Origin of the sequence: Segatella copri, assembly GCF_019127135.1 — a bacterium.
In the GTDB taxonomy this organism is placed as follows: Bacteria; Bacteroidota; Bacteroidia; order Bacteroidales; family Bacteroidaceae; genus Prevotella.
The window spans coordinates 1-57,671 of the sequence record NZ_JAHOEA010000013.1 but is presented as its reverse complement, the minus strand read 5'-3'; the positions used below and the strand labels follow the sequence as shown (position 1 = coordinate 57,671).

The 57,671-nt window shown below is 45.4% G+C and carries 43 protein-coding genes and 7 tRNA genes (1 of these 50 running past the window's edge); 23 read left to right on the top strand and 27 right to left on the bottom strand.

Features of this window, described 5'->3' with window-relative positions; all coding sequences use genetic code 11:
* Positions 1-2,036, top strand: the 3' portion of a protein-coding gene (gene gyrA / locus KSW37_RS05465) for a DNA gyrase subunit A (RefSeq protein WP_217743431.1). 601 nt of this gene lie to the left of the window's left edge; 2,036 of the gene's 2,637 nt are visible here — the last part of the coding sequence; the start codon falls outside the window, past its left edge; it ends in the stop codon at positions 2,034-2,036.
* 53 nt (positions 2,037-2,089) lie between these two features.
* Positions 2,090-3,298 carry a hypothetical protein gene (locus tag KSW37_RS05460; RefSeq protein WP_217743430.1) on the top strand — a complete coding sequence of 403 codons (1,209 nt, stop codon included), beginning with the start codon at positions 2,090-2,092 and terminating at the stop codon, positions 3,296-3,298.
* A gap of 774 nt (positions 3,299-4,072) precedes the next feature.
* Here KSW37_RS05460 and KSW37_RS05455 read toward each other — a convergent pair.
* Complete coding sequence (locus KSW37_RS05455; RefSeq protein ID WP_217313567.1) at positions 4,073-4,540, bottom strand: hypothetical protein; 468 nt, start codon at positions 4,538-4,540, stop codon at positions 4,073-4,075.
* A gap of 178 nt (positions 4,541-4,718) precedes the next feature.
* On the opposite strand from KSW37_RS05455, the gene KSW37_RS05450 reads away from it, so the two are divergent.
* Positions 4,719-4,856, top strand: coding sequence for a hypothetical protein (locus tag KSW37_RS05450; protein ID WP_217313566.1), 138 nt, complete (start codon positions 4,719-4,721; stop codon positions 4,854-4,856).
* A 21-nt stretch (positions 4,857-4,877) separates the two neighbouring features.
* Positions 4,878-5,312 (top strand): retroviral-like aspartic protease family protein, encoded by a 435-nt coding sequence (locus KSW37_RS05445; protein ID WP_119227437.1) that lies wholly within the window; start codon positions 4,878-4,880, stop codon positions 5,310-5,312.
* Here the strand turns inward: KSW37_RS05445 and KSW37_RS05440 are convergent.
* Together KSW37_RS05440 and KSW37_RS05435 are read right to left on the bottom strand one after the other, a co-directional pair.
* The gene (locus tag KSW37_RS05440; protein WP_217313565.1) at positions 5,290-8,562 is read right to left on the bottom strand and encodes an Eco57I restriction-modification methylase domain-containing protein; all 3,273 of its coding nucleotides are present in this window, start codon (positions 8,560-8,562) and stop codon (positions 5,290-5,292) included. The genes KSW37_RS05445 and KSW37_RS05440 overlap by 23 nt on opposite strands.
* A 21-nt stretch (positions 8,563-8,583) precedes the next feature.
* Entirely contained in the window at positions 8,584-11,970 is a 3,387-nt protein-coding gene (locus KSW37_RS05435; RefSeq protein WP_217313564.1) for a helicase-related protein, read from the bottom strand.
* Positions 11,971-12,461: 491 nt separating this feature from the next.
* On the opposite strand from KSW37_RS05435, the gene KSW37_RS05430 reads away from it, so the two are divergent.
* Positions 12,462-14,057, top strand: a complete 1,596-nt coding sequence (locus KSW37_RS05430) for an ATP-binding protein (RefSeq protein ID WP_217313563.1) — start codon at positions 12,462-12,464, stop codon at positions 14,055-14,057.
* A gap of 83 nt (positions 14,058-14,140) precedes the next feature.
* Here KSW37_RS05430 and rpiB read toward each other — a convergent pair whose 3' ends face one another.
* From rpiB to KSW37_RS05350, 16 genes are all read right to left on the bottom strand, one after another.
* Complete coding sequence (gene rpiB / locus KSW37_RS05425) at positions 14,141-14,584, bottom strand: ribose 5-phosphate isomerase B (protein ID WP_006846783.1); 444 nt, start codon at positions 14,582-14,584, stop codon at positions 14,141-14,143.
* Positions 14,585-14,858: 274 nt separating this feature from the next.
* Positions 14,859-16,880: a transketolase family protein gene (locus tag KSW37_RS05420; RefSeq protein ID WP_022122119.1), complete on the bottom strand. Its 2,022-nt coding sequence runs from the start codon at positions 16,878-16,880 to the stop codon at positions 14,859-14,861.
* Between the two features lie 106 nt (positions 16,881-16,986).
* Positions 16,987-18,561: an alpha-N-arabinofuranosidase gene (locus tag KSW37_RS05415; protein WP_217313562.1), complete on the bottom strand. Its 1,575-nt coding sequence runs from the start codon at positions 18,559-18,561 to the stop codon at positions 16,987-16,989.
* Positions 18,562-18,640: 79 nt separating this feature from the next.
* Positions 18,641-20,233 carry a xylulokinase gene (locus tag KSW37_RS05410; RefSeq protein ID WP_117693120.1) on the bottom strand — a complete coding sequence of 531 codons (1,593 nt, stop codon included), beginning with the start codon at positions 20,231-20,233 and terminating at the stop codon, positions 18,641-18,643.
* Positions 20,234-20,323: 90 nt separating this feature from the next.
* Positions 20,324-21,865, bottom strand: coding sequence for an L-arabinose isomerase (araA, locus tag KSW37_RS05405; RefSeq protein ID WP_217313561.1), 1,542 nt, complete (start codon positions 21,863-21,865; stop codon positions 20,324-20,326).
* 65 nt (positions 21,866-21,930) lie between these two features.
* On the bottom strand, positions 21,931-22,629 hold the full coding sequence (locus KSW37_RS05400; RefSeq protein WP_006846778.1) for an L-ribulose-5-phosphate 4-epimerase: 699 nt from the start codon (positions 22,627-22,629) through the stop codon (positions 21,931-21,933).
* A gap of 27 nt (positions 22,630-22,656) precedes the next feature.
* The gene (locus tag KSW37_RS05395) at positions 22,657-23,337 is read right to left on the bottom strand and encodes an NUDIX hydrolase (RefSeq protein WP_217743429.1); all 681 of its coding nucleotides are present in this window, start codon (positions 23,335-23,337) and stop codon (positions 22,657-22,659) included.
* Positions 23,338-23,540: 203 nt separating this feature from the next.
* Positions 23,541-25,265, bottom strand: a complete 1,725-nt coding sequence (locus tag KSW37_RS05390) for a sodium:solute symporter (RefSeq protein WP_217743428.1) — start codon at positions 25,263-25,265, stop codon at positions 23,541-23,543.
* Between the two features lie 182 nt (positions 25,266-25,447).
* A complete protein-coding gene (locus KSW37_RS05385) occupies positions 25,448-26,635 on the bottom strand; it encodes an aldose epimerase family protein (protein WP_217743427.1) in 1,188 nt (395 codons plus the stop codon).
* Between the two features lie 211 nt (positions 26,636-26,846).
* Positions 26,847-28,007 carry a galactokinase gene (galK, locus tag KSW37_RS05380; RefSeq protein ID WP_217313558.1) on the bottom strand — a complete coding sequence of 387 codons (1,161 nt, stop codon included), beginning with the start codon at positions 28,005-28,007 and terminating at the stop codon, positions 26,847-26,849.
* Positions 28,008-28,103: 96 nt separating this feature from the next.
* A complete protein-coding gene (locus KSW37_RS05375) occupies positions 28,104-29,429 on the bottom strand; it encodes an MFS transporter (RefSeq protein WP_217743426.1) in 1,326 nt (441 codons plus the stop codon).
* Between the two features lie 251 nt (positions 29,430-29,680).
* Positions 29,681-30,766 (bottom strand): aldose epimerase family protein, encoded by a 1,086-nt coding sequence (locus tag KSW37_RS05370; RefSeq protein ID WP_006846772.1) that lies wholly within the window; start codon positions 30,764-30,766, stop codon positions 29,681-29,683.
* Between the two features lie 111 nt (positions 30,767-30,877).
* Positions 30,878-32,116 carry a bifunctional folylpolyglutamate synthase/dihydrofolate synthase gene (locus KSW37_RS05365; protein WP_217313557.1) on the bottom strand — a complete coding sequence of 413 codons (1,239 nt, stop codon included), beginning with the start codon at positions 32,114-32,116 and terminating at the stop codon, positions 30,878-30,880.
* A gap of 100 nt (positions 32,117-32,216) precedes the next feature.
* On the bottom strand, positions 32,217-33,380 hold the full coding sequence (gene dnaJ / locus KSW37_RS05360; protein ID WP_217313556.1) for a molecular chaperone DnaJ: 1,164 nt from the start codon (positions 33,378-33,380) through the stop codon (positions 32,217-32,219).
* A gap of 84 nt (positions 33,381-33,464) precedes the next feature.
* Positions 33,465-34,085: a nucleotide exchange factor GrpE gene (locus KSW37_RS05355; RefSeq protein ID WP_217313555.1), complete on the bottom strand. Its 621-nt coding sequence runs from the start codon at positions 34,083-34,085 to the stop codon at positions 33,465-33,467.
* A gap of 141 nt (positions 34,086-34,226) precedes the next feature.
* Positions 34,227-35,843: an ABC-F family ATP-binding cassette domain-containing protein gene (locus tag KSW37_RS05350; protein WP_217313554.1), complete on the bottom strand. Its 1,617-nt coding sequence runs from the start codon at positions 35,841-35,843 to the stop codon at positions 34,227-34,229.
* A 615-nt stretch (positions 35,844-36,458) separates the two neighbouring features.
* Between KSW37_RS05350 and KSW37_RS05345 the strand changes: the two genes are divergently transcribed.
* Together KSW37_RS05345 and KSW37_RS05340 are read left to right on the top strand one after the other, a co-directional pair.
* Positions 36,459-37,406 (top strand): RluA family pseudouridine synthase, encoded by a 948-nt coding sequence (locus KSW37_RS05345; RefSeq protein ID WP_022120709.1) that lies wholly within the window; start codon positions 36,459-36,461, stop codon positions 37,404-37,406.
* A 45-nt stretch (positions 37,407-37,451) separates the two neighbouring features.
* Positions 37,452-37,601 (top strand): hypothetical protein, encoded by a 150-nt coding sequence (locus KSW37_RS05340; RefSeq protein WP_022120708.1) that lies wholly within the window; start codon positions 37,452-37,454, stop codon positions 37,599-37,601.
* Between the two features lie 223 nt (positions 37,602-37,824).
* Here KSW37_RS05340 and KSW37_RS05335 read toward each other — a convergent pair.
* The 5 genes from KSW37_RS05335 to KSW37_RS05315 form a co-directional block, all read right to left on the bottom strand.
* Positions 37,825-37,897: transfer RNA gene (locus tag KSW37_RS05335), tRNA-Lys, on the bottom strand.
* A 10-nt stretch (positions 37,898-37,907) separates the two neighbouring features.
* A tRNA-Arg gene (locus KSW37_RS05330) sits at positions 37,908-37,984 on the bottom strand.
* Positions 37,985-38,020: 36 nt separating this feature from the next.
* A tRNA-Arg gene (locus KSW37_RS05325) sits at positions 38,021-38,094 on the bottom strand.
* Positions 38,095-38,109: 15 nt separating this feature from the next.
* Positions 38,110-38,182: transfer RNA gene (locus tag KSW37_RS05320), tRNA-Lys, on the bottom strand.
* Positions 38,183-38,275: 93 nt separating this feature from the next.
* Positions 38,276-39,976 carry a glycoside hydrolase family 10 protein gene (locus KSW37_RS05315; protein WP_217313553.1) on the bottom strand — a complete coding sequence of 567 codons (1,701 nt, stop codon included), beginning with the start codon at positions 39,974-39,976 and terminating at the stop codon, positions 38,276-38,278.
* Between the two features lie 135 nt (positions 39,977-40,111).
* Between KSW37_RS05315 and KSW37_RS05310 the strand changes: the two genes are divergently transcribed.
* From KSW37_RS05310 to KSW37_RS05260, 11 genes are all read left to right on the top strand, one after another.
* Entirely contained in the window at positions 40,112-41,644 is a 1,533-nt protein-coding gene (locus KSW37_RS05310; protein ID WP_217313552.1) for a carbon starvation CstA family protein, read from the top strand.
* A 38-nt stretch (positions 41,645-41,682) separates the two neighbouring features.
* Positions 41,683-42,174, top strand: coding sequence for an outer membrane beta-barrel protein (locus tag KSW37_RS05305; RefSeq protein WP_022121246.1), 492 nt, complete (start codon positions 41,683-41,685; stop codon positions 42,172-42,174).
* A gap of 9 nt (positions 42,175-42,183) precedes the next feature.
* The gene (gene recR, locus KSW37_RS05300; RefSeq protein ID WP_022121247.1) at positions 42,184-42,795 is read left to right on the top strand and encodes a recombination mediator RecR; all 612 of its coding nucleotides are present in this window, start codon (positions 42,184-42,186) and stop codon (positions 42,793-42,795) included.
* A 14-nt stretch (positions 42,796-42,809) separates the two neighbouring features.
* The gene (locus tag KSW37_RS05295) at positions 42,810-43,244 is read left to right on the top strand and encodes a hypothetical protein (protein WP_144155377.1); all 435 of its coding nucleotides are present in this window, start codon (positions 42,810-42,812) and stop codon (positions 43,242-43,244) included.
* Positions 43,245-43,274: 30 nt separating this feature from the next.
* The gene (locus KSW37_RS05290) at positions 43,275-44,387 is read left to right on the top strand and encodes a glycosyltransferase family 2 protein (RefSeq protein ID WP_217313551.1); all 1,113 of its coding nucleotides are present in this window, start codon (positions 43,275-43,277) and stop codon (positions 44,385-44,387) included.
* Positions 44,388-44,451: 64 nt separating this feature from the next.
* The gene (locus KSW37_RS05285) at positions 44,452-44,961 is read left to right on the top strand and encodes a GNAT family N-acetyltransferase (RefSeq protein ID WP_217313550.1); all 510 of its coding nucleotides are present in this window, start codon (positions 44,452-44,454) and stop codon (positions 44,959-44,961) included.
* 99 nt (positions 44,962-45,060) lie between these two features.
* Positions 45,061-45,134 (top strand) — tRNA-Asp (locus tag KSW37_RS05280).
* A 37-nt stretch (positions 45,135-45,171) separates the two neighbouring features.
* Positions 45,172-45,245: transfer RNA gene (locus KSW37_RS05275), tRNA-Asp, on the top strand.
* 37 nt (positions 45,246-45,282) lie between these two features.
* Positions 45,283-45,356 (top strand) — tRNA-Asp (locus KSW37_RS05270).
* A 58-nt stretch (positions 45,357-45,414) separates the two neighbouring features.
* Positions 45,415-46,851: a sodium:solute symporter gene (locus tag KSW37_RS05265; RefSeq protein ID WP_217313549.1), complete on the top strand. Its 1,437-nt coding sequence runs from the start codon at positions 45,415-45,417 to the stop codon at positions 46,849-46,851.
* Positions 46,851-48,878: a M13 family metallopeptidase gene (locus KSW37_RS05260; protein ID WP_217313548.1), complete on the top strand. Its 2,028-nt coding sequence runs from the start codon at positions 46,851-46,853 to the stop codon at positions 48,876-48,878. The genes KSW37_RS05265 and KSW37_RS05260 overlap by 1 nt, the downstream gene beginning before the upstream one ends.
* A gap of 57 nt (positions 48,879-48,935) precedes the next feature.
* Here KSW37_RS05260 and KSW37_RS05255 read toward each other — a convergent pair whose 3' ends face one another.
* Positions 48,936-49,853: a DMT family transporter gene (locus KSW37_RS05255; protein ID WP_117726902.1), complete on the bottom strand. Its 918-nt coding sequence runs from the start codon at positions 49,851-49,853 to the stop codon at positions 48,936-48,938.
* 67 nt (positions 49,854-49,920) lie between these two features.
* The gene (gene truA / locus KSW37_RS05250; RefSeq protein WP_217313547.1) at positions 49,921-50,664 is read right to left on the bottom strand and encodes a tRNA pseudouridine(38-40) synthase TruA; all 744 of its coding nucleotides are present in this window, start codon (positions 50,662-50,664) and stop codon (positions 49,921-49,923) included.
* A 224-nt stretch (positions 50,665-50,888) separates the two neighbouring features.
* Between truA and dapA the strand changes: the two genes are divergently transcribed.
* The 4 genes from dapA to KSW37_RS05230 all read left to right on the top strand — a co-directional run bounded on the left by dapA (position 50,889) and on the right by KSW37_RS05230 (position 55,712).
* Positions 50,889-51,776 carry a 4-hydroxy-tetrahydrodipicolinate synthase gene (gene dapA, locus KSW37_RS05245; protein ID WP_217313546.1) on the top strand — a complete coding sequence of 296 codons (888 nt, stop codon included), beginning with the start codon at positions 50,889-50,891 and terminating at the stop codon, positions 51,774-51,776.
* An 82-nt stretch (positions 51,777-51,858) separates the two neighbouring features.
* The gene (locus KSW37_RS05240) at positions 51,859-52,746 is read left to right on the top strand and encodes an AraC family transcriptional regulator (protein ID WP_217313545.1); all 888 of its coding nucleotides are present in this window, start codon (positions 51,859-51,861) and stop codon (positions 52,744-52,746) included.
* A gap of 137 nt (positions 52,747-52,883) precedes the next feature.
* On the top strand, positions 52,884-54,287 hold the full coding sequence (gene uxaC / locus KSW37_RS05235) for a glucuronate isomerase (RefSeq protein ID WP_119227416.1): 1,404 nt from the start codon (positions 52,884-52,886) through the stop codon (positions 54,285-54,287).
* 105 nt (positions 54,288-54,392) lie between these two features.
* Positions 54,393-55,712: a YihY/virulence factor BrkB family protein gene (locus KSW37_RS05230; protein WP_217313544.1), complete on the top strand. Its 1,320-nt coding sequence runs from the start codon at positions 54,393-54,395 to the stop codon at positions 55,710-55,712.
* A 57-nt stretch (positions 55,713-55,769) separates the two neighbouring features.
* Here the strand turns inward: KSW37_RS05230 and KSW37_RS05225 are convergent, their stop codons facing one another.
* Positions 55,770-56,366, bottom strand: coding sequence for a phosphoribosyltransferase (locus KSW37_RS05225; protein ID WP_217313543.1), 597 nt, complete (start codon positions 56,364-56,366; stop codon positions 55,770-55,772).
* A 181-nt stretch (positions 56,367-56,547) separates the two neighbouring features.
* Here KSW37_RS05225 and KSW37_RS05220 point away from each other — a divergent pair, with 181 nt between their 5' ends.
* On the top strand, positions 56,548-57,447 hold the full coding sequence (locus tag KSW37_RS05220; RefSeq protein ID WP_006846749.1) for a YitT family protein: 900 nt from the start codon (positions 56,548-56,550) through the stop codon (positions 57,445-57,447).
* Positions 57,448-57,671: the final 224 nt, after the last annotated feature.

Here is a 57,671-nt window from a genome sequence, read left to right as displayed (position 1 = left end):
ATATCGATAATCCTGACATTGACACAGATGGATTGATGCAGTATATCCCTGCTCCTGATTTCCCAACCGGTGCTACCATCTATGGTATCCAGGGAGTGAAGGATGCATACGAAACGGGTCGAGGCAGAATCGTGGTTCGTGCTACAGCCGAGATTGAAAGTGGTGAAAACCATGATAAGATTGTTATCACCGAGATTCCTTACGGTGTAAACAAGGAGCAGCTCGTAATGGCTATTGCTGACCTTGCCAAGGAAGGCAGAGTAGATGGCATCGCTAACGTAAACGATGAGTCTGGCCGTCAGGGTATGCGTATCGTTGTTGATGTAAAGCGTGATGCTAATGCCAATGTTCTTCTGAACAAACTCTTTAAGCTGACAGCTCTTCAGAGTTCATTCTCAGTGAATTGCATCGCTCTTGTTAATGGCCGCCCACGTCTTTTGAGCTTGAAGGAGTGTGTGAAGTATTTCGTAGAGCATCGTCATGATGTTACGATCCGCCGCACCCAGTTCGAACTGAAGAAGGCACAGGAGCGTGCTCATATTCTCGAGGGCTTGATTATTGCTTGCGACAACATCGACGAGGTGGTACATATTATCAGAGCCAGCAAGACTCCATCTGATGCCCAGCGCAACTTGGAGAAGCGTTTCGAACTCGATGAACTTCAGAGTAAGGCCATCGTGGATATGCGCCTCAGCCAGTTGACAGGCTTGCGTCTGGAGCAGTTGCATAATGAATTCAACGAGTTGATGAAGACTATCGACTACTTGAACCAGATTCTGAACGATCCTGAACTCTGCAAGAAGGTAATGAAGGACGAACTCAACGAGGTGAAGGAGAAGTATGGTGACGCACGTCGCACCATGATCAAACCAGATGACCATGAGTTCAACCCAGAAGACTTCTATCCAAACGACCCAGTGGTTATCACCGTGAGTCATCTCGGATATATCAAGCGCACCCCATTGTCTGAGTTCCGTGAGCAGGCTCGTGGTGGAGTAGGTTCTAAGGGAGCCCGTACCCGTGATAAGGACTTCACCGAGTATATCTATCCTGCTACCATGCACCAGACCATGCTGTTCTTCACCAAGAAGGGCCGCTGCTACTGGTTGAAGTGTTACGAGATTCCTGAGGGCGACCGCAACTCCAAGGGCCGTGCCATCCAGAACCTCCTCAACATCGAGAGCGATGACCAGGTGAATGCATTCCTCCGTTTGAAGGGATTGAATGATGCAGAGTTCATCAACAACCATTATGTAGTCTTCGCTACCAAGAATGGTACCGTGAAGAAGACCTGTCTGGAGGCATATTCCCGTCCACGTGCCAACGGTGTGATTGCTATCAACATCGTAGAGGGCGATGAGGTGGTAGATGTTCGTCTGACAAATGGTCATAACGAGCTGATTATTGCCAACCGCAATGGTCGAGCAGTCCGTTTCGACGAGAACGAGATCCGTACAATGGGCCGTACATCTACCGGTGTTCGTGGTATGCGCCTCGATGAGGGTGATGATGCCGTAGTAGGTATGATTGTTGTCAACGATCCTGAGAAGGAAACCGTGATGGTAGTGAGCGAGCAGGGTTATGGTAAGCGTTCTGATGTACTCGATTACCGCGTTACCAAGCGTGGCGGTAAGGGTGTGAAGACACTGAATATTACCGATAAGACCGGTCGACTGGTAGCTATCAAGAACGTAACCGATGATAACGACCTCATGATTATCAACCAGAGTGGTATCGTGATTCGTCTTGCAGTAGCTGATTGCCGTGTCATGGGCCGTGCTACCCAGGGTGTGCGCCTCATCAACCTTGCTAAGAAGAATGATATCATTGCCAGCGTATGCAAGGTGATGAGTTCAGAGCTCGAGGCTTCTGTAGAAGAGGAGAGCCGTTCTGCCTGGGCAAAGAAGAGCGAGGAGATAGAGAATGATACCGTAGGTGCCAAGACAGCAGAAGAGGCTGCCGAGGCTGAGGCTCATCTCGCAGACGAAGCATCAGAAACAGAGAATGTGGACTCAAACAACGTAGATTTCGAATAAAAGAAAAGACGCGTAAAAATAAATAATAACAACTTTTAAAATCATTAAGAAAAATGAAAAAGTTTTTAGTAGCTGCAATGATGGTACTAGGTGCCACATCAGCATTCGCAGGCGATAGTGACGCTCTCAAGGCAGTCATGAAGGCTAAGACTTATGCCGAGGCTGAGGCTTTGGTTAAGCAGAATTTAGGTCAGATGGCAAACGATGCAGAGAAGGCCAAGGCTTACAACAAGCTCGTTGATCTCGCTATGAAGCAGTTCAACGACCAGCAGAGCATCCAGCAGACCAATCAGATCATGAAGAAGAACGACCCGGTAGACGAGGCTGCTATGTCTGAGGGCGCTTACAATGCATTGATCAATGCCATTGAGTGCTACAAGTACGACCAGCTTCCTAACGCTAAGGGTAAGGTTGCTCCTAAGTTTAACAACAACGCTAGCCGTGTATGGGGTGCTCGTGTTCAGCTCGTTAATGCGGGTCAGACAGCAGCCCAGAACAATAAGGCTGATGAGGTATTGAAGTATTGGGGTGCATTCCTCGATACAGACAATGAGCCTCTCTTCGCTTCTGTAGACCAGAAGCAGAAGGATGGCGAGAAGGAGTATATCGGTCAGGTTGCTCTCTTTGCAGCCCGTTATGCATACCAGGCTAAGGATGCTGCCCGTTGCGAGAAGTATTGCGACATCGCTATGAAGAGCGAGAAGGAGGCTAAGGATGCCCTCAACCTCAAGCTCTATGTGATGAAGGATGGTTTGAAGACTCACGAGGACTCTCTCGCCTATGTTAACAAGCTCAAGGATATCTTTGCAAAGGACGAGACCAATGAGGTTGTTCTCGATGGTTTGAACTCTATGTACTCTTCATTGAAGATGGAGAAGGAGCAGACTGAACTTTTGGACGCAGCTATTGCAAAGAACCCTAACAACTTCGTAGCTCTTGCTAACAAGGGTATGATGTATATCCAAAAGAACGATGCTGACAACGCTATCAAGTGTTTGAAGCAGGCTCTTGCTGCAAAGGAGGATAACGTAGTTGTTCTTACTTATCTGGGTGCTTGCTACAACAGCAAGGCTGGTAACTTGCAGGATCCTAATGGCCGCAAGGTTGTTTACCAGGAGGCTATCAAGGTTCTCGACAAGGCTAAGCAGCTCGATCCAGAGAAGGCTCAGGCAAACTGGGGTTACACCCGTTACCAGGCTTACTATGGCTACTATGGTCCTAACGCAGCAGAGACCAAGCAGGCTGAGGCTGAGAGCAAGTAAAGATTGAACTTCAAATAAGTATTTGATTCTCATATGGGGATGTCACCTAGTGTGACATCCCTTTTTTTTGTTTCTTTGAGATAGTGAATTGTTCTCAGTTTTACCAATATATTGATCAGGATATGACTATAGTTTTTTATGACAAATACCCTGCTGAGAATCACATATTTTCATCCTGCTTTTATTTTGCTGTGAATATTGAAAATATGATAGAAAATCACAATGTCTTGATAAACAGAAAGTTATGTAGCTGTTGGTAAACGCCTTTTGCAGTGATTCTTTAGTTGTACGGCTAAATGATCTATAGTTGTACGACCATAACTCTACGGTTGTACGACTATAGGTGCTATAGTTGTACAACCATAGCTCTACAGTTGTACGACTATAGGGGTTATAGTCGTACAACTATAGATTTTTCTTTCTTTGAAAACCAGGTAATGTGGCAAATGAAGTGCTTAATAGCTCTATTTCTATCTCTAGATTGTATAGTAATCAATATCAAAAATCCGGTTATAAGTTTTTACAAAACAGATAGATAAAACCATCTGCGAGTAATGTTGGTTTGCTGTAGGCGCCCATCAGCTGGTCTACGCATGCACAACAGGTGTTGTGCGAGCGCATATCAGCTGTTATGCAAGCGCACAACACCTGTTGTGCGGCCTACGGAGTTAACTTCTCCGATAACCTATACTATCTTTTCCGACAACTTCATCTGTCTTTTCCGAAAACTTCTTCCGTATTCTGCGATTGTATCTTACGCATTATCCTTTGATATCATACGCTTGCGTGTATTTCTATTCCAAGTAGTTTCTGTTCCTCCACCAGGTTAGTGAGTGAACTGGTTGGGTCTAAAGCTCCAAATACTACATTGTCAGCGATGCTGATGATGTATTTGTTCCTAGCCAAAGCACTTTGCTTGGAGTTGCGGGGAAGATGGGAGAGGGAGATAATAAGAGCTTCGTTGCTGTCGATGGCTGATTGCATTTCGGCAGGCAGCATCTTATACATTCTTCTAGCCAGCACGATGATGACTGGGATGTGGCGCTTCAGGAGAAGTTGCAGTACATCCTTTTCCAGTTTTGTCTGGAATCCGCTGATGATGCAGGAATCCTTAGGCACACTTGTAGCCCAGTCGAAACTTTTAAGGATGTCTCGACTTGTAGTCTTGCTGGAACAGAGAAACGCTGTCTTGGGGCGTTCTAGCAAGTCCAGGTTTCCTATATGGGATAGTATTTCTGGCATATAAAGAATTTATATTTATAACGATGCAAAAATACGAATAATCCGCTGAAAATCAAAGAAAATAATAACCTTTTTGCAGATTTGTCTGGAAATATTTGGTATTTTGAAAACTTCTGTGTATTTTTGCACAAAAATTAATATTAAAATAAGATATAAGTAAACAAGAAAGGAGTAAATTATGAAGAAAAAGAAATTAAAAGTATTCGCTCTTCCTATTGAGGAGTTTGAAAAGAAATATCCTGTTAGCTATTCGATAGTAGTACCAGGAATTCCTGAGGGACATGTGGCAAAGGTAGTTTCTGTACGCCCTTGCTAGACTTTTATAATCTCTGTAGATATGCAAAAGATTAGTAAGAAGCATCCATGTAGAGTAAATACAATCCAAACAGATTGCGTTATTACTCCTTTTTTTGAAAGAAAGAAGGGGGTATTGGTATCAGGATGCGAGGTAGAATCTACTGTTTGGGATACTGGAGCTACCAATACGATTATTTCGTCAGCCGTAATTGATGCTTTGGGATTAAAACCTGTTCGACAAACACAAATCGAGGGTGTCGGAGGATGCATGGACTCATCTGTTTACAAAATAAACATTTATGTAGATGGATGTTTGGAATTCACAGGTATTGAAGCATTGTCTGGTGACATTGGGGATTATGATGTTATCATAGGAATGGACATTATAACTTTAGGTGATTTTGTTATTACAAACAAAGATGATCAAACTTGGTTTGCTTTTCGTTATCCTTCTAGTGAGCATATCGAGTTTTAAAATGATACAACGAAGACTCCCTGTTCAGCTCATCGCCCATACGATACTTAATGTCGTAGTTGATAATGAAGTCGAGCTCTTCTTCTGTAAAGCCGTAATGCTTTGCCAGAAGCTTATCGATTTCGTCGATGATGGGCTTGGATTTGCTGATATGATATTCATATATATCCCCATTTGCCCTGCTATCATATCTCGTTATTCTATTCTCTTTGTATGACGCAGATATAATATCTTTTTCAAGGTGTTCAACTTCCTTGATAGACACAGGATATTCATTGATGTGCCAGTTTCCAAAGTGCCAACAATCAGATATAGTCGAGTAAAATACATAAAATAGAGATGAATTTAAGATTTGGAAGACTTGATTTGAGTATTTGTCTTCACAATAAACCATCTTATATGATTTTATGGGTGTTAAGTATGGGATAAAATTAAAGGGGAAAATCCAATACGTTTCTCCATAATCCTTATAATATAATTGTACCCCATCACTTGATATAACACTATTGATATCTTTTTTCTTTGAATGAAGCTTTTTCCAAATATTTTTATGCAATCCACTTCCTATTTTAGGTATCAAATGCTCTCTGGCCGTATCAATAATGGCTTGTTCAAATTTTAAAGTTTTGAATAGGGTTTCACTATTATTGGTTCTTAAATACTTGGTTGTAAACACTTTTGTTTTGTTTGAATTCGAAAAGTGACAAATAGAGACACGTTGTGAAACACCTTCAAATAGCGATCTTGGTCTTATCGCATGATTTGTGATGTATATTGTATTATATTGATTGATAACATACATTCTTAATAATTCATAGTCACGTATTGATGTAAAACTCATTGGCACAATGAGACTACATCTTGAAGCTTGTGCATTTAAATTATAGAATCTTTCAATGCAATATGCATATAAGTTAGAATATCTATTTTTATATCCCTCTAAAGAGTAATTAATCTTTCTTGTTTCCACATACGGCGGATTGCCAATGATAACATCAAAGCCACCATTGCTATGCATGATATGATAATACTCCGCCAGCCAATGGAAAGGCTGGTGGCTGGAGAGCCATTCTTCATACGAAATGCTGGCATCTGATACCATTGAAGAAAAAAGCTTATGGTTCAGCAAGTCGTTAAGTCCTGAAAGCTTTGCCTTGAGCTGCATTTTAGACTCCTTAAACTCGCTTGCCTCTTCCTGCGAAGTAAGTTGAAGGTCCTTGAACTGCTCGTAGGCGCGAGCCACAACCTCCATCTCCAATTCTACCTTGTCCTTGAACTCCTGTTTAGCAAACATGTCGCCATAATTCAAGTCATTATCCAATTCCTTTTCCGTAGCATATCCCACCAAAGTATTGCCGCAACGAATATTGAAGTCGATATCCGGTAACGGATCCAGGCCAAGATTATCAAGTCTTGGATTTACTTCCACTACCGCTACCATCTTCAGGAACAGACGCAGCTTGGCAATCTCTACAGCCTCTTCCATGATATCAACGCCATAGAGGTTGCGGAGAATGATGCTCTTATAGATAAAGTACTGAATGTTACTGCGATACTTCTTGCTAATCTCTTCAAGTTCAGCTACGAATAACTTCTCGTTCTTCTGGTGGAACTCCTCCATGCGGGTAATGCAGATTTCATACAATGGTTCCAGGATGTTCATGGCTGCAAACAGAAAGGCGCCACTGCCGCAGGTAGGGTCTAGGATAGAGACGTGCTGCATGGCATGATAGAAATGCTCTACCAAGAGTTGGTCTTCTGTATGTAACAATAAATCGTATGTAAACTGACGGATATCGAGATTGTAGGTGATGAAATCGTTGATTTCGTGAATCTCGCCAGCAGTAATCTTCTGCAGCAAATCATCGCAGCGCTGGAATCGCTCGATGGTTTCTCGCCATATCTCCGTAGGTAGATTGAATGGCTCTGGTGTGCGCTCGTTCCAATGACTTCTGCGCTCCAGAAGTTGTGGTTGGGTGGTATCCACACCTTCTGCTATCTCGCCCGGGATGAGCGAGAGCCAATCTGCAGTATATCCGTGCTTCACGGCATCATAGATGTATTTGTCGCCGCTCTGCTGCAAGGTTTGCCAGATGTATCCCTTTTCCTTGAAATCCTTCTCAGAGGTGGTCTTCTTAACGCTGTCGAAAAGGAAGGGCAGGATGCAGTTCTTGCCTATGTATTCCGTAATGTCTTCTTTGGTGTAGTAGGCTCCCATCTGGGCACGGTCGTTGATGTATTGCTCAAAAATGTAGCCCAGCACGTCGGGGTTGATGTCTTTGCCCGATGCTGTGATGCGGGTATCCAGATGCCAGCGCCATTTATCGAAGAAATCGAAGAGGTGAAGGAACGCCTCATCATCGATGTCAATATCCTTGAACATCTTCTCGATGTCGTGAAAATCGAACATGCCTCCGTTCAGATAGGGTATGCGGCCATATTTGCTGAGAAATGCTTCGTTACGCTGGTGCCCATTCAGCCCTTCATGAAAGAGGTGTATCAGGAAACCCTTGTAGAATGACTGGAAGAATTCGTTCTCGCCACGCTCTCGCTGCACCATGCTGAGTTTGTCTCGCAGATAGTTCTCGTTCATATCCAGGAAACCTTTCTTCTGGATAAAATAACAGAACATCAGGCGGTTGAGCATCACGGATGCATACCATTGCTTCTCCTTGTTCTTCTTGTCGTCGGCTATCTCGTCGTTGATGCCTGTGATATATTTCACAAACTGGGTATGCTCTTTCTTGAATCCTGCGTAGAAATCCTTGGTTATCTTCTCTGAATTCACCATGAAGGCTCCCTGGATGCGCTGCTTCACATCCATGATGGTGGTGTCTTCGTTAAGATCGAAGCTCAGGTCGGGAATCTTGGTGTAAAGAAACTCTGCCTGGGCAACGCTGGCATACTCGATGGTTACGATGTCGCGCTTTTCCACTTTGTTTACCGGGGCAACCCACTGGTGATGGAAGCCCTGCTGCTCTATGTAGATGCAGATGTAGTCATGAGCCTGTTGGCGCAGTTTGATGTCTATCTTCTTGCAGGTTGAAGCTGTCGGTATCTTCTCTACCAGGCAGGTAAGTATTTGGAAACCATTGCGCTCGGCAATGGCCTCCATCTCGTAGTCTATTTCGTCGATGTGGGACACAAGGATGTCTGTCATGCCCTTGGGGTTGTTCCATCCCATTTCTGTGACGAACAGTTCTTGGAAACTGGCTTCCTGTATATATTGGTTGAATTCTTTTCTTGTCATGTCATGTTTTGTCTTGAATTGTTATGAATGAGATTCTCTCCATCTCAAACCCATCGAACAGATGATTTTCGGCTCTTTGTTGGAGTTGGTATCTTCGTCGATGATGCAGAGTTGGTTATTTTTGCGCATGTCGAGCACATACTCCACCAGGTCATCGTTGCTCACGTTGTTCTGTCGCATCATTCTTCCCAGATTAAACTTGGCGGTTTCCTGGAGCGGATAGTTGTAGATGTCGTTGATGGCATATTTCAGCTCTTCCTTGTTCTCGTCGGAGAAGAAGAGATCTACAGGCTTTTCGTAATATCGCTCCAATCGCTGGATAATCTTGTAGCGGGTACTGAATCTGCTGCCCAGAATGCCGCCTACATGCGTGTTCTCGTCACCGATGTTGTCTATGGCTTTCTTCACCAGGTCGTAATGATGGTCGGCTGGTTCCACATTGGGCTCGGCGGCATCGCATTCCATGGCCTGGAGAATGCGCTTCTGCGACTGGCTCACGATTTCGCCCTTGCTGTTGTACCAGGAGAGCACATCGAATCCGCTTCGGGTCTGGGCATAGGTGATGACGCCATCGTTCAGTCTGTCGGTAGTAGCCTTGGTGGCATTGATCATGTTGCTCAGGTGTGGGATGATGCGTTTCAGTTCGGGTTTGGCATCGGTGGCATTCTTCCATATCTGGTATGCCTGTGAAGCCAGGTCCACATCGTTGTCGTCCACATCGTCGAGCGAGCCGCTTTTTTCATTATACATATCTCGCAGGTTTTGCTCGTTGCCCTCGAAGAACACCTCGTCGCTTCCCACTACGTTGGCTGCCTCGTTGATGCGGTCGTTCAGGCGCTTACGCAGGTTGATAACCTGTTCCACACCATCGGCAGGGAAGAAGGAATAGCAGTCTATGTGGTCGCTCTGCTGTCCGATACGGTCCACACGTCCGGCTCTCTGAATGAGTCGGATAATCGCCCATGGCAGGTCGTAGTTGATGATGATGTGCGCATCCTGCAGATTCTGACCTTCGCTCAGTACATCGGTGGCGATGAGGATTCGGCTCTGCTGGTCGGCAGGATAGCTTTTCTCGTTGCTCACTGGCGAGAAATGTTCCACGATGTTGGTGGTGTTCTTGCTGTCGCCCGTAGCGATGTCTATCCGTTTTACATTCTTCTTGCGGAGTTGGCGGCAGAGATACTTGGCGGTGTCGGAGTACTGGGTGAAGAGCACTATCTTGTCTTTCGGATAGGTTTCTGTTACGAGCTTGTACAGTTCGTTGAGTTTCTGGTCTTCCTTCGTTTTCCATTGTCCGCAGAGCTGAATCATCTTGATGATGCATTGGCAATCTTTCTTGAGATTCTGCTTGAGTGTTCGCTTGAAGTACTTGCTGTTGAGCCAGTTTACATTATTCTTCTGCATCAGCAGTTCATAGTGTTTTTTGGCTTTCTGCTCGTAGTATTCCATGTCGGTAGGGATGATGAGGTCATCGCTGTCCTGGTTATCATCACCCATATCAAACATTCCGTTGGCATCTTCATCTTCCATGAAGTCATCGGGTAGGGAGTTCTCATCGCCGATGGGCAGATTGAGTTTGTTGTCGATGGCATAGAGGAAGATGGCGTTGCGCAGGATGTGGCGCTTCAGGGTGAGCAGGAAGGCGAAACCGCTGCTGTCCATTCGCTTGAAGAAGGTGCTCTTGCAGAATCCCATGATGCGCTGACCAGCTTTTGAGAGGTTCTCGATGAGCTGTTTTTCGGCTCGGGAGGCTTCTTCTGCCTTGGCTTCATTCAGATATTTGGTAAGCCCATAGCGTGGCAGCAGCAGTTCTTCCATCATCGCTACCATTTTTTCTGAATAGAGGCGGCTATACTGGTCGCCCTGTTGTGTCTTGAACTTCAGGGCTTTCGGTATGCGGTCGGGGAAGTACGACTTGCTTCCATCCGGGAACTGCAGGTATTTCCGACCATTGCTCTCGTCTGTTAAGGCAAAGTTATCTTTAATGAAGGTGCGGGTGCGGCGAACCAGGAAGAGCTTCATCAGTTCGCTCCAATCATCAGTCTTGTCGCTTTGTTCAAATGATTTGATGCTGCGGATGTGGATGTCGCTATGCTTGCGCTGAAACTCTCGCTCGCCTCCCAGACTTTGGATGTAAGCTTCTGGGCGGATACCAAGATCCTGGTCGTCGCTCAGGAAAAGCTTCAGCTGGTTGGCCAGGTCGGAGAAATCCTTGTTATATGGAGTAGCGGTAAGCAGCAGGGTTTTGCAATCCAGTTTATGAATCAATTCCTGGATGTTGTGATATCGTTTTCCGCTGCTGTTGCGCAAGTTATGGCTTTCATCTACGATAATCAGTCGGTAGTTCCAGGTGTTCTCCACATCAATGGGTTTCTGCATCGAGACGATGTCTGCCTTCAGATCGTATTTCTGTTTGTATTTAGCCCACATGTCCTGTAGGTTGGCTGGACAGATGATGAGGGTGCTGCTGGCGTACGTCATCTCGTAGATTTTGGCGATGGCGCAGGCGGTGATGGTCTTTCCCAAACCCACCACATCGCCTATCATGGCTCCGTTTCGCTTGTCGTTGTTAAGATGCTTGGCTGCTATCTTTACAGCATTCTGCTGGAAATCGAAAAGGGTGTTGCGGAATTCGGGCGGAAGCGTGAACTCCTTGATGCCCGAACGTGCTTCCTGACTGAGATGATACACCGTCTTGAGATAAATATAATAAGGTGGAATATCTTCTTCGCCTGCCCAACTGTTGTCGATGGCATCAATCAGTTCTTTGGTGATGTCGATGCAGAACTTGTCGTTCCATCTTGCATCAAACCATTCTGAAAGTTTCTCTGCACTGTCGCTATCGGCAAACTCTGCATTCAGCTCTCCCTGTCGGGTTAATCCGGAGTAGGTAAGGTTACTGCTACCCATGATGGCCTGGATGGGGTTGAAGTTGTCGTCTGGCCGATATGCGAGATAGAGTTTGGCATGCAGGGGCTCTCGAAGATAGAGCCTGACGCATACTTTCTCTTCTTTCATTTGTGCGGAGAGTCGGCGGAGCGTCCATTCGTCGTTTTTCGACGGGAGTCCAAGCAGGAGCTGCTTCTTGAAGTCTCGGGCAATGGCTATTCTGCATTTCTGCACATACTCGGCATCGGGCAGTTGTTTCTTACCGGAATAGAGACTTCGAACGAGGTCTTCGTCTGGTCGGTGCATGCCGATAAGGAGTCGGCAGGTGCGGAATATGCGGTCGTTCTGTTCATATACGAAATCACCGGATAGCTGGTCAACCTCATTGACTATAAGGTTCCAGCCGCGCAGGTTGAAGTAACCCACGCAGAAATCAACGCGTTTTACGCCCACGTTGGAAATAATGCCCTGGAGCCCATCGGTGAACTTGGTTTCCAGGTTGTCATAGATACGAGCCATGTGATTGCTGTTTATAGGGTACAACAATCTCTAGCAGTTTCAATCTTTAGATTTGTTTGCATAATTGGTAGGAGCTTTAAATCTTGTTACTGAAATCTGTAAATTCTCAAAATGTCTTTTCGAGGGAATAAAAAGAGCGTACCCTCCACCTTGTTGTATCTCTAAACAAGGCAGCTCCTACCACAGATGGCCTAAAGTGTGAAATACAAAAGGAGAGGATACGCCATATCTAGGCGCATCCATTCTCACTTTCAGTTCACACTTGTTGAATTTTGCTTTGGTAGGAGCTATTCTGTTTAGAACTTCCAGTCGAATCGATACGAATCTAATCGTTAACCCACGAAAATAGAGCAGGTTTGGCATTTGCCTCGCCATACTTGGGCACAAAGGTATTACATTTTATCGAAATGGCAAAAAATAATCCCAACTTTTTCTTTGTTATTCAAAAAAAAATGAGTAGCTTTGCAGATGAAATGTAAAATGAAGATAATATGAGATATCCTATAGGCTTACAATCGTTTGATCATCTGCGTGAAGAAGGTTACGTTTATGTTGATAAAACGGCTATGGTGTATTCCTTGGCACATGGAAGTACTGTCTATTTTCTGGGTCGTCCCCGACGATTCGGAAAGAGTCTTCTTATCTCTACCTTCGAGAACTATTTCCTAGGCAAAAAAGAACTGTTCAAAGGACTTGCCATCGAAAAACTGGAGACGGAATGGAAAACCTATCCTGTGTTTCATATAGATTTCGGAACAGGTTCTTATGCTAATGAAGATGCTCTCAATCAGATATTCGAGTTCTATCTCTCGGGATGGGAAAGAAAATATCAGATAGAGCGTGAACCGGGGGTTACCGATTATAACCTGAGATTTAAAAAAGTTTTGGAAGAAGCTCATCGTCAGACTGGGCTGCGTGCCGTGGTCCTGGTGGACGAATATGACAAACCGCTGCTCGACGTGATGGATACGGGATATATGGTAGAGCATTTGGGGGAACAGATAACTTTGGAGGAGAAAAACAGAAACATGCTTCGCGCTTTCTATTCCACCTTTAAGGGAGCTGACAAACATCTGCAATTCGTTTTCCTTACCGGTGTCACTAAGTTCTCGCAAGTAAGTGTGTTCAGTGATTTTAATCAGCCTAATGATATCAGCATGTCGCCTAAGTATGATACTATTTGTGGTATTACAGATGAAGAACTGGAACAGACTTTCTCGCAACAGATAGAGGAGTTGGCTGCTGTTTATGACTATACTGGTGAGAAGATGCGGGCGGTATTGAAAAAGCGTTTCGATGGATATCATTTTAGCAAAAGGATGAAGGGTGTTTATAATCCTTTCAGCATTCTGAACACATTTGATAAGCAGGATGTTCAGGATTATTGGTTTCGCACAGGAACACCTACCTATCTGGTCCGTTTGTTGAATCATTTTGATGAGAATCTGGATGAGTTGACGGGTAAGTATTATATGACCGATCAGTTTGTTGATTATCGTGCAGATAAGGAGAAGCCTTTGCCTATGATATTTCAGAGCGGTTATCTTACCATCAAGGATTATGATAGTGACATGAATACTTTTTTGTTAGATTATCCGAACGATGAGGTAAAGCGTGGCTTTGTTACTCTGATGGCTAACAATTATTTGGAGCCGAAAGACAATATAGATAATTGGATAGTTACGGCAATCTCTGCTTTAAGGAAAGGTCACCTGGATGATTTTCAAGTCCATCTGACTGCTTTTCTTTCAAGTATTCCTTATACGATGCGCCGTAAGGATTCAGAACGGGAGAAGGAGCGTTATTTTCATTATACATTTTATCTCCTGCTACGACTTTTGAGCACATATACGGTTTATACGGAAAAGGTACAGAGTCAGGGTAGGGTAGATTGCATAGTTGAGACCTCGAAGTTTATCTATATCTTTGAGTTCAAACTTGACGGAACAGCTCAGGAGGCATTGTTGCAAATTAATAATAGGGGATATGCCCGTGAGTATGCCAATGATAAAAGAAAACTCTTTAAAATAGGATGTAGTTTCTCTTCAGAAACGGGAACCATTGAAGATTGGAAGATTGAAGGCTGAAATTCTACTACTTGTTAACATAAAAATAGGCTGAGCCATCATGCGATGACTCAGCCTTAATTCTTTTTAATCCATTCAGAACTTTACTGCTGAACAGGAATCTTCTTGACGCGACGCTCGTGACGACCACCCTCGAATGTTGTGGCAAAGAACTCGTCGAGAATAGCCTCGGCGGTCTTGTTGTCTACGAAACGACCTGGAAGTACCAATACGTTGGCATCGTTGTGCTGACGAACCAAATGAGCAATCTCTTTGCACCATGCCAATCCGGCACGTACACCCTGATGCTTATTCAATGTCATGGCGATACCTTCGCCGCTACCGCAAATGCCGATACCTGGATAAACTTCGCCGCTCTCAATGCCTTTAGCAAGAGCATGACCGAAGTCAGGATAGTCTACACTCGCATCGCTGTATGTACCATAATCCTTTACAGGATAACCCTTCTTTTCCAAATATTCCAAAACAAATTGCTTCAATGGAAAACCTGCGTGATCGCATGCAATACCAACTGTCTTTACTTCCATAATACTTAAGTTTTTTAAGTGAAGAACGAAGAGTGGAGAGTGAAGAATTCAAATCCTTTTTCTCTCGCATACCTGCTTCATCGCTTCACAAGGTTAATAAAATATATAGAGGGATAACATTCGAAAATCATCTTACATGAAATACGAAACATGACCCTCCTGATAAATATGAAAAGGAGAGTGAAGTGCGAAAAGCAGAAGATGATTCAAAGGATTATCCGAAAATAAAAACTGTTGAATTCTTCACTCTTCGTTCTTCACTCTTCACTTAACTTTATGCTTCAGCCAAGAAAGCCTTTACCTGCTTGTAAACGTTCTCGCCTGTGTAACCGAGCTTCTCATCAAGTACCTTGTAAGGAGCTGAGAAACCGAAGCTCTCCATACCCCAAACCTTACCATTAGCGCCTACGAGACCCTGGAGTGTTACAGGAAGACCGGCAGTCATACCGAAGATCTTAGCGTTCTTTGGCAATACGCTCTCCTGATATTCCTTGCTCTGACCGCGGAACAAACCCTCTGATGGAGCACTTACCACGCGAACCTTGATGCCGTCGGCACGCAAAGCCTCGCAACCAGCCTCCAATGTAGAAACCTCAGAACCACTTGCTACGAGGATAACGTCTGGATTCTCGTCGCTACCAGCTACGATGTAAGCACCCTTGGCTGCCTGCTCGTAGTCTGTACCCTCTGGCAACTTAGCGATGCCCTGGCGAGAGAAGATGAGCGCTGTAGGAGTCTCAACATTCTCCATAGCGAGCTTCCAGCAAACTGTAGTCTCGTCAGCATCAGCTGGACGGAATACGCGAACGCTGTCCTTGCCTGCGTGGTTCTTCAACTTCTCCATCAAGCGGATCTGAGCCTCCTGCTCAACTGGCTCGTGAGTAGGTCCGTCCTCACCAACGCGGAATGCATCGTGAGTCCAGATAAACTTAACAGGAACCTGCATCAGGGCAGCGAGACGAACAGCTGGCTTCATATAATCAGAGAATACGAAGAATGTACCCATTGCTGCAACCACACCACCGTGGAGCATCATACCGATACACATATCTGCCATAGTCAACTCAGCAACACCTGCCTGGAAGAAAGCACCTGAGAAATCACCACGAACGATGCTCTTGGTCTTCTTCAAGAAACCATCTGTCTTATCTGAGTTAGAAAGGTCAGCTGAAGCACAGATCATGTTAGGAACCTGCTCTGCCAAAACGCCAAGACAAGCAGCAGATGCTGCACGTGTAGCTGAACCAGCCTTCTGCTCAACCTTGCTCCAGTCTACCTTAGGAGCCTTGCCGCTGAACCACTCATCCATCTGGGCAGCCTTCTCTGGATTAGCCTTGCGCCACTCAGCCTCTGCAGCCTTGCGCTCTGCAACAATCTTCTTCAACTCCTCTGCACGCTTAGCGTAGATTTCCTTTACATCGTCGAAGATAACAAATGCATTCTCAGGATCACCACCCAAGTGCTTGATTGTATTAACGTAAGCATCGCCACCGAGAGGAGCACCGTGAGTATTGATGCAAGCCTCGTAACTTGTACCGTCTGCGCGGAGGGCACCCTTACCCATTACGGTCTTACCGATGATGAGGGTAGGGCGATCCTGCTCCTTCTGAGCAGCATCGAGCGCCTCACGAATCTGAGCCACGTCGTTACCGTTGATCTTGATGACATTCCAGCCCCAAGCCTTGTACTTCATCTCTGTATCCTCGTTCATTACAACGCCACACTCTGTAGAGAGCTGGATGTCGTTAGAATCGTAGAACATGATGAGGTTGTTCAAACCGAGGTTGCCGGCGATACGACCTACACCCTGAGAGATTTCCTCCTCTACAGCACCATCAGAAATGTATGCGTAGATCTTGTGCTGCATCATGGTTGAACCCAGACGAGCCTCAAGGAACTTCTCAGCAACAGCTGCACCAGCTGCGAGGGCATGACCCTGACCAAGAGGACCAGATGAGTTCTCGATACCACGCTGAAGGTCGAGCTCTGGGTGACCTGGAGTTACAGAACCCCACTGGCGGAACTGCTTGAGGTCTTCCATTGAGAAGAAACCACGCAAAGCCAAACCAGCATAAAGCATTGGGCTCATGTGACCTGGGTCGAGGAAGAAGCGGTCGCGGCCAGTCCATGTTGGATCAGCTGGATCATAAACCAGGTACTCAGAGAAGAGCACGTTGATGAAGTCAGAACCACCCATAGCACCACCTGGGTGACCTGAGTTTGCCTTTTCTACCATTGAAGCAGCCAAGATACGGATGTTATCTGCTGCATGATTCATTACTTTAATGTCGTTCATAATCTTATATTAATTATAATTGTTATTTCTGCTGAAATATTCTTGTTTTTCTAGCTCTGAAGGCTACTCAAAAGAAGGATACTTCCTTTTTTCGCCTTCAAAGATACTATTTTATTTTCAAAACTACGATAGATTTTGCAGGAATTTTTACCTTAAGGGTGTTTTTCTTTACTTTTGCATCCTTAAAAACTGCAGGCTTCACTACATCCGGGTGTGCGAAGTCGTTGTAATCGCTCACCTTGTTGCAGGAAAGAATCTGTCCTGTTACAGTTTTTGGAGCAGCTGCACCATCCAGATTGAACTCTACCTGCTGAGCCTTGTCAAGACTGACATTGGCAAGAGCAACCACGATGGTTCCGTCTGCCTTCTTGGCTGCTGAAGTAGATACCAATGGAATCTTTCTTCCATCTCTTGCGTGATCATCGCCGCGAACATCCATAGAGTCGCACTTTACATCCATTGGGAGATAGGTTGCCTCCTGGAAGTCCTTGTACATGTTGAATACATGATAGGTTGGAGTCAGAACCATGTGACCTGTTCCCTTTGTATCAGTCAGAATCATAGACTGGAGCACGTTGACAATCTGTGCGATGTTGGTCATCTTCACACGTTCTGCATGACGGTGGAATACATTCAGCGAGAGTGCAGCAACGAAGGCATCGCGCATACAGTTCTGCTGATAGAGGTGGCCCTTGATAGTGCCAGGCTCCTCATCCCACCAGGTTCCCCATTCGTCAACGAGGAGGGCTACCTGCTTCTTTGGATCAGCCTTGTCCATGATAGCTTCATGCTTCTTGATAACATCTTCTATGCCGAGCGCCTTGCCCAGGGTCCAGTAGTAATCCTCATTGTTGAACTTGGTGGCAGAACCCTTGCTGCCTGTCCAGCCGGCTACTGTATAATAATGTAGAGAGATGGCGTTGGCACGGTTGCCGATACGATCCATCAATACCTTAGTCCAGTTATAATCGTAATCGCTCGCTCCAGATGCTATCTTATAGAGCTGGTTGCCGTCATAGTTGCGGCAATAAACAGAGTAGCGGCGGAAAAGATCTGAATAATATTCAGGACGCATGTTGCCACCGCATCCCCAACTTTCGTTACCAATACCTAAGTATTTTACCTTCCATGCCTTGTCGCGGCCGTTCTGTCGGCGAAGTTTTGCCATAGGAGTATCGCCATCGCTGGTCATATATTCCACCCACTTGGCTAATTCCTCAACAGTGCCGGAACCCACGTTTCCGCTGATGTAAGGTTCGCAACCCAACATCTCGCAGAGATTCAGAAACTCGTGTGTACCGAAAGAGTTGTCCTCAATGGTACCTCCCCAGTTGTTGTTCTGCATCTTTGGTCGGTTCTCACGTGGACCGATACCATCCATCCAGTGATACTCGTCAGCGAAGCATCCTCCAGGCCATCTTAATACAGGCACTTTCAGGTCCTTGAGGGCTTGGAACACGTCGTTGCGGTAACCCTGTGTGTTAGGAATCTTAGAATCAGGACCTACCCAAAGTCCGCCATAGATACAACTTCCGAGATGCTCGGCAAACTGGCCGTAAATCTCCTTATTGATTTTCTGTGTTCCTTGGTTGGCATGGATTGTTCCTGTAACATCCTGAGCTTGAGCTGAGAATGCAACTGCTGTAGAAAGCAATGTGGTAGCGAAAAGTTTCTTCATCATTGTTCTTATTATTTGTTGTTGATTTTTAGTATAATACGTTTGTGGAGGTATAATCCCCACAAACGTATTTATCGTTTAGTTACTTTTTGTTCTCAACTGCTGCCTTTTCGATAGCAAGACCAGCCTTGTAAGTTTCGATGTACTTATCGAAACCAGCAACATCTTCTGCAGTAGGTGCAATCTCTACACCAGTATTGCCTGCGAATACTTTCTTGTCGAGATAATCTGCAAGGCTCAACTTCTCTTCGTTGTTAACGAGATAACCTGCGAGAAGGGCGATACCCCATGCACCACCTTCGCCTGCTGTCTCCATGACAGAGATAGGGGAATTGATGGCTGCAGCGAGGATGCGCTGACCTACACCCTTGGTCTTGAACAAACCGCCATGACCGGTGATGCGGTCTACCTGTACCTTCTCGTCCTTGAACAATACATCGTTACCAATCTTCAGTACAGCTACTGAAGCGTAGAGGTTGGCACGCATGAAATTGGCAAGATTGAAGTGGTCGTTGGCAGAACGTACGAACATTGGGCGACCTTCTGCAAGACCTGTTACAGGCTCACCAGAGATATAGTTGTAAGCAATCAAGCCACCGCAATCTGCATCGCCTTCAAGAGCATGGTTGTAGAGCTTTCCGAATACCTCGTTCATATCTACAGGAACACCGAGCAACTCCTGATACTGCTTGAACAAACCTACCCATGCATTGAGGTCTGAAGTACAGTTGTTGCAGTGAACCATTGCTACAGGGCTACCATCAGGAGTAGTCACCATATCAATGACTTCGTAAGGTTGGCTCAAGGCTTTCTCCAATACGATCATAGAGAAAGAAGAAGTACCTGCACTGACGTTTCCTGTGCGCTGACGGACAGCGTTGGTTGCTACCATACCAGTACCAGCATCACCCTCTGGAGGACAGAGTGGAGTGCCTGCCTGAAGTGTGCCAGATGGGTCGAGCTTCTTTGCACCTTCCTCGGTCAATACACCAGCGTCTTCGCCTGCGTTCAGTACCTCTGGGAGAATGTCGAGAATCTTCCAGCCCAGGTTCTTAGGTTCGATGAGTTTATCGAACTTAGCTACCATCTCAGCATCGTAGTTGTTGGTGTTAGAGTCGATTGGGAGCATACCTGATGCATCGCCTACGCCAAGCACCTTCTTGCCTGTGAGCTGCCAGTGGATATAACCGGCGAGAGTTGTAAGGAAGTCAATCTTGTTGATGTGATCCTCACCATTCAGGATAGCCTGATATACGTGAGAGATACTCCAACGCAATGGGATGTTGAAGTGGAAGAGTTCTGAAAGTTCAGCTGCAGCCTTGGCTGTATTGGTGTTACGCCATGTGCGGAAAGGAACGAGGATGTTCTCATCCTTGCCGAATGCCATATAGCCGTGCATCATCGCAGAAATACCGATGGCAGCCAACTGCTTGATTTCGCAGTCGTACTCAGCCTTCACGTTCTTGCGGAGGTCAGCGTAGCAATCCTGCAGACCTTTCCAGATGGTGTCGATGCTGTAAGTCCACAAGCCATCAACCAACTGATTTTCCCACTCAAAGCTACCCTGTGCGATAGGGTTGTTGTCGGTGTCAATCAAGACAGCCTTGATTCGGGTAGATCCAAACTCGATACCGAGAATGGCCTTACCTGATTCTATAATAGTTTTTGCGCTCATTTCTTTTAAATGTTTAATGTAAAGAACAAAGGGTAAAGCCTTGAAAATCATTCGGATTTTTCACTCTTCGTTCTTCACTCTTCACTTAAATTATCTCAACGCCTTGTTGAGCATGTAATAAATCTCGTTGTTGCGGAGCTGCTGCTTGAAGCTGCTGATTGTTGTGTTCTTGTCGATGTTAACGAACTCAATACCCAGAATCTCGCAGAAGTCCTCCCAGTACTCAGCAGTGATATCGTAAGAGAATGCACTGTGGTGAGTACCACCAGCGAGGATCCAAGCACCTGCACCAATCTCGAATGTTGGCTGTGGAACCCAAAGAGCAGAAGCTACAGGAAGCTTAGGCATTGCCTTTGGCTCGATGCACTCTACCTCACTTGCGATGAGACGGAAACGATTGCCGAGGTCAACTACTGTTGCCTTAACACCCTTACCAGTCTTAGATGTGAACACGAGGCGAGCTGTCTGCTGCTTGCGGATACCGATGCCGAGGAAGTGAACCTCGAGCTTTGGCTTGTCTGAAGCGATCAATGGGCAAACCTCGAGCATGTGGCTCTGGAGGCTTGATGTGCGGTCCTCAGCGAAGTTCAGTGTATAGTCCTCGAGGAATGAGCAACCCTTCTCCAAGCCCTGGTTCATAACCCAAAGTGTGCGGTAGAGGCAAGCTGTCTTCCAGTCACCCTCTGCACCGAAACCATAGCCCTCTGCCATCAGGCGCTGTGAAGCCAAACCTGGAATCTGGTCGAAACCGCAGAAGTTTGGATCGTCGATGTCTGCGTCACCGAGGTCATCAAAGTTGGTTGTGAATGCTACTGCATTCTCATCCTTCAATACGCGACGGAGAGCGATCTCAGCCTTAGCTGCGTTCTTCACCTTCTCCCAATAAACTTCCTCGCCAGACTCATCGATCTTGATGGTGTACTCTTTCTTGTACTCCTCAACGAGGGCATCAGCCTCTGCATCAGTTACCTTCTTGTAGTACTCCATGAGTGAAGATACTGGATAGTAATCTACGTGGTAACCCAAGCGCTGTTCGAACTCTACGCGGTCGCCATCTGTTACGGCTACGTTGTTCATGTTCATACCGAACATGAGGCAGCGTACGTTGTGAGCATCAGCAACACCGGCAGCAACACGAGCCCATGTTGCAATCTGCTTCTGAGCCTCTTCGCTCTTCCAGTAGCCTACAACTACCTTTCTAGGGATGCGCATACGGGTGCAGATGTGACCGAACTCGATGTCGCCGTGAGCAGACTGGTTGAGGTTCATGAAGTCCATGTCGATAGAATCCCAAGGGAGTTCTGCGTTGTACTGAGTGTGGAAGTGGAGGAGAGGCTTCTCGAGAGCCTGCAAGCCCTTGATCCACATTTTAGCAGGAGAGAAGGTGTGCATCCATGTGATGATACCTACACACTTCTCGTCGTTGTTGGCAGCCTTCATGACAGCCTCTACCTCTGCAGAAGAGTTAGCTGTGCCCTTGTAAACTACTTTGATTGGAATGATGCCACTATTGTTCAGACCATCTACCATGTCCTTTGAGTGACCATCTACTATCTTAACTGTTTCGCCTCCGTAAAGAAGCTGTGCACCAGTTACAAACCAAACCTCTAAATTTTCAAATGCTTTAATCATGATTGTTTGTTGTATCAATTGTTATTGTTTATGTGATTTATTATCTTTATTTGAAGCACTGTTGATTAGTGCTTTTTCTGTCCGTAGTAAGCGTTAGGGCCGTGCTTGCGGTTGAAGTGCTTCTCTACGAGCAATGGGTTCATGGTGGTGTTTGGATTCACAGAGAATGAGATGAAAGCCATTTTTGCCACCTGTTCAGCTACTACTGCGTGATAAACAGCCTGGTCAGCATCCTTACCCCATGTGAAAGGACCATGGTTCTTAACCAATACGCCCGGAGTATGAACCGGGTTGATGTTGTCTTTCTTGAAACGATCAACGATGACAACACCTGTGTTGTGCTCATATTCTGCCATCATATCCTCGGTCATCGCATCAGTGCAAGGGATGCAATCGTGGAAGTAATCAGCATGAGTTGTACCAATGTTAGGGATGTCCAAGCCAGCCTGTGCCCAAGCTGTAGCATAAGTAGAGTGGGTATGAACTACGCCACCCAACTCAGGGAATGCGCGGTAGAGAACCAAGTGGGTTGGAGTATCAGATGAAGGGTTCAGATCGCCTTCTACTACCTTACCTGTTTCCAAGTCTACCACTACCATATCGCTAGCCTTCATGGTGTCATAGTCGACGCCAGATGGCTTGATGACAACCAGACCTTTTTCGCGGTCGATTCCGCTCACATTACCCCATGTAAAGAGCACGAGGTTGTGCTTAACGAGATCAAGGTTTGCCTTGAACACTTTTTCTTTTAATTCTTCTAACATAATATCTTTTGTTTAAAGTTGTTTATTCTATTTCAAGTTGAACGATGGGTCTTCCTCGTATGCTTTCTTGTTGAAGCGGTAGAGGGCGGCGCCTCGTTTCGAGTTGACTTTATCGATGAGTTCTGTCTTCTCGATGAAGTCGATATCCTTCACGCGTTTGCGGAAGTTGCGCTTGTCAATCTCTTCGCCTATTACTGCCTCGAATACGTGCTGAAGCTGTGTCAGGGTAAAGAGGTCGGGGAGGAGTTTGAAACTTAATGGCTCATGATTGATACGGCGGCGTATCTGAGCGATAGCATTGCGAATCATGAGTTTGTGGTCTGAGTAAAGTTCTGGAAGTTCATTCAGACTAACCCATTCCAATCCGTGTTCTACACGGAGGCTGTCGTCATAGTCTTTCACATTGATGAGAGTGCAATAGGCGATAGAGATAACTCGCTCACCTGGGTCACGGTCGATGCGGCCGAAAGCTCCTACTTGTCTTATATAGAGGTTTTTCATTCCAGTAAGTTCCAGGATGACTCTGTTGGCTGCATCTTCTAGATTTTCTGTTGCACCAACGAAACCACCATAGAGTGACCATTCGCCTCTTCCTGGGTCCATCTTGCGTTTACCTATCAGTACCTGGAGGTTGCTACCGTTGAAACCGAAAATGATACAATCGACGGATACTAATACTTTGGAGTATTCATTATAAAACTGGGTCATGGTCTTTTGCTGTTTTGATGTAATGATTCAATGTATGTATAGTTGTATTCTTTGTGCTTGCTCTTCAGAGAGCGGCTTCGAGAGAATATCAAGGAGTAAGAAGGAGAAGTAAGGATTGCGTTTTTTTCAACAGAAAACTGTTTTGTCTGATTTTTGAGAAAATTCCAGACTCCTCACTTCTTACTCCTGATGGGAATAATATTTTACCAGAAGTATGCGTAGAATGCTGCGCAGAGGCCGATTACTACGAGTGTACCGACAATATCGAAGGCACTCCAACTCTCACGGATAGACTTCTTGAAGTCTGATGTGAAGGTGATTGCCTCTACCTGCTCCTTGCTTGGAGCTGGAGTGAAGCAGCTTACTACTATCATGAAGATGATGAGGAATACGAGCAACCAGCACTCGAATACGAGCCAGTTGGTCTGCCAGAACCATGCGGTGTAATCCCAGAATGCACCATCCATTGTTGCCTTACCTGTATCAGTGATGACGTTGGTAACGAGGCGGAGCATACCGATGAGGAAACCGGTAATCATGGTGTATTCACCTGCCTTTGGAGTAATCTTCTTGAAGAAGATACCCATTGCAAATACGGCTACCATGGCTGGAGCCAGGAGTGACTGGATACCCTGGAGATAATTGTACAATGTATCCATCTTCATCATGATTGGCAACCATGCGAAACCAAGAACCACAACTACAACGGTAGCGATACGGCCAACGAGTACGTAGTGAGCCTCAGACATGCCCTTCTTCAATGGCTTGTAGAAGTCCTCGGTGAAGAGGGTAGCACAACTATTGAAGAATGCTGCCAATGAAGCAACCAATGCACAGATGAAACCGATAGTTACGATTCCCTTGATACCTGCAGGAAGTACGGTCTTTACCATGATGGCGAAGGCTGCATCAGTCTCGTTCATCTGGATAGCGCCCTTCTGAGCCAAAGCGGCTGCAATCATACCTGGAATCAGGAACATGAAGCAAGGGAGTACCTTGAAGAAACCGGCTGCGATAGTACCGCGGCGGGCACGCTTCATAACCTCTACGTTGCTCTCGCCAGGAACCTGACCGAGTACACGCTGAACGATGTGCTGGTCTGTACACCAGTACCAGAAACCGATGATGGTTGCACCGATGAATACTACGAAACCAGGATATTCCTGATACATAGAGTCACCAGCCTCCCAGTGGAACATGTGAGTTGTACCATAACCATTGTTCAGCTTGCCGCAGTAATCCATCATGTCGGCCCAACCGGCAGAGATGCTGCCACCGCCGAGGGTAGAGAGACCGAGGAAGAGTACGAGGAAAGAACCGATGACGAGGATAGGAGTCTGGATGGTTGACAATGTCATCACACCCTTCATACCACCGAATACGGTGAAGATGGTAGTGAGGATAATCAAGCCGATGGCACCAGCCCAAAAGTTCAAGCCCCAAAGATATTCAAAGAAGATACCACCTGTAAGGGCTGTAACACTCACCTTAGTAAGGATGTAAGCTACGAGGGTGATGATAGAGAGCCATGAACCTGTGCGCTGGGTATAGCGGAACTTCAGGAAGTCTGGCATGGTGATGATTTTACCCATCTTGTTGATGAGCAACTGATAGAAAGGTACGAACAACCAACCGAGGATGAGGATCATCCAACCCTGCATCTCCCAGTGTGCCATACCGACACCACTCTTGGCACCTGTACCTGCCAAACCAACGAGGTGCTCAGAACCAATGTTGGCAGCAAAAATAGCCATACCGATTACATACCATGGCTCACCCTTACCGAAGAGATAAGCAGAAGAGTCTTCACCTTTCTGAGCCTTTCTGTCTTTCACGATTGCGTGCCAGACAGCCCAAATTACGCCGATTACACCAATGGCGAGTACAGCCCAATCAAGCCATACGAATTCTGTTGAATTCCAATTCATAATTACTATAAGATTGTTTGTTTATTATTATTTGTTTGTTTTTCTCTTTTATTGGATGCTTATTATGTTAGTTTCTTATCCAGCACATTTCGTTTTTTGTCATTGCGAAAACTTCTTGTTGGATGTTAGCTGTTCCGGCGGATTTTATCCGCCGGTTCGCTAACTTTTAAACTAACTTACGCTTACTTTTTAACGCTGAATTTGTAAGCGAGGTGAGAATAGTATTTCTCTCCTGGCTTCAATGTGGCATCTGTCCAATCCTTTACACCCTGAGCAATCTTGGTTGGAGAATCAGGATATTTCTGGCTCTCGAAGCAAACGCTTACGTGTTTAGGATACTTGATGCCATGCTTGCAGGCAATACCTGTACCTTGGAAGTTACCAGTGTAGACCTGAATACCAGGCTCGTTGGTAAATACTTCAAGAAGGATACCGCTCTTTGGTGAGTAGAGGCTTGCACAAACTGTTTTGTCATCGCCCTTACCATCCTTATATGTGTTCAAACACCAGTTGTGGTCGTAACCTGTGGCATTCTTAATCTGGTCAAAGTTATAATCTACCTTCTTGCCGATTTCTGCAGGTGTACGGAAATCCATAGGGGTTCCTTCTACGCTCTTGATTTCACCTGTTGGGATGTAAAGTGAATCTGCAGGAGTAAACTTATCTGCATTGATGTACATTACCTGATCGAAACCTTCCTTAGATGGATCGCCGTTCAAGTTAAAGTAACTGTGGTTGGTCATGTTGACAACGGTTTCTTTGTCTGTTGTGGCACCAAACTCGATGTCGAGTGTGTTGTTACTCTTGACGGTATACTTAGCTGTTGCTGTTACGTTGCCAGGGAATCCATTCTCGCCATCCTTCGCATTGATAGTGAAGGTAACGGATGAGTCGTTTTTCTCTGTAATGTCGTAAACCTGGTTCAACCATCCTGTAGCACCACCACCATGCAGGCAGTTGCCATTATCATTTGCCTTCAACTGGTATGTTGAACCAGCAAGTGAAAGTTTAGCATCCTTGATACGGTTGGCATAACGTCCTACAGAAGAACCATAATCCGAAGGAGAGTTAAGTGTGTCAGCATACTGGTGTATGTTGTCGTAACCCAGAACCACATCCGTTGGCTTTCCGTTCTTATCAGGAACGGAAATGGAAACGACACGTCCACCATAATTGGTGAGGCAAACTTCCATGCCGTTTGCATTCTTGAGAGTTACTAACTCAGTCTTCTTGCCCAATACTGTTGAATCGAAATCTGCTGGATTCAAACCAGATTGTGTGAGACTTGCATTGCTGCTTGATGAACAAGCTGAGAGGGTAGCGATAGCCGCAAAACCAACTCCCATAAATAGGGTCTTAAATGTACTCATTTTTAGGCTGTTTTTTATTGTCTATTCATTTTGGGTGTAAAATTACAATTTTATTTCGAATCTGCAAGCGTTTTCCCTAACTTTTTTTCTGCTAAAGTGTCTTTTTAACACTATTTGTATGAAAACGCCTTTTTTTGGCTTATTTGGAACAAAAAAACTGCAGTTAGCAAATACTAACTGCAGTTCCTTATATTAATATATAATATATATATTAGCAAACCTTGTGAGAACCCTCAGAGATGATTACAGGGTAAATCTCTGGAGCATGACCATATTTGGCTGTGAACTTAGCTGTAACGTCCGCAACGAACTTGTCGTAGATATCGTCCTTTACCAAGTTGATGGTGCAGCCACCGAAGCCACCGCCCATGATACGGCTACCAGTAACACCATTCTCCTTAGCCACTTCATTCAAGAAGTCGAGTTCCTCGCAGCTAACCTCGTATTCCTTGCTCAAGCCGTGGTGAGTCTCGTACATCTTCTGACCTACAGTCTCGTAGTCACCCTTCTCAAGAGCATCGCAGACTGCCAAAACGCGGTCCTTTTCGCCCAATACGAAGTGAGCGCGGTTGTAATCCTCTTCGCCAACCTCAGCGCGAACTTCCTCCAGCTGCTCCCATGTGCAATCACGGAGAGTTTCGAACTTAGCTTCTGGGTGCTTTGCTGCAATGTGCTTAACAACATTTTCGCAAGAGTTGCGACGGTCGTTGTATGGAGAACCTGCCAACTCGTGCTTTACCTTAGAGTTTACCAAGCAGAGCTTGTAGCCCTTAGGTTCGAATGGGAAGTATTCAAATTCGCGGCTGTTGCAATCAAGACGCATCAACTTACCTTCCTTACCGAAAACAGAAGCGAACTGGTCCATGATACCGCAGTTAACACCTACATACTTGTGCTCTGTAGCCTGACCTGCGAGAACGAGATCCCATTTAGAAACCTTGTTGTCACCAAAGAGGTCGTTCAAAGCAAAAGCAAAACAGCTTTCAAGAGCAGCAGAAGAAGACATACCTGCACCGAGAGGCACATCACCATAGAATGCTGCATTGAAACCCTTCACGTCAACGCCCAAAGCCTTCATCTCCTGGCAAACACCATAGATATAACGTGCCCATGAAGCGCGTGGACCTTCAGGATCATTAACCTTGAATTCTACACGATCTTTCAAGTCGATAGAGTAGAGCATGACGGTATCTGTTCCGTTAGGACGGATTTCTGCCATGATACCCTTATCTACTGCACCTGGGAAAACAAATCCACCATTATAATCGGTATGCTCACCAATCAAGTTAATACGACCTGGTGACATGTAGATGTTACCTGTTTTACCATCGAAATGCTTGATGAAGCGGCTTCTTACTTTTTCAATATCCATAATTAGTTAAGTTTTTGTTGGGTTGTTATTTAAGATTTGATTATATGATTTAGCCCTAAGACTTTATATGCCTTAGGGCTAATTTATTTCGTGTTATTAATCAACAGGAATATCCTTGTTGATGTTCTTGCAACCAGCTACAGCATAGAAGAACATGTATGCCATACAGATGAGAGGCACAATGTAACTAGCCATATAGCCAGCGTTGTCTGCGATGAAGTTCTGTACCAATGGCATCAATCCGCCACCTACTACCATCATCATGAAGATACCTGAAGCCTGGGCTGTATACTTGCCAAGACCCTCAGTAGCAAGGTTGAAGATAGAAGACCACATGATGGAAGTGCAGAGACCGCAGAGTACCAGGAACATAGCAGCGACAGGCACTGTTACCATCTGGAATGATGTACCTGTAAATACAGGCATTTCTACTGTTGTTGACTTGCCGAGAAGTACGGCGAGGACGATAAAGATCATACCTGCACCATTGGCAATCATCATCATCATGCGGCTAGATACCTTGTCAGCAATAAAGCTGGAGCAAAGACGACCAACCAGCATCAGGAGCCAATATGTACCTGCAACGAAACCACCGATAGCTGCTGCATTTGCCAAGGCTGTACCATTGATGAAACCACCACCATTTGCTGTAGTATCAGAAATGTAGAAGTTCAATGTTCCAGGAATGCCTACCTCAACACCTACATAAACGAAGATTGCGATAACGCCGAGGTTGAAGTGGCGGAAAGCCCATGGTGAATGCTCGAATACAGTCTTGTCTGTAGTCTTACCCATCTCTGGATCCTGAATAGGGATGAAGTTCAAGATAACGAATGCTGCTGCGAATACGGCAAGGGCAATGTAAAGTACGAGGTTTACATCTACCATTTTGGTGTTAGCAGTAACTGTACCGATAAGGGCACCTACGAGCATTGGGGTTAAAGTGCCAGATAAACTGTTCAATGTACCACCGATGAGATTCAGCTGGTTACCGCGGTTACCACCACCACCGATAAGGTTCAACATTGGGTTAACAACAGTATTCAAAATACATACTGCGAAACCTGAGATGAACGCACCGAAGAGGTAAACAGCGAAGCCTGAGATATCGGCACCGAACTTACCGGAAAGGAACTGGATGAGCACGCCTACGAATCCGGTAGCGATACCGGTGAGGGCTGTCTTCTTGTAACCGATCTTGGTGAGCAACTTACCTGCAGGGATACCCATGAAGAGGTAAGCCAAGAAGTTCATGGCGTTACCCAACATACCGATCATGTTGGCACTTCCGCTGTCAGCGAATACATTTTTCCAAATAACTCCGATAGGAGCAGCCAAATTCGTTACGAACGAAATCATGGCGTAGAGGAACATCATCGTGATAATAGCGATGATATTGCCATTTTTACTTTGGTTTTCCATTTTTTTGATAGTTGATATTGTTATTTGTTATTATTATTTGCGAAAAGCTTGTTTATACTCTTTTTGAAGAGGTTATTAATTCTCTTTTATGGTAAAGAGGTTGCTACTCTTTTTTTCTAAGAGGTTGTTTCTTCTTTAAAGACGTTAAGACTTCTCTTTAAGATTGTTGTCGCGCTGGATAGATTTTGTCATTCAAGCGCGAAAATGGAGCAAGTGCTGTTTAGAGTACCTGCTCCATGATTTATTCTGATTTATTTGTCAATTCCAAACTTATAGATTGTCTTCTGGGTGTATGTTTCACCCGGATTTAATCTGCAACTTGGGAAATAGGTGTGATTTGGAGTGTCTGGGAACTTCTGTGCCTCGAAGCAGACTGCACTGCGACGTGGGAATGTTGCACCAAACTGTCCTGAGATACCTGCAAGGAAATTACCTGTGTACATCTGCAAACCTGGTTCTGTGGTATAAACCTCCATGGTACGGCAGCTTACAGGGTCTTTTATACGGGCAGCGAAACTCAACTCACCTTCTTCTGTCTTGTTCAATACATAGTTGTGGTCATAGCCCTGACCATTCTTGATCTGCTCGTTGTCTGCATTGATGTCCTGACCAATAGGCTTTGGTGTACGGAAATCGAATGGTGTGCCCTCAACCTTCAAAATCTCACCTGTAGGGATAGAATACTTATCGATAGGGAGATAGTAGTTTGCGTTCACCTCACAGATGATATTGTCAACTGTTGGGGTAGGATTAGCAATACCCTGGATTGAGAAGAAAGCGTGATGTGTCAGGTTGCAGATGGTTGTCTTGTTGGTTGTAGCCTGATACTTGATAACGAACTCATTGTCATCGGTCAATGTGTAAGCTACCCAAACTGTCAACTCACCAGTGAAGCCTTCTTCACCATAAGGGCTCGTGTATTTCAACACGACAGCGCTATCACTCATGCGGGTTGCATCCCAAACTTTGGTGTGGAAACCTGTAGGTCCACCATGCAGGTGGTTGGGACCATCGTTGCATGCCAAGTGATACTCCTTGCCGTGAAGTATGAACTTGCCTTCTTTAATACGGTTGCCATAACGACCGATGAGCACACTCAAGAATGGCTCTGGTGAGTTGATGACGTCCTGTATGTTGTCATGGCCTTGGATGAGGTTGGCATAGTTGCCATCCTTGTCAGGCATCATGATGGCTACGACTGCTCCACCATAGTTAGTCACTGCAACTTCGTTGCCTTGCTTGTTTCTTAACACGAAGAGATCAGTCTTCTTACCATTCACTGTGGTCTGAAAATCTTCTCTTTTCAAACCACACTTATTTGCTGGTTCTGTATTCATAATATCTCACTTTTTTTAGTTACCTTACTTTGGTTTAAGTAATGTACTGCAAAGTAACTAAAAAAAAATGAGTATTACAAATATTTTATGAACTTTTTGATTTAAAAAATCCTAAAATGATTCTGATAGCAAATCGGCAACGACGTAACTTGATCCGCCAATAAAGATAAAATCATCTTTTTTTGCGTTTGCTTTTGCTTTGTTAAATGCCTGTGCGATAGTTTGATAGCATGTTCCGTTTAAGCCGTGCTTTTGCGCGTATCCGTATAATTTGTCTACAGGAATCGCTCTTTTGGTTGATGGCTGCGTCCAATAGAAAATCGTGCTTTCTTTTGGCAACTTTTCTAATAGTCCCATTACATGCTCTACATCTTTGTCATCAACCATTCCGAAGACAATATGTTTCGTATCGGCTTTGATGGATGCAATCTGAGGTTCCAGATACTCCCATCCGGCAAGGTTATGTCCCGTATCACAGATGGTGAGAGGGTGCTCGTTGAGTTTTTCCCATCTGCCGCGTAGGCCTGTCAGCTCGCATACATGTTCAAAGCCGTTCTTTATGCTTTGATCTTTGATTTCTATTCCTTCTTCCTTCAGGCATTCTACGGCTGCGGATATGGTGCCGAAGTTCTTTTTCTGATAGTTGCCTTTCAGTTCGAAGTTTATGTCTGCGTCTGCTGCCAGTGCAAAATGGATAGGAGAATTCTGCTCATGGGCTTTTTGGATGAACACAGGTTGGGTCTCTTCGTTCCATTCGCCAATAACGACAGGAATCTGTGGTTTGATGATGCCCGCCTTTTCGCCTGCAATCTCACCGAGTGTATTCCCGAGGAATTGGGTGTGGTCAAAACTGATGTTCGTGATAACGGATAGGATAGGAGTGATGATGTTGGTACTGTCTAGTCTTCCTCCCAATCCAACTTCGATGACGGCAAAGTCTACCTTTTGTTCTGCAAAATACTGAAATGCCATCATGGTGGTCAGTTCAAAGAACGAAGGATGTAGCGGTTCGAAGAATTTCCGGTTGTTTTCTACAAAGTCGATTACATACTCTTCGCTTACCATCTCACCATTTACGCGAATGCGTTCTCTGAAATCTACAAGATGTGGAGATGTGAACAGGCCGACCTTATAGCCCTGGCTCTGCAGGATTGCAGCAAGGGTATGGGATGATGAACCTTTTCCGTTGGTTCCTGCAATGTGGATACATTTATATTGGTTATGAGGATGTTCGAAGTGTTCATCCATTTTATACATCGTATCAAGCCCAGGTTTGTATGCCTTGGCTCCAATCTTTTCAAAAACCGGCGTGCTGGTGAAAAGATATTCAACAGTTTCTTGATAATTCATGTTATATGTTATACCTTATTATATATACAGATAATCCCCGAAAAGAGCGAACCGTTCTTTCGAAGATAGTTCGCCCTCTTCGGGGATTGCTCTTTACTGTTTATTTTTTAAAGAGGTTCTTGAAACTTTCAAAGAGAGACTTCTTCTCTGCATTATCTGCTTTGAAATTATCGCATTCCTTGAATTTCACTACAAGATTCTTTTCTTCCTTGGTCAGAGAGGTAGGTACGAAAACGGTAATATTGACGATAATATCACCACGGCCATAACCATATCCCTGAATAGCCGGCATACCTTTGCCACGCAAACGAATCTGTTTGCCTGGTTGTGTGCCAGGTTCTATTTTGATCTTTGTCTTGCCATCCAAGGTAGGGACTTCTACCTCGCCACCCAAAGTGGCAGTTGCAAAGTCAAGAACAAGATTATGGTATAAGTCCTGACCTACACGCTCGAAATCATCGTTCTTTTCTACGCTCACCATTACCTGTAGGTTTCCGTAGAGACCATTGTGCTTGCCTTGGTTACCCTTTCCTTCAACGGTAACAACCATATCGTTGTCGACACCTGCAGGAATATTGATTTCTACGAGTTCCTCGCCCTTCACGATTCCGTCGCCACCGCATTCCTTACATTTGTTCTTGATGATAGTTCCCTCACCGCCACACTTTGTGCATGCAGCCTGAGTTTGCATCATGCCGAACATACTGCGCACCGTCTTTAAGACATAGCCGCTTCCATGACATTCCGAACATGTTTCTGGCTGGGCACCACCTTCGCAACCTGTTCCGTGACATGCAGAGCAAGTTACATCCTTGCGAATCTTGAAGCGCTTGGTAACACCTGTTGCTGCCTCTTGGAGAGTCAGTTTTACTCTTACGCGAAGGTCGCCACCCTGGTAAACCCGCTTCTGTGAGCCGCCACCGAATCCGCCGCCACCAAAGCCGCTGAAACCGCCGTGTCCGCCAAAGATATCTCCAAACATAGAGAAGATGTCGTTCATATCCATGCTGGCACCACCACCGAATCCGCCGAATCCACCTTGTGGACCATTGAAACCAAACTGGTCATATTGCTGGCGCTTCTGGGCATCGTGTAGAACTTCGTAAGCTTCGGCAGCTTCCTTGAATTTCTCTTCCGCCTCTTTGTTGCCAGGGTTGCGGTCTGGGTGATACTTGATGGCAATCTTTCGATACGCCTTCTTTATTTCGTCTTCTGATGCCGACTTGTCTACGCCCAGCACCTCATAATAGTCTCTCTTAGCCATTTGCTTATTTCAAATATTGAATTTTCTTACAGAATTCTAATAGAATGTTCTGGATATTGAAAAATAACTCTTGATATTTCTTTCTTACTGACCTACAGCTACCTTGGCATGGCGAATCACCTTGTCGTTCATTGTGTACCCAGTCTGGACGCAGTCAATAATCTTTCCCTTCTTGTCATCACCCATTCCTGGAACCATAGCAATAGCCTCGTGGAAATCTACATCGAAATCCTTGTCGTTGGTATCAATCTTCTTTACGCCAAGACCTTCGAGTGTCTTTACGAACTTGTTGAAAATCATCTGTACACCTTCCTTGATAACCTTAGGATCTTCGCTCTTGTCAGCGATGGCGCGCTCAAAGTCATCGAGAATAGGCAGAATAGCAGCTACAGTCTTCTCGCCACCATTCAAAATCAGTTCTGCCTTCTCTTTGAGAGTACGCTTACGGTAATTCTCAAACTCGGCAGTCTTATAGAGCAACTGTTTCTTGAGTTCCTCTACCTCTTGCTGTGCTTTTGTTAAAGGATCAATCTCTTCTGCCTTCTTGTCAGCAGCGTCTGTATTGTTGTCACCTTCTTCTGCCTTGTTGTCAGTATCCTGATTTTCCTCAGTATTTTCATTTTTAGTTGTCTGCTCATTATTTTCGTTCTGAACAGTCTCCTGAACGTTTCCGTCCTCTATATTGATTTCTTTTTCTTTTGACATAGTCTTAAATTTTTTAAACATGATAAATCTTATTATTGGTTGTTTGACAAAAAGTGTGCCAACCCGATTCTCATCGAATTGGCACTATTAATTATAAGATAATTTGTGGTTGCTGTTTAAAACAGCAGAATAACTTTTTGTTTAGAATCCGTACATCTTAGCCTTCTGCTCCTTGATAGCTTCATCGTAGATATACTCATCATAAGACATGAGCTTGTCGATGGTGCCTGATGGAGTGAGCTCGATGATGCGGTTTGCCACGGTGTTGATGAATTCGTGGTCGTGGCTAGAGAAGAGGATATTGCCCTTGAAACCTACCAGGTTGTTGTTGAATGCCTGAATACTCTCCAAGTCCAAGTGGTTGGTTGGTGTATCTAGAATCAGGCAGTTGGCGTTCTGCAACTGCATGCGTGCAATCATACATCTCATCTTCTCACCTCCGGAGAGGACATTTACCTTCTTCAGTACTTCTTCGCCGCTGAAGAGCATTCTTCCGAGGTAGCCCTTCATGGCAACCTCGTTTCCTGGACCATACTGGCTCAACCAGTCTACCAGGTTCTTGTCGCTCTGGAAGAATTCTGTATTGTCGAGTGGGAGATAAGCTGTTGTGATAGTAACGCCCCACTTGTATTCACCTGCGTCAGCCTTTCTATTGCCATTAATGATTTCGAAGAGTGCAGTCATCGCCTTAGGGTTGTGAGAGAGGAATACTACCTTCTCGCCCTTTTCTATGTTGAAGTTTACATTGTCGAAGAGCACTGTTCCGTCTTCGTCGCATGCTTTCAGTCCCTCTACCTCCAGAATCTGGTTACCTGGCTCACGGTCCATCTGGAAGATGATGCCTGGGTATTTACGGCTTGATGGACGGATTTCTTCAACGTTCAGCTTCTCCAGCATCTTCTTGCGGGATGTAGTCTGCTTACTCTTGGCAACGTTAGCTGAGAATCGGCGGATGAATTCTTCCAACTGCTTCTTCTTCTCTTCAGCCTTCATCTTCTGGTTCTGAGCCTGGCGGAGAGCCAACTGAGAACTCTCGTACCAGAAAGAGTAGTTACCTGCAAACATCGTAATCTTACCGAAGTCGATATCTACGGTCTGGGTACTTACTGCATCGAGGAAGTGACGGTCGTGAGATACTACGAGTACGGTCTGTTCAATGTTGCTGAGATAGTCTTCCAGCCACTCAACTGTGTCGAGGTCGAGGTCGTTGGTAGGCTCATCGAGAAGGAGGTTATCTGGGTTGCCGAAGAGTGCCTTCGCCAGCATCACGCGCACTTTCTCTGTATTTGAAAGTTCTCCGACGAGTTTGTCGTGGCGGTCTTCCTTTACGCCGAGGTTCTGCAGAAGTTGTGCGGCATTGCTTTCAGCCTCCCAACCATTCATTTCTGCAAACTTGAGCTCCAGCTCTGCAGCGAGGTTACCTTCTTCTTCTGTCATCTCTGGCTTAGCATAGAGGCGCTCGCGCTCCTTCATGTTTTCCCATAATGGCTGATGACCCATCAGAACGGTATCCATTACGCGGAAATCGTCATATTTGAAGTGGTCCTGTTCCAAGACAGAAAGTCGCTCGCCTGGTCCCATTTCTACTGTACCCTTGTTTGGTTCAAGATCGCCGCTGATAGCGCGGAGGAAAGTAGATTTTCCGGCACCGTTAGCACCGATGATACCATAAATATTACCATGAGTGAACTTGAGGTTTACATCCTTGTAAAGCACTCTCTTTCCGAATTGGATCGCAAGATTTTGTACTGTAATCATTCCTTTTTATTATTCTGTACTTTTATTTTTGTTTTTTTTACTACTATTAATGCCTTGAAAGAATCGAGTTGTTAGTCTAAACTTTTCAAGAAACGCTCACCCTGCGGAGTACGAAGCCAAATGGCAAACCCCAGTGCAGGTACCAATATAATGGAAAATATAATTGTTAAACCTTCTCCCATAATTTTATTTTTTTATTAATACCTTATTAGCAATATATGCAAAAAGCCAAGTAAGGAATAAACCAATAATTATACTGGTAATATTGAAGATTTTTAATTCGCCATCAGAATATATCGTGACGGCATTACCTGCAACCATGACCAAGAAACAGGTCTTGGCAAGGTCGTAGAAAAACTTTCCGAGACATTCTCGGGCAGTTGTTTCTTTCTTTATCTTCTCTTTGCGTCATTGCAATTTCTGTTATTCAGCTGCAAAATTACAAAAAAATATTTGAAACACAATGATTTATTGGCAAAAGTTACTAATTTTTAGTTAAAAACATGGTGGCTTTTTGTTATTTTGCAGAAAAGTCTTACTTTTGTAGGCTGAATTGATGAAAATGCAGCATCGATTCTCTATTTTTAATGTTAAGAAAATGATATCGTAAACAATATGAGACAACAAAATAGAAAAGGAAATTTTAATAAGCATACCAATAATGCTTATGGCTACGGAAATCCCAATGAATATGAGCATTACAAGGTAGAAAAGCCTGCTCCGTTGCTGGAATGGCTGATGGAGAATGTGAAGGGACCTAGCAAGACTAAGGTGAAGCAGACTCTGCAGGGTAGGGGAATTAAGGTGAATGGCAAAACCATTACCCAGTTTGATTATGCTCTGAAACCGGGTATGAAGGTGAGTGTGAGCAAGACAAAGAAGAATCAGGAGGTATTTAAAAGCAGATACCTTAAGATAGTTTATGAAGACAGATATCTGATTGTTGTTGAGAAAAACATTGGTATCTTGAGTATGGCAGCCGGTCATTCTACTCTGAATGTGAAAACGGTACTTGATGATTATTTTCATAAGACTCGCCAGAACTGTCAGGCGCATGTAGTGCACCGACTGGACCGTGATACATCAGGTTTGATGATTTATGCCAAGGATAAGCAGACGGAACTGGCTTTGGAGGATGATTGGCATCATAATGTGTACGACCGCAGATATGTGGCTCTGGTTTCCGGAGAGATGGAAGAAGATGAAGGTACTGTCGCTAATTGGCTGAAAGATAACAAGGCCTACATTACTTACAGCAGTGATACGGATAATGGCGGCAAGTATGCTGTTACCCATTTCCATACATTAGAGCGTACAACGGCTCATTCTCTGGTGGAGTTCAAACTCGAAACGGGCCGTAAGAATCAGATTCGTGTTCATACGGCCGATATGGGGCATCCGGTGTGTGGTGATATTAAGTATGGTAATGGTGATGATCCATGCCAGCGCTTGTGCTTGCATGCCTATGTACTGTGTTTCTATCATCCCGTAACGCATCAGCCTATGGAATTTGAAACTCCGATACCGGCTGAATTCCGCAGGGCATTAAAGAATGATCGTTAATAGGGTGATGAATACTGATTGGTAGTTTATATATAATAATGTGATATGAATGATTTTGGATATTATGCGCTGGTATTGGTAGTCCTTGTAGTAGGACTGTTTGTCTTAAAGAAGGTGGCTACCTGCATGATTAAAGCAATGGTAGCTGTTGTTATGATAGCCGTGCTGGCAGTTCTTTACTGGCTCTTCTGTTGATAGTAGAGTTGTGTGATGATGGCGGGATAAGATTTTAGATATTTTTGATTGGTAAATTGGTTGCAGTTGTCTGGGTGTAAACTTTGGATGGCTGCAACTTTTTTTATAGTGATATTTAAAAGTGATATTTAAAGAGGTATAAAGTGATATTTAAAGGTGATATAAATGGTAGGGAGAAATATAAAACAAAAAAGAGCATTTCCTAACAGAAATGCTCTTTTTGTACACCCTTAGGGATTCGAACCCTAGACCCACTGATTAAGAGTCAGTTGCTCTACCAACTGAGCTAAGGGTGCAACTATTTGTTGGTGACTCCGCAAGGATTCAAACCTTGAACCTCTTGATCCGTAGTCAAGTGCTCTATTCAGTTGAGCTACGGAGCCAAAACCATTTGTTTCAGTGAAGCTTTGATAGGAGAGTGACTCCGCAAGGATTCAAACCTTGAACCTCTTGATCCGTAGTCAAGTGCTCTATTCAGTTGAGCTACGGAGCCAATTCTTATCTTTTGTACACCCTTAGGGATTCGAACCCTAGACCCACTGATTAAGAGTCAGTTGCTCTACCAACTGAGCTAAGGGTGCAACATTTAAAAGCCTCATTTCTGAATTGCGAGTGCAAAGGTACTACTATTTTTTGATTCCACCAAATTTTTTCGCAACTTTTTTCGAAAAAAATCAATTTTTCTTCATCTCGAAGGTTCCTAACGTATGCTTATACCCCTTCTTATTGATGCTTACCACGCGGTATGTACCCTCATTTAAGTTTCTAACATCTAGCGTGTTATCCTTTGTTTGAAGGTACAGGATGTCGCATCCCTGCAGGGTTTCGACCATCAGAACGTCAAAAACGAGATTTTTTGTAGTTTCTGCTAGATATACCTTCTTTCCGTCACATTCGAGTAATTTCGCAGCTCCTGTGTTTTTGGCAAAAAGTGGATTTCCTTCCTCTTTTTCTTGGGTAGGCTGGCTTTCGATGCCATATCCGTCCATTGAAGTTACGGCAACAAACAGATGTTTTGCATCCGAATTTTCTATTTTGAACGAATTTCCTATGATTCGTGCGGCAACCAGGTTGCGTGCATCGGTGATGTCAACCGGATATTTCTTGCTCGCGTATACATTATTATATATATAAGGGGTTGCGATTTTAGTGCCATCCGTATAGTTTGAAGGATTGCTCCAGGAAACCGATACATTGTTATCGGAGGTGATTACCGATAATTGCTGTGGCTGTTCCGGTTGGTTTTTGCTTGCCCAGGTCATCGGCGGAACCAATGATGGGTATGGGTTGAAGCGTTGGGTAAAGTCGAGAATACCCTGTTTGTTGTCCAAGAGGAACTTGTTTCTGAAGAAAGCATATCCCATTCCGAGGTTTCGGATGTGATACATTTCTGCTGTCACGTCATTGATGTTCCACTTTCCTTCTTTCGGATCGAGGAAGTAGATGCCTAGTCCTGGAACCACTATCTTGCCATGACTCTGCTCCTGCCAGTCGATGGCAAAAGGATAGAAGTGTTCGTCTCTGAAATACATCATAGGGAAGAGTTCGTCCATCAGTCCGCTCTTGAGCCAGCCCTGTGCATCCTGGCAGACTTTCGTGTATGCATTCCAGCCAAAGCTCCGGTATCTGCTCAGGTCATCATACTTTCCTACAGGTGAGCAGCTCATCTTGACCCAAGGTTTTTCAGCCTTCACTGCATCGTGAATCTTTCTGACGATGTTGGTAATATACCGGCGTCCCTGTTCCCGGCTCACTTTGATGTTCCAGGTTTCCGGGTAACGGATGTAGTCGAGGTGGATGCCGTCTACATTATATTTATGCGTAATTTCTCTGCAGATGTTTGCCAGATAATCACCTGTTCGGCTGTTTTCCGGATCCATGTATCCGTCTGCTCCAATCTTCTTGATGAGTTTCGGCATCTTCTGTCTGAGGGTTTTGCAGCCGAGTGCGTTCCATTTTCCTACTGGAATGGTTACCACCCAGGCGTGTAGTTCCATACCTCGCTTATGGCATTCATCGATGGCAAACTTCAGAGCATCATAGCCCGGACTTCTGCCCGGAAATCCTGACAGGCATCCATCCCAAGGTTCGTATGCAGACGGATAAATCATGGTACCTCTCACGCGGGTCTGTATCAGTATGGTGTTAATCTTAGCCTGCTGTAACCGGTCGAGGATATTCGTCAGTTCCCTTTTCTGCTTTTCGGCAGAAAAAGAAGACTGGGCATAAGAGTGTGGCCAGTCGATGCCTCCTATGGTTGTCAGCCATACAGCTCTTACTTCATGTTTCGGTACTTGGTTGTTGAACACAATACTCTGGGCTTTAGCAGCCAAAACTGAGCATAAAACGATAAAAAATATCTTAAATCTCTTCATAATCTTACAATTTGGCAACAAAGATACCAATAATTTTTTGTATTTCAAATAAAAATATTACTTTTGCGGTTGAAATATTAAAATAAAGTGCATTTTGCACCGAAAAGAGAGAAAATTTAAAGCAATTAAAGAAAAATGGTCAGTTTCGTTATTAGTTTGGTCGCCCTTGTATTGGGTTACCTTCTTTATGGAAAGTTTGTGGCGCATGTGTTCGGTCCTGATGACCGCCCTACGCCAGCAGTGACCAAAGCCGATGGGGTCGACTTTATGGTACTGCCTAGTTGGAAAATCTTTATGATTCAGTTCCTCAACATTGCAGGAACGGGTCCTATCTTCGGTGCTATCATGGGTGCCTGGTATGGACCGGTGGCTTATCTGTGGATTATCTTCGGGTGTATCTTCGCAGGAGCTATGCATGATTACATGAGCGGTATGCTCAGCATCCGTAATGGTGGAGCTGGTTTGCCGGAATTGGTAGGCAAGTATTTGGGTGGACGCACTAAGAAAGTGATGTTGGTCTTTTCGGTACTTTTGCTGATGATGGTGGGAGCTGTGTTTGTATACAGTCCGGCTATCATTATGAGTGGCATTTGTAATACGGATGCATTCTGGGGCAGCCAGATGTTTTGGATTGTGGTGATTTTCGTTTATTACGTCATTGCCACATTACTGCCTATCGATAAGATTATCGGTAAGGTTTATCCGCTCTTTGCCTTCTCGCTTCTCTTTATGGCGGGTGCTCTGATGGTAGGTCTCTTTGTGAAGTGGCCTTCATTGCCTGAACTCTGGAGCAATTTGCAGAGTTGCAATCTCAATGAGAATCCGGCATGGTTGGGAACGGAGTCTTTTGTACAGAAGAGTCCGATTTTCCCTTGCCTCTTTATCACGATTGCCTGTGGTGCCATCAGTGGCTTCCATGCAACACAGAGCCCGCTCATGGCACGATGTATGAAGAATGAGAAGATGGGACGTCCTATTTTCTATGGTGCCATGATTACTGAAGGTGTTGTTGCCTTGATATGGGCTACGGTTTCCATGTATTTCTTCTACTATGGTGGATGGCGTGAATGTGTTAGTCCGGAGGCGGCTCAGCAGTTTATCGCTCAGTTTGATGGCGGCAAGTCGCTTATCCAGAACTTCGATGCGCCTACAGTTGTGAAGATAGTATGTTCCAGTTGGTTGGGCGTGGCTGGTGGAATCCTGGCTCTGTTGGGTGTCGTCGCAGCACCTATTACCAGTGGCGATACGGCTTTGAGAAGTGCCCGCCTGATTATCGCTGAGTTTATCGGTTTGGAGCAGCGCTCCATGCGCAAGCGTCTTTATATCTGCGTTCCGTTGTTTGCTCTTACGGTGGGCATCCTGGTTTGGCAGATGGAGAATCCTGATGGTTTCAATATCATCTGGCAGTATTTCGGTTGGGCTAACCAGACACTTTCTGTGTTCACACTCTGGACATTGACGGTTTATCTGGTACAGCAGAAGAAACCTTTTGTGATGACGCTGGTTCCAGCCTTGTTTATGACCGTGATATGTTCAACCTTCCTGCTCATTTCTCCTACAGCTTTGGCATTGAGTGAGAGTCTGGCTTATACGGGCAGTGTCATCATTCTGGTGATTGCCTTGGTCTGGTTCCTGGGTTGGTATCGCAGTTATCAGAAGAAACAATAGATTTATATATAAGTATTAATCAATATACGTAAATTTACATGATACGAAAGAAAAAATTAGCTATTGCAGCATTGGCACTTGTCGTTTCGACAACTGCCCATGCTCAGTTTGAAAGTGGAAAACAGTATATCGGTGCGTCGTTGACGGGCTTAAGCTTGAGCTATAATGGCTCTCAGGATCTCAATCTCGGTATTCAGGCTAAGGCCGGATACTTTGTAGAAGACGATTGGATGCTGTTGGGTCAGGTTGAATATAATCATTCTGGTCTTGATGGCGTGAAGGATTATTTCTCTGTAGGTGCCCAGGGCCGGTATTATATCGAGCAGAATGGCTTGTATCTGGGTGGTGGTGTGAAGTTGGTTCATTCCGGCAGCTACAATGATTTCATGCCAGGGGTAGAGGTTGGTTATGCTTTCTTCCTCGGCAAGTCGGTTACTCTCGAACCGGCCATCTACTATGATCAGAGTTTCAAGAAGCATGTAGATTATTCTACCATAGGATTGAAACTGGGTGTTGGTATTTATCTCTAATCCGGTAAAATGCAACAACAGTTTTCTTCGGCTTTGTTGGAAAAGGCAGTGGCGGAGTTCTCTAAATTGCCAGGTATAGGGCGCAAAACAGCTTTGCGCCTTGTACTTTTTATGCTCAAACGTAAGAGTGAGGATGTGGAGCAGTTTGCTGATACCATTTCCAAGATGCGCCGTGAAGTGAAATATTGCAGGGTCTGTCATAATATCAGTGACACGGATGTCTGTCCGATCTGTTCTGATTCCCGGCGCGATGCTTCTACCATCTGTGTCGTTGAGAATGTGCAGGACGTGCTGGCGATAGAAAATACACAGCAGTTTCACGGACTCTATCATGTCTTGGGCGGCATCATTTCGCCGATGGATGGTATCGGACCTTCGGATATAGAGATAGAATCGCTGGTTCAGCGTGTGGCTGAAGGTGGGGTGAAGGAGGTGATTTTTGCTCTCAGCAGTACGATGGAGGGTGATACTACCAACTTCTATATCTCCCGTAAACTTGCTGATTATCCTGTTAAACTCTCTGTTATCGCCCGTGGTATCTCGGTGGGTGATGAATTGGAGTATACGGATGAGGTGACTCTCGGAAGGAGTATTCTGAACAGAACTCCATTTGGACAATAACAAAAGACAATAAAATGAAAATCAAACAAGTACAACGAATATTGATGACCAATTTTCTCTTTGTTCTGTTGGTAGGATTCCTGTTGGTCTTGCTCTATGAGACTGAAATTCTGGAACCTACTAATCTGGCAGGGGATGTTACGTTGGTCTATGTAATCACTGTAGCGATGGAGTTTCTTACCATTGCCGTCATTCCTTTGGCACTCAAACTCTTCAGTTTCAAGGCTATTCATCGTCAGTTGGTAACCCGTAAGGGAGATGCTCTTCTTCCTCTGGGCACAGCCCGTCTGAATATGCTCTGTTTGCCAATGCTGATCAATACGTTTATGTATTATCAGACGATGGCTCCTGCTTTCGGATATATGGCTATCATCCTTTTCCTCTGTCTCTTCTTTGTTTATCCTTCTGTCGGAAGATGTGAAGATGAAACAACGGAGGCAGAAGGTTAAACTCTCAGAACCCAATATTTGATATTCTATATGAAACTCAGTGTTATCATAGTAAGCTATAATGTTAAGTACTATCTGGCTCAGTGCCTGCGTTCGGTAGAGAAAGCTATCGGAGTGTTGGAGTGTGGGCAGCAGGGTGATGCGAGTGGCGATACGGCAGAGATTATCGTGGTTGATAATCATTCTCAGGATGGAACCGTTGAATATCTCGAACAGTGTTTTCCGGTTTCCCGATATCCTAATCTCCGTGTTGTTGCCTGTACGCATAATAACGGATTTGCCCGTGCCAACAATCTTGCTATCCGCAAGAGCGAGAGTGATCTGGTTCTTTTGCTGAATCCGGATACCATTATCGGTGAGCATGTCCTCAAGGATGCTGTCGGTTTCATGCGTACTCATTCTGACGCTGGTGCATTGGGTGTAAGAATGTTGGGAGCCAATGGCAAGCCAGCCCGCGAGAGTAGGAGAGGGTTGCCTTCTCCGATGGTGGCTTTCTATAAGATGATGGGTTTGTGCAGCCGTTTTCCTAGGCATCGCAGTTTCGGACATTATTACATGGGCTATCTGCCATGGGATGAGCCGGCTCCCATTGAGGTTGTGAGCGGTGCTTTCTGTATGATTCGCCGTGAAGCCTTGCAGAAGGTGGGCTTGTTGGATGAGGATTTCTTCATGTATGGCGAGGATATTGATCTTTCTTACCGCATCCTGAAGGGTGGTTATCAGAACTATTATCTGCCTGTTGATATTCTGCATTACAAAGGTGAAAGTACCCAGAAGTCGAGTTTCCGCTATGTTCATGTGTTTTATGAGGCGATGCTTATCTTCTTCCGTAAACATTATTCGGGTATGTCGCATCTCTTGAGCATTCCTATCAAATTTGCCATCTATGCCCGTGCCTCTGTAGCACTTACACAGATGATGACTACGAGGATCAGAAAGAGTCTGGGCTTCTTTTCTCCTTCTCATGTCGACCTGTCTGATTATGTGTTGTTTGATGCTGACGAGATGAGCTATGAAGAGATTCTGCATCAGCTTGTGTTGCGGTCTGATGAGAATATCAAACTGGCTACCTTTACGAAGGATATCGGTAAGGTGATTACGGATAGGGATGTGATGGATAAGGATGAATTTGGCTATTTGTAAAGAATAGATTTGATCTTATATATATAATAAGGTACGCGCGTACATTATTTAATTAGTGTAGTTTATGAAAGAACCGGATATTCTATTACGAGCATTAGAGTTGGAAGATCTCGATTTTCTCTATCAGATAGAGAATGATGATCGGCTTTGGGAATTGGGTGTTTCCAATGTTCCCTATTCGCGTCGGGTGCTGCTCGACTATATCTCCAGTGCTTCGGCTGACATTTATGTAGATAATCAGGTGCGCCTGATTGTCGAGAACAGCCGGAATGAACAGGTGGGTATTGTAGATCTTACTGATTTTGATCCCCGTCATCGCCGTGCGGAACTTGGAATTGTCATCAAAAAGGAATTCCAAGGGAAGGGTTATGCGAAGGCCTCAGTTGTCCGTTTGTTGCAATATGCCCAGAACATACTTCATCTTCAACAGATTTATGCTATTGTAGGCGTCAGAAACCAAAAAGCGGCTAAAATGCTGCAATCTGTTGGATTTGAGGGGGATAATGTCCTGAAGCAGTGGCTTTGTTGTCAAGATGGATATGAAGATGCGATATTTTTTCAATATTTTCTGTAAAAAAGTTGCATAAAAATTTGGTGGAACCAAAAAAAAGTAGTACCTTTGCACTCGCAAATGAAAAATGAGCGCTAAGCCATTCAATTTGATTTCATGATTGGTGCGTTAGTTCAGTTGGTTAGAATGCCTGCCTGTCACGCAGGAGGTCACGAGTTCGAGTCTCGTACGCACCGCTCAAAATCATATTGCAGGTTTGCCAAAATATAGTTTGGTGCGTTAGTTCAGTTGGTTAGAATGCCTGCCTGTCACGCAGGAGGTCACGAGTTCGAGTCTCGTACGCACCGCTAAAAATCATATTGCAGGTTTGCCAAAATATAGTTTGGTGCGTTAGTTCAGTTGGTTAGAATGCCTGCCTGTCACGCAGGAGGTCACGAGTTCGAGTCTCGTACGCACCGCAGAAACCTTCGAGAGTGATCTCGGAGGTTTTTTGTTTTTATGTAAATCTAAGAGAATATGGCTATCGTTATCACAGTTCTGGCATACTTCTGTGTGCTGCTGCTCTTCAGTCATCTTACTGCCCGTAAAATGGCAAGTAATGAAACTTTCTATCGTGCCAATCGCCGTTCGCCGTGGTATATGGTTGCTTTCGGTATGGTGGGTGCTTCCATTTCGGGCATCACCTTTGTCAGTGTGCCGGGCATGGTGATGAGAACGGATATGACCTACCTTCAGATGTGCATCGGTTTTATCCTGGGTTATTTCCTGGTTGCCTTTCTTTTGCTTCCTATCTATTACCGCTATAATCTCACTACGATTTATGGTTACCTGCAGCAGCGGTTGGGGGAGCGTTCGTATAAGACCGGAGCATCGTTCTTCCTCTTGTCCAAGATGACGGGTGCGGCAGTTCGTTTCTTTGTCGTCTGTATCCTCTTGCAGCGTTTCGTGCTCGATGGAATTGGTGTTCCGTTCTGGGTCACGGTTCCTGTCATGGTACTGCTTATCTGGCTTTATACACGCAAGGGTGGCATCAAGACCCTGGTGTGGACAGATACCTTTCAGACGCTCTGTATGTTTGCGGCGCTCGTCCTCATTATCTTTCAGGTGATGTCGGCGTTGGATATGACTCCTTCCGAGGCGATAACTGCGATAGTTCACGATAGTCACTCCCGTATTTTTGTCTTTGATGACTGGATGTCGAAACAGAACTTCTGGAAACAGTTCTTGAGTGGTGTTTTTGTGGTGATTGTGATGACCGGTCTTGATCAGGACATGATGCAGAAGAATCTTACCTGCAAGTCGCTCCGTGAGGCCCAGAAGGATGTTTGCAGCTATGGTTTTGCCTTTGTGCCTGCCAATCTGCTTTTCCTGAGTCTGGGTGTGTTGCTGATGATGCTGGCTCAGAAACAGGGAGTGGCTTTGCCTGATGCCCCTGATGATCTGTTGCCTATGTTTGCGGCTTCGGGGACGATGGGAAACCTGGTGGTGGTCTTGTTTACCATTGGCATTGTGGCGGCAAGTTTCTCCAGTGCCGATTCAGCTTTGACAGCCATTACGACAAGTCTCTGTGTGGATATATTGGGCAGGAAAGCGGATATGAAGCTCCGCAAGCGCATGCATTTGGCGGTAGCTTTCGTCTTTATGCTCTTCATCATTGCTTTCAAGGCGATTAATTCTACGAGCGTGATAGATGCTATCTACATCCTCTGCTCTTATACTTACGGTCCGCTGTTGGGTTTGTTTGCCTTCAGTCTGCTCACCAAGCGTCAGGTAAACGACCGCTGGTCGCCATGGGTCTGCATCGCCAGTCCGCTCATCTGCTTCGCCATCGATACCCTTACCTCGCAGTATGTGGGCTATAAGTTCGGCTATGAGCTTCTGATGCTGAATGGCGCCCTGACATTTGCAGGTCTCGCCCTTATAAAAAAAGAAACAGTTAAATACAAACAATAATGAGAACAAAAGTATTATTCGCAGCATTGTTGCTCAGTGCAACAACTGCTTTTGCCCAGCAGGAGAAGTTGGGCTCCGGTATTGACAAGACCAACATGGACTTGACCATCAAGCCGGGTAATGATTTCTATCGCTATGCCGCAGGCAACTGGATGAAGAATCATCCACTCGATGCCGAGCATACCGACAATGGTGCTTTCACCGATCTCTTTGAGCAGAACCAGAAGCGCATCCAGGACATCATCCTTGAATATGCTTCCAAGCCACAGCAGAAGGGGTCACTCGGACAGAAGATCGGTTCGCTCTACAACCTCCGTATGGACAGCGTTCGCCTGAACAAGGAGGGATGGGCACCTATCAAGCCAACTCTCGACCGCATTGCAGCCATCAAGGACCGCAGAGAGTATCAGCTCGTTACCGCTCAGCTCGATTTCCGTGGCGAGGGTACCATGATGTATGGCATCGGTGTGGGCGCCGACCTTCGTGATGCCGCCAACAACCTCGTTGAGGTAGACCAGAGTGGTCTTGGTCTTGGTGTACGCGATTACTATGTAAACGATGACGAGCAGACCAAGAAGATTCGTGATGCATACAAGGCTTATATGAAGAAGCTCTTCCAGATGGTAGGCAACGACGAGGCTACCTCCCAGAAGAAGATGGAGGCTGTGATGGCTATCGAGACCCGCATCGCTAAGGCAAGCTATAGCCAGGTACAGCTCCGCGACATCGACAAGAACTATCACAAGATGACCTACAACCAGCTCGTGCTCGATTATCCTGGCATCGACTGGGGCAATGTGTTCCTGGCATCCGGTTTCCCTGCTTTCAAGGAAATTTGCGTGGGTCAGCCTGAACCAATCCACGAGGTTGAGAAGATTCTCGCAGAGACCTCTCTGGATGATCTGAAGACATACGCAGAGATCAAGGTGATTTCTGGTGCAACCAGCGTATTGAGCGATGATTTCCGTGCCGTATCCTTTGAGTTGAGCAAGGTAATGAGCGGTGTTCAGCAGGACCGTCCTCGCTGGAAGCGTGCCGTAAGTACCGTGAGCGGTGTGTTGGGCGAGGCTATCGGAAAGATTTACGTAGAGAAGTACTTCCCGGAGAGCAGCAAGAAGCGTATGCTCGACCTGGTTCACAATCTCCAGACTGCGCTTTCACAGCGCATCGACGAGGCTACATGGATGAGTGCTGCTACCAAGGCACAGGCTAAGGATAAGCTGGAGAACTTCATCATCAAGATCGGCTATCCTGACAAGTGGAAGGACTATAGCGGATTGCAGGTAGATGACAGCCTTTCTCTCTACGAGAATATGGCAAATATCTCTGAGTTCTTTACCAAGGATGAAATCGCCCGCAAGGTGAATAAGCCGGTAGATAAGACAGAGTGGGGAATGACTCCTCAGACTATCAATGCTTATTATAACCCAACTACCAACGAGATCTGCTTCCCTGCAGCTATTCTCCAGCCTCCATTCTTCGACCCAACAGCCGATGATGCGATGAACTATGGTGGTATCGGTAGTGTAATCGGTCATGAGATGAGTCATGGCTTTGACGATCAGGGCAGCCAGTTTGACAAGACTGGTAACCAGCACAACTGGTGGACTGCTGCTGACAAGAAGAACTTCGAGTCTCGCACCAAGATTCTGGTTGATCATTTCAGCAAGATTGAGTTGGCTGGCAAGAAGGTAAACGGCCAGATGACCCTGGGTGAGAACATCGGTGACAATGGTGGTTTGAACATCGCTTTCCGTGCACTTCAGAATGTGATGAAGACAGAGAAGTTGGGTGTGAAGGATGAATTTACTCCAGAACAGCGCTTCTTCCTGGCATGGGCACGTGTATGGGCAGGCAATGCCCGTCCTGAGTACCTGCAGTATCTGATGACCGTGGATGTTCACTCTCCAAACGAGGCTCGTGTGAACGGTGCCCTCCCAATGGTGGATTCATGGTATAAGGCATTCAACATCAAGAAGGGCGACAAGCTCTTTGTTCCTAAGAACAAGCGTGCACATATCTGGTAAAAACATAAAAAAAGTCTTGCAGGCTATATGCTTGCAAGACTTTTTTTTATCTAATCATTACTTCGTTCCGAAATAGAGGAAGAGCATTCCAAGTAATACCAGGAGCAGATCAATGAACTTCGCCTTGAGATTCTTCTCATGGAAGATGGCTGCACCGAAGAGGAAGCTGACGATGACCGAACCGCGGCGAATCATGCTCACGATACTGATCATGGCACCAGGCAGACTCAATGCGTAGAAATAAACGAAGTCGGCTGCCGAAAGGAAGATACTGATGAAGATGATACTCCAGTGCCAGTGGAATGGGGTAGAATTCTTCTTGGTAGGCCACCATATCATCAGCAGCATGGCTCCCATGAGGAAACACTGGTAGATGTTGTACCAGCTCTGCACAATCATTCTGTCTAATCCTACACCACCATTCTCTGGTGGCGCCATCAGATACTTGTCGTAGAGACCGCTTATTGCACCGAGAACAGCAGCCAGCACGATGAAGTAAATCCATTTGTTGTGCTTGAAGTCGATACCCTCTTTCTTGCCGCTGCGCGAAAGCATGGCGAAGGAGATGATGGCAAGGATGACACCAATCCACTGGTAGAGATTCAGTACCTCACCATAAACCAGCAGGGCACCCACGAGTGTCATTACCGGTCGGGTGGCATTGATAGGTCCCACGATGGTGAGCGGCAGGTGCTTCATGCCGAAATAACCGAAAATCCAGCTGCTCAATACGATGAAACTCTTGAGTACGATGTACTTGTGAACTTCCCATCCGCCTTCTGCTACATGAAACATCGTTCCATCCAGCGAATTTCCTGTATAGCTCATCACGATGAACGGCAGGAAGATGAGTGATGAGAAGAGCGTGTTCAAAAAGAGCACGGGAATCACTGCGTTACCTGAAAGCGCCTTCTTCTTGAAGGCATCATAAAATCCCAGCAGCGCTGCTGAGAGAAATGCTAATACTAACCACATTTTTATGAATGTTAAATGTTGAATGTTGAATGTTGAATGAGGCTCGCGCCCTTGTGTTTCTAATCATTTAATCCTTGAAATCATACCCCACATCTTCCAGGAACAGTGCGTTACCCGGCATGCTTTCGCCTGCATCGCTGCGGCTTCCGTTGTGCAGGATATCGAGAAACTGTTCCATCGTAATCTTTTCTCTGCCTACATCGATGAGCGTTCCCACTACGGCTCTCACCATGTTTCTCAGGAAACGGTTGGCGGTAATCTCGAAATACCAGGTGGTAGGAGAGGTCTGTATCCATCGGGCGGCTGTTACGTGGCAGATGGTAGTCTTATTATCGCCACCCGCCTTGCAGAACGCTGCATAGTCTTCGTGATGCAGAAAATGCTGTGCCGCCTCGTTCATCTTCTCGAAATTGAGGGTATAGTTCATCTGCAGTGAATAATGGCGCTCAAACGGATCCTTCCGCGTATGGATATAATAATGGTATGTGCGCGATGTGGCAGAGAAGCGGGCATGCATCTCCGGGGCAACCTCCCTTACTTCGTATACGGCGATATCGCGGGGCAGGATGCGGTTCAGGCGGTATACCAGCTGGTCGGGTTCCATCGGGATTCTGTCTGTATCGAAGTGGGCTGCCATGTGTCGGGCATGTACGCCGGTATCGGTTCTTCCTGCTCCCACCACCTCCATCTCCTTTCTCAGAAGTATGGAGAGGGCGCGCTGCAACTCCTGCTGTACCGAATTGGCATTGGGCTGAATCTGCCAGCCGTGATAGTTGGTGCCGTCGTAACCGAAGAATATGAAATATCTCATGATAATCTTTGAACTTTTTTGTTTTTTGCTATGAACTTTGAGCTTTGATTTGTTCTTCGTTCTTTGCTTAATTCGGGTGCAAAGTTACTAAAAAAACGTGAAATATGGTATAATAATACAGATTTTTTTTCAAAAATGATACAATCTTGAAAGAAAAGTTCATTTTTATTTTGCAAATTGACAATAATTGTGTACTTTTGCCAACGATTTTGATATTATAGATTATGGCACAGAACATATTCAAGGGTTTAGGTGTTGCCCTTATTACTCCTTTCAACACCGATGGCTCGGTTGATTATCAGTCGCTCAAGCGATTGGTAGAGTTTCAAATTGACAATGGTGCAGACTTCCTTTGCATCCTTGCCACAACTGGTGAGGCTCCATGTCTTACACAGGAAGAGAAAGATAAAATCACAGAATTGGTGAAAGACGTGAACAAGGGTCGCGTCAAGATATTGAAATATTGTGGCGGTAATAATACTGCTGCTGTCGTTGAAGAAATCAAGAACTCCGACTGGAGTGGCATCGATGGCATCCTCAGTATCTGTCCTTACTACAACAAACCTTCTCAGGAAGGTCTCTATCAGCACTTCAAGGCCATTGCTCAGGTTAGTCCGCTGCCTATCGTGCTCTACAATGTTCCTGGCAGAACCGGTATCAACATGAAGCCGGAAACAACCTGCCGTATTGCCCGCGACTTCCCTAATGTGGTAGCCGTGAAGGAGGCTAGTGGCAGCCTGGAGCAGGTAGACGAGATTATCAAGAACAAGCCTGATAATTTTGATGTCATCAGCGGTGATGATGCGCTTACCTTCTCTATGATTGCCAGTGGTGCTGCCGGCGTAATCTCTGTTATCGGCAATGCCTTGCCTAAGGCTTTCAGCCGCATGATCCGTCTCGAGTTCCGTGGCGAATATGAGCCAGCCCGTAAGATTCATCATTCTTTCACTGAGCTCTACAGTCTGCTCTTTGTTGATGGTAACCCTGCCGGCGTAAAGGCGCTGCTCAATGATATGGGCTTCATCGAGAACGAGCTCCGTCTGCCTCTGGTTCCTACCCGTATTGCAACCAAGCAGAAGATGAGCGACATTCTCAAGACTTTGAATATCTAGAATATTAATTGGTGATTAATGGTTGTCGTATGCATCTGATAATCATTAATCACTTATACTTTACCATTAATCATTAAGTACCATGGCAGAAGATAGAAGAATCATTCACGAGATAACACCGCTGATGGGTAAGGATGTGCTCTATATTGCAGACAGGCATAAGAAGGAGTTTACTTATCCTATCCATAACCATTCGGTGTACGAGTTGAACTTTGTTGAGAATGCAAAGGGAGTAAGAAGAATCGTTGGCGATTCGCAGGAGGTGATAGGCGACTATGATCTCTGTCTCATCACATCGCCCGATCTGGAGCATGTATGGGAGCAGAACGAATGCCACAGCGATGACATCCGAGAGATTACCATCCAGTTTGATTTCTCCATGGGTGATGAAACGCTCTTCGGAAGAAATCCCTACGCCAGCATTACCCGTATGATGCAGGAAGCGAAGAAGGGTCTGTCATTCCCGATGCAGGCCATTATGAAGGTATACGGACTGCTCGATACTTTAAGTACCGTGAAAGATGGTTTCTATGCCGTACAGCAGTTCCTGACCATTCTCTACGAACTGTCACGCTGCGAAAATGCCCGCACCCTGGCTTCCAGCAGTTATGCCAAGGTAACGGTAGAAGACGATAGCCGGCGCATCCTGAAGGTGAAGAATTTCATCTCCAAGAACTATATGGATGAACTCCGTCTGCCGGAGCTTGCCTCGCTGGCAGGCATGAGCAGCAGTGCGTTCAGCCGTTTCTTCAAGCTCCATACCGGCAGAAATATCTCTGAGTATATCATCGACCTGCGTCTGGGTTATGCAGCCCGCATGCTGGTAGATACTGCAAAGAGTATCAGCGAGATAGGTTTTGATTGCGGATTCAACAATCTCAGCAACTTCAACCGCATCTTCAAGAAAAAGAAAGGATGCTCGCCAAGCGAGTTCCGTGAAAGCTATCATAAGACAAGAATCATTGTATAATACAGGCCAACGTAATCGTTTAAGTGAAATTATCAAAAATATTTCGCTTAAACGATTCTTTTTTCCGATATTTGTTGTATCTTTGCGCTACAATTCATAGTGAATAAATAAACATTTAAAAACTACGATAACGAATTATGAAGCAATTTATGGATGAAAACTTCCTGCTCGACACTAAGACTGCACAGGATCTTTTCCACAATCATGCGGCTAAAATGCCAATTATCGATTATCACTGCCACCTCATCCCTGAGATGGTAGCCAATGATCACAAGTTTAAGAGTATTACAGAACTTTGGCTCGGCGGCGACCACTACAAGTGGCGTGCTATGCGTACCAATGGTGTAGATGAGCGTTTCTGCACAGGTACTGATACTAGCGACTGGGAGAAGTTCGAGAAGTGGGCTGAGACAGTGCCTTATACTTTCCGTAACCCTCTCTATCACTGGACTCACCTGGAGCTCAAGACTGCTTTCGGTATTAATAAGCAGCTCAGCCCTAAGACAGCCCGTGAAATCTACGATGAGTGTAACGAGAAGTTGCAGTTGCCAGAGTTCAGCGCTCGTGGCTTGATGCGTCATTACAATGTAGAGTGCGTTTGTACAACAGACGACCCAATCGATGACCTGCGTTACCACAAGCAGACACGTGAGAGCGGTTTCGAAATCAAGATGATTCCTGCTTGGCGTCCTGACAAGGCTATGAACATCGAGAAGCCAGATTTCGCTGACTATATGAACAAGCTCGGTGAGGTAGCAGGTGTTAACCTCGTTACATTCCAGGATATGGTTGATGCTTTGCAGAAGCGTCACGACTTCTTCACTGAGAACGGCTGTAAGTTGAGCGACCACGGTATCGAGGAGTTCTACGATGAGCCATACACAGATTCTCAGATTGAGACTATCTTTGCCAAGGCTATGCGTGGCCAGCAGCTTTCTGCTCTCGAAATCCGTCAGTACAAGCATGCATTCCTCAAGGTTTGCGCTGAGATGGATCATGCTGCCGACTGGACACAGCAGTACCACTATGGTGCTATCCGCGACAACAATACACTGATGTACAACAAGCTCGGTGCTGATACCGGTTTCGATTCTATCGGTGAGTTCACTACAGCCAAGGCTATGAGCAGCTTCCTCAATGAGCTCAACATGGAGGGTAAGCTCACACGTACTATCCTCTATACATTGAACCCATGTGCCAACGAGGTAATCGCTACCATGCTCGGTAACTTCCAGGATGGTTCTTGCCCTGGTAAGATCCAGTTCGGTTCTGGCTGGTGGTTCAACGATCAGCTCGATGGTATGACCCGCCAGATGAATGCACTCTCTGTATTGGGTCTCCTGAGCCGTTTCGTAGGTATGTTGACTGACTCTCGTTCATTCCTCAGCTACCCACGTCACGAGTACTTCCGTCGTTTGCTCTGCAACCTTCTCGGCAATGATGTAGAGAAGGGCTTGCTTCCTAACGACATGGAGAGCCTCTCTCGCATGGTAGAGGATATCTCTTACAACAATGCTCGCAACTACTTCAAGTTCTATTAATCCATAGAACTGAAGCAATTTATACTAAGACAAATCCCTTCACGGCATCCCGGTGGTGTTGTGGAGGGATTTGATGTTTTATCGTGAAACCAATACTTTAAACTTATGGGGGTAATAGACAGAATACTAGGTTTTTACGAAGATATCAGAGAATTCAATTCTTCTAATATCAAAGACTTCCGAGGCAGATTCAAGTCTTGGATCAAGATGGGTATGCTTGCCGGTCGCATCTTCTATCTCAAGGATATGTGGGCAAGGGATGTGGCAGCCTTGACTTTTGCCTCCTTCATGGCTCTGATACCTTTTATGGCTATGATGTTTGTCATAGCCCGTGGTTTCGGCTATGCCTCTCTGCTCGAATCCTGGCTCTCTACCACCTTCGAGGCACAGCCCGTTGTGGCGCAGACCATCGTTAACTTCGTTCACAATTATATTGAGAATACACAGAGCAACTACATCATCGGTACGGGTATCGTGATGTTTCTCTATACCATCGTTTCGCTGATGCAGAAGATAGAGCTTACCTTCGATGACATCTGGCATACGGGCGAGCGTTCATGGAAGCAGATTGTTACCGAATATCCTACCATTCTGTTTGGTCTGGGACTGCTGATTCTCTTTGCTTCGAGCATCAATGTATGGACGGTGAATATGGTGGATAATGTAGACAGGATAGCGGATATCGGTGATACCATTCCTTCGTTCATCCTCCATCTGGCGGCTTTTGTTCCGATGTTCCTGTTCTTCGTGTTCTGCTATTATGTCATCCCGAATACCTATATCCGGGTTCGCAGCACCCTGGTTCCATCGTTCCTGGCGGGTGTCTGCATGACGGCACTTCAGTATGGATATATCTATCTGCAGGTTTTTCTGTCCAGCTACAATGTCATCTATGGTTCGCTGGCAGCCATTCCGCTCTTCCTGTTATGGCTTCAGATTTCGTGGGCTATCGTAGTGTTTGGCGCCTTGCTCTGCCATACCAACCAGAACATCCATTATTATGATGGTGATTTGCAGTACGATCACCTGAAACTGGTGCAGCGCATCAAGGTCTGTGGAGTGGTGATGCATCTGGTATGTCGTCGGTTCAATCAGGGCGAACAGGCGTATACTCCGAAAGAAATTCATGATTTAACGAAGATACCTCAACAGATTATCAACCAGTCGGTTAAGGAACTGTTACGCGCCCGTTTGCTGGTAGAAATCCGTAATGGTAAGAAGAGCAGTTTTGAGGAATCTGTGGTTCTTCATCCGATAGAGAAGATAGAGCATCTTACCTATGGTGTGATGATAGAGCGCCTCTTCGGTTATGGCGAGGATATCTCAAGCCTTGCCGCATTAGAGTCGGATTTGGCGATGTGGAAGGATATCGACATCGTAAATGCAGAGTTCATAGAAAAGGGAAAGCAAATCGCTTTCTGTTAATAAATGGTGTTTTTTAGGCACGGTAATCCGTGCCTAAAAACTGCCTAATAAAATATCTTATTTCTGGTCATATCCGTCAGAAATCTTTTTTCCCAGTGCTAGCGCCAGTTCAACCTTGGCACCATATCCTTCCAGCTGGTCGGCAAACTTGGCAACCGAATTGCCGGATGCGATGATGTCATCAAAGAGAATGATCTTTTTGCCCTGGAAGAATGCCTCGTCGATATGGAGTTCATCTACAGGATCACCATCTTCATCTACATCATGCGTGTAGCTGAAGGCAGGGTAGGCGTTGGTCATGCCCGTAGCCTTGCATACCTCCTCGCTGAACTCCTTGAAACGGCGCTTGGTATGCGCCTCAAGAGCTGCCGGAATGCAGACCAAAGTAAACTGCGCTGCCTCTTCGCCCAAAAGAGTCTTCAGCTCATCTGACACCATTTTGATAGCCTTCTTCAAGGCTTCCTGGTGGTCCATCTCCGTTGTGAGCTCAGAGTTACCTTTAAAGTTGACGATAAGGTCGCGTTTTTCCCATTCCTCTGCTGTGAGTTCAAAAGTACCGAAAGCGCTGAATGCAGCGTAGTCGACAAGCCATTTGTAGTGCAGTCCGTTTTTCAGCACTGGCCACGAGTTGATTTCATTTTCGTAATTAGCCATAGACTAGAATTTTTTGATAATTAATAATGCATAGTTTCTGCAAAAATAGGAAATCTTTTCGAAATAAGGCGCAGGTTTCATAAAAAAGATTTGTTTTTTAAGTAATATTTCACGTAGGTGCCCTTTTTTTACTTATTTTTTAGTACCTTTGCACCGCATTTTAAGAAATACGTATATTTATATGACGAGAAAAACAAAACTTCATGAAATCCGCGACTACGTTATCATTGCCCTGGCGATGATAGAAGGTAGTATCGGTTTGAACATCTTCCTGCTTCCCAATCATATCACGATGGGTGGTGTAGGAGGTATCGCTTCTATCCTTTACTGGGGATTTGGCATCCCGGCATCTGTATCTTATCTGGCGCTCAATGTGTTCCTGCTTCTCATCGCATTCCGCATTCTGGGCTATAAGTTCTGTCTGAAGACCATCTATGGTGTTGGTATCTTTGCCTTAACTACCCGTCTGATTGAGACGCATACGGTAGGCATGACGCCGCTGCTTCACGACCAGCCGTTCATGGCAACGGTCATCGGTGCGTTCTTCATGGGCAGCAGTGCCGGTTTGGGTCTTTCCTGCAATGGTTCTACGGGTGGTTCTGATACCGTAGCAGCGATGATCAACAAGTACTGGAACATTTCCCTGGGTCATGCCATCATGATTTGCGACCTGTGCATCATCACCAGTTCTTATCTGGTATTGCGCGATTGGGAGATGGTGATTTACGGTTATGTCTGCCTCTTTGTGCAGTCGCTCTGTGTAGATCATGTGGTGAATGCGTTGCGCCGTTCGGTTCAGTTCTTCATCATCAGCGACAAGTATCTGGAGCTCAGTGCAGCCATCAATACCGCTGCCGACCGAGGTTGTACGGTGATGGATGGTCATGGCTGTTACAGTGGCAAGGATGTCCACATGCTGTTTGTATTGGCGCGTCAGCGTGAGTCTCAGAAGATATTCCGTCTTATCGATGAGATAGATCCTACCGCCTTTGTCAGCCAGAGTGCCGTCATCGGTGTCTATGGCGAAGGTTTCGACCGTTTCAAGGTAGGCAAGAAGATAGGTTTGCCGAAGAAGAAATAGATAAACAGAAAAAGGGTGTGTCATAACTGCATGACACACCCTTTTTTAGTAATTTTCTTAGTTTAGACATCAATATCCTCTGGCTTCGGCTAGATGTGGAAATCTACCAGCTTCAGCCATCGCTTGACATCAAACGACGGACAGTCTTTGTGAACGTTCGGCAAATCGCGGTGGCCCAGTATCTCTGCATCAGGATAGGAGAGGCAGAGGCTCTCCAGAAGCGA

Coding starts and splice junctions, on each gene's coding strand:
- KSW37_RS05460 (WP_217743430.1), top strand. CDS start 2,090: ATGAAAAAGTTTTTAGTAGCTGCAATGATGGTACTAGGTGCCACATCA.
- KSW37_RS05455 (WP_217313567.1), bottom strand. CDS start 4,540: ATGCCAGAAATACTATCCCATATAGGAAACCTGGACTTGCTAGAACGC.
- KSW37_RS05450 (WP_217313566.1), top strand. CDS start 4,719: ATGAAGAAAAAGAAATTAAAAGTATTCGCTCTTCCTATTGAGGAGTTT.
- KSW37_RS05445 (WP_119227437.1), top strand. CDS start 4,878: ATGCAAAAGATTAGTAAGAAGCATCCATGTAGAGTAAATACAATCCAA.
- KSW37_RS05440 (WP_217313565.1), bottom strand. CDS start 8,562: ATGACAAGAAAAGAATTCAACCAATATATACAGGAAGCCAGTTTCCAA.
- KSW37_RS05435 (WP_217313564.1), bottom strand. CDS start 11,970: ATGGCTCGTATCTATGACAACCTGGAAACCAAGTTCACCGATGGGCTC.
- KSW37_RS05430 (WP_217313563.1), top strand. CDS start 12,462: ATGAGATATCCTATAGGCTTACAATCGTTTGATCATCTGCGTGAAGAA.
- rpiB (WP_006846783.1), bottom strand. CDS start 14,584: ATGGAAGTAAAGACAGTTGGTATTGCATGCGATCACGCAGGTTTTCCA.
- KSW37_RS05420 (WP_022122119.1), bottom strand. CDS start 16,880: ATGAACGACATTAAAGTAATGAATCATGCAGCAGATAACATCCGTATC.
- KSW37_RS05415 (WP_217313562.1), bottom strand. CDS start 18,561: ATGATGAAGAAACTTTTCGCTACCACATTGCTTTCTACAGCAGTTGCA.
- KSW37_RS05410 (WP_117693120.1), bottom strand. CDS start 20,233: ATGAGCGCAAAAACTATTATAGAATCAGGTAAGGCCATTCTCGGTATC.
- araA (WP_217313561.1), bottom strand. CDS start 21,865: ATGATTAAAGCATTTGAAAATTTAGAGGTTTGGTTTGTAACTGGTGCA.
- KSW37_RS05400 (WP_006846778.1), bottom strand. CDS start 22,629: ATGTTAGAAGAATTAAAAGAAAAAGTGTTCAAGGCAAACCTTGATCTC.
- KSW37_RS05395 (WP_217743429.1), bottom strand. CDS start 23,337: ATGACCCAGTTTTATAATGAATACTCCAAAGTATTAGTATCCGTCGAT.
- KSW37_RS05390 (WP_217743428.1), bottom strand. CDS start 25,265: ATGAATTGGAATTCAACAGAATTCGTATGGCTTGATTGGGCTGTACTC.
- KSW37_RS05385 (WP_217743427.1), bottom strand. CDS start 26,635: ATGAGTACATTTAAGACCCTATTTATGGGAGTTGGTTTTGCGGCTATC.
- galK (WP_217313558.1), bottom strand. CDS start 28,007: ATGGATATTGAAAAAGTAAGAAGCCGCTTCATCAAGCATTTCGATGGT.
- KSW37_RS05375 (WP_217743426.1), bottom strand. CDS start 29,429: ATGGAAAACCAAAGTAAAAATGGCAATATCATCGCTATTATCACGATG.
- KSW37_RS05370 (WP_006846772.1), bottom strand. CDS start 30,766: ATGAATACAGAACCAGCAAATAAGTGTGGTTTGAAAAGAGAAGATTTT.
- KSW37_RS05365 (WP_217313557.1), bottom strand. CDS start 32,116: ATGAATTATCAAGAAACTGTTGAATATCTTTTCACCAGCACGCCGGTT.
- dnaJ (WP_217313556.1), bottom strand. CDS start 33,380: ATGGCTAAGAGAGACTATTATGAGGTGCTGGGCGTAGACAAGTCGGCA.
- KSW37_RS05355 (WP_217313555.1), bottom strand. CDS start 34,085: ATGTCAAAAGAAAAAGAAATCAATATAGAGGACGGAAACGTTCAGGAG.
- KSW37_RS05350 (WP_217313554.1), bottom strand. CDS start 35,843: ATGATTACAGTACAAAATCTTGCGATCCAATTCGGAAAGAGAGTGCTT.
- KSW37_RS05345 (WP_022120709.1), top strand. CDS start 36,459: ATGAGACAACAAAATAGAAAAGGAAATTTTAATAAGCATACCAATAAT.
- KSW37_RS05340 (WP_022120708.1), top strand. CDS start 37,452: ATGAATGATTTTGGATATTATGCGCTGGTATTGGTAGTCCTTGTAGTA.
- KSW37_RS05315 (WP_217313553.1), bottom strand. CDS start 39,976: ATGAAGAGATTTAAGATATTTTTTATCGTTTTATGCTCAGTTTTGGCT.
- KSW37_RS05310 (WP_217313552.1), top strand. CDS start 40,112: ATGGTCAGTTTCGTTATTAGTTTGGTCGCCCTTGTATTGGGTTACCTT.
- KSW37_RS05305 (WP_022121246.1), top strand. CDS start 41,683: ATGATACGAAAGAAAAAATTAGCTATTGCAGCATTGGCACTTGTCGTT.
- recR (WP_022121247.1), top strand. CDS start 42,184: ATGCAACAACAGTTTTCTTCGGCTTTGTTGGAAAAGGCAGTGGCGGAG.
- KSW37_RS05295 (WP_144155377.1), top strand. CDS start 42,810: ATGAAAATCAAACAAGTACAACGAATATTGATGACCAATTTTCTCTTT.
- KSW37_RS05290 (WP_217313551.1), top strand. CDS start 43,275: ATGAAACTCAGTGTTATCATAGTAAGCTATAATGTTAAGTACTATCTG.
- KSW37_RS05285 (WP_217313550.1), top strand. CDS start 44,452: ATGAAAGAACCGGATATTCTATTACGAGCATTAGAGTTGGAAGATCTC.
- KSW37_RS05265 (WP_217313549.1), top strand. CDS start 45,415: ATGGCTATCGTTATCACAGTTCTGGCATACTTCTGTGTGCTGCTGCTC.
- KSW37_RS05260 (WP_217313548.1), top strand. CDS start 46,851: ATGAGAACAAAAGTATTATTCGCAGCATTGTTGCTCAGTGCAACAACT.
- KSW37_RS05255 (WP_117726902.1), bottom strand. CDS start 49,853: ATGTGGTTAGTATTAGCATTTCTCTCAGCAGCGCTGCTGGGATTTTAT.
- truA (WP_217313547.1), bottom strand. CDS start 50,664: ATGAGATATTTCATATTCTTCGGTTACGACGGCACCAACTATCACGGC.
- dapA (WP_217313546.1), top strand. CDS start 50,889: ATGGCACAGAACATATTCAAGGGTTTAGGTGTTGCCCTTATTACTCCT.
- KSW37_RS05240 (WP_217313545.1), top strand. CDS start 51,859: ATGGCAGAAGATAGAAGAATCATTCACGAGATAACACCGCTGATGGGT.
- uxaC (WP_119227416.1), top strand. CDS start 52,884: ATGAAGCAATTTATGGATGAAAACTTCCTGCTCGACACTAAGACTGCA.
- KSW37_RS05230 (WP_217313544.1), top strand. CDS start 54,393: ATGGGGGTAATAGACAGAATACTAGGTTTTTACGAAGATATCAGAGAA.
- KSW37_RS05225 (WP_217313543.1), bottom strand. CDS start 56,366: ATGGCTAATTACGAAAATGAAATCAACTCGTGGCCAGTGCTGAAAAAC.
- KSW37_RS05220 (WP_006846749.1), top strand. CDS start 56,548: ATGACGAGAAAAACAAAACTTCATGAAATCCGCGACTACGTTATCATT.